Below are 55,337 nucleotides of genomic sequence, written 5' to 3' on the forward strand. Positions count from 1 at the left end.
CCCCCGGGGGGCGCCCCCCCCCCCCGGCCGGGGCCCTGCTCACCGGCGGGGCCCTGGCCGCCGGAGGAGCCCTGGCCGGCGGAGGAGCCCTGGCCGGCGCGGCAACCATCGCCGCGACCCGTAGCGGCAGCGGGCAACCACGGGCGGCTGCCGACACCACGCCGGTGGCGAGCGTGGGCGGCCTGGTCGAGCCGTTTCACGGCGCCCGGCAGGCCGGGATCGTCACCGAACCGCAGGCGCACGCGGCATTCGTCTCCTTGACCCTGCGGGCCGGCACCGACCGGGCCGCGCTGGGTCGGATGCTTCGGCTGCTCACCGACGACGCGGTCCGGCTCACCCAGGGCCAACCCGCGCTGGCCGACACCGAGGCCGAACTCGGGCTGCTGCCGGCACGGCTGACCGTGACCCTCGGCTTCGGCCCCGGCCTGTACCGGGCCGCCGGTGTCGACGATCGCCGGCCGGCCTCGGTCGCCGACCTGCCCTCGTTCCGCGTCGACCGCCTCCAGCCGGCCTGGTCCGGCGGTGACCTGCTGGTGCAGATCTGCGCGGACGACGCGGTCACCGTCGCCCACGCCCAACGAGTTCTGCTCAAGGACAGCCGGCCCTTCGCCACCGTCCGGTGGGTCCAGCGGGGCTTCCGGCGCAGCCCCGGCGTCGAGCCGGGCGGTCACACGCAACGCAACCTGTTCGGCCAGCTCGACGGCACCGCCAACCCCCGGCCCGGCCCCCCGTTGGACACCGCCCTCTGGGTGCCGGACGGCCCGGCGTGGCTTCGCGACAGCACCACAGTGGTGGTGCGGCGCATCAGCATGAACATGGAGACGTGGGACCTGCTCGGCCGCGCCGATCGCGAACTTGCCATCGGGCGGCGACTCGACACCGGCGCCCCGCTCACCGGCACCGCCGAACACGACGAGCCCGACTTCGCCGCCACCGGCCCCGACGGGCTCACCGTCATCCCCGACTTTTCCCACCTCACCCGGGCCCGGGTCACCGACGACCGGCTGAGGATCCTGCGCCGGCCCTACAACTACGACGGTGTACCGACAGCCGAGGGCCACGCCGACAGCGGGTTGATCTTCACCTCGTATCAGGCCGACATCGCCCGGCAGTACCTGCCCATCCAACGCCGGCTGGCCGAGCGGGACCTGCTCAACGAATGGACCACGCCGATCGGGTCCGCGGTCTTCGCCATCCCACCCGGATGTCCACCGGATGGCTGGATCGGCCAGCAGGTGCTCGGATGAACCGGAGTCTCCTCATGCCCGTACCGCCGCCTCGCCGCACCGCCGTCCGGCTCGGCGCGGCGGTGCTCGCCGTCGTCGTGGCGCTGCTCATCCCGGCCGCCCCAGCCTGGGCGCACAACTCGCTCAAGTCGTCGACGCCGGCTCGGGACGCGACCCTACCGAGCGCACCGACCGAGGTCGCCCTCGAGTTCATGCAACGGCTCGACCCCACGTTCACGACCATCGTGCTCACCGACGCCGCCAGACGGAAGCTCGCCACCGGCGAGCCGGTGGTCGCCGGGGCGAAGAGCACGGTCCAGGTGACCGACACACTGCCCAACGGCAGGTACACGGTCGCCTACCGGGTCGTCTCCGCCGACGGGCACCCGGTCCAGGGGTCGTACCCGTTCACGGTGGCCGACCCCGCGTCCAGCGCCGCGCCGGTTGCCGACGCCCGTACCACGACGGCCGCCCCGACGGCCGCCGGGCCGGCGGCCAGCCCGTCCGCCGCCGCCACCGCAGCGGAGACCGGCGGCGGCCCGGGTGCCGGCGTACTCGTCGCGGGTGCCGCGCTGGCCGTTCTCGTCGTGGTGGCGGCCGGGCTGCGGTGGCGGCGGGCCCCCGCGATCGCTCGCACCGACGGCGATCCGCGCCGCGCCGACGAGCCCGACGAACACTGACCTCGGGGACTCGACCCTCCACATTGTCGGGAACCGGCGGCGCCGGTGACCCGACTACCACAGAGGGCCGACGCGACACACCACCGGGCGACCAGACCAGTACGGGAAGGGCCTTCGGGTGCTTCCCGACTCTTCCGATCGGATCACCATGTCTCTTACCGAGTTGTCCGGCACGGCGACGCCAGAGCCGTCCACACCCGAGAAAATCGCCCGGCCGCCCCGGCGCGCCTCACCGTTCGGCGCGCTGCTGCTGCGGCTGCACTTCTACGCCGGCATCCTCGTCGCCCCGTTCCTGGTGACAGCCGCCCTGACCGGGCTGGCCTTCACCATCACCCCGCAGCTCGACCAGATCCTCTACGGCGACCAGTTGACAGTCGCCCAGGCGGGTGACCGCCCCGTGTCCCTGGCCGAGCAGGTCGGGGCCGCCCGCAACGCGCACCCCGAGGGCAGCATCACCGCCGTGCAGCCCGGCGACGGCGACCAGACCACCCGGGTGACGTTCTCCCTGCCGGAACTCGGCGAGAACCAGCACACCGTCTACGTCAATCCGTACACCGCCGAGTCGCAGGGGCAGCTCACCACCTGGTTCGGCTCCACGCCCGCCACCACCTGGCTCGACGACCTGCACCGCCACCTGCACCTCGGCACGGTCGGCGAGCACTACTCCGAACTGGCCGCGAGTTGGCTGTGGGTGATGGCGCTCGGTGGGGTCATCCTCTGGTGGCGTCGACGCGGGGCCGCCCGAGCCACCGCCCGCCACCTGCTCGTGCCGGACCTGTCCGCCGGCACGGGTGTGCGTCGCACCCGGGGATGGCACGCCACCACCGGCATCTGGCTCACCGTCGGCCTGCTCTTCCTCTCCGCGACCGGGCTGACCTGGTCCCGCTACGCCGGGGCGAACTTCAGCGCCGGCCTCGACGCGCTCAACGCCCGCACCCCGGAGATCTCCACCAGCCTCCTCGCCGATCCCGTCGCCCCCGACGAGACCGGCGGCGGCCACCACGGAGCCTCCGGGGCGGGCGGGGTGGTCGAGTCGGCGGCCTTCGACCGGGTGGTGACGGCCGCCCGTGGGGCCGGCCTCGCCGGCCCCGTCGAGATCGCCCCGGCGGCCGAGCCGGGCTCGGCCTGGACCGTCACCCAGGTCGACAACACCTGGCCAGTCGCGAAGGACCGGGTCGCCGTCGACCCCGCCGGGGGTACGATCACCGCCCGCAGCGACTTCGCCGACTGGCCGCTGCTGGCCCAACTCAGCGGCCTCGGCATCCAGGCCCACATGGGGATCCTCTTCGGACTGATCAACCAGATCCTGCTCGCCGCGCTCGCCCTCGGGCTGCTCTGCGTCATCGTCTGGGGCTACCGCATGTGGTGGCAACGCCGACCCACCCGCACCGACCGACGCGCCCTCGCCGGCACCCCACCGGCCCGAGGCGGCGTACGCGGCCTGCCGCTCTGGGCGCTGCTGATCGGTGTCCCGGTGACCGTGGCGATCGGCTGGGCGCTACCCCTGTTCGGGCTCACAGTGCTCGCCTTCCTCGTCATCGACGTCCTCGTGGGGGCGGTGTCCCGACGCCGACGACCCGCCCAGGCGCCCACCTCGCCGGCACCCGTCGGGAGTTGATCAGATCACGACCTGTTTGGTGGTCGGCAACTCGTCGACCATCGACTTCCGCACGTTGATCGTGTCCGCGATGACCTCGTGGGGTGTGTTGGCCATCCACTGCATCACCGAGATGTCCTCGAAGCGGGGATGCCGGAACATCTCCAGGAACACCAACGGCTCGTCACCGGTGTTCTCGATGTAGTGGCCGTACGCGAACGGCACGTAGCCCACGTCGCCGGCCTGGAAGTCGAACGTCCGGGCGGCGGCCTGGGCCGCGAAGACGCCCATCCGACCGGTCCCGGAGATGTAGTACTGCCACTCGTCGGTGGTCGGATGCCAGTGCAACTCGCGCATCCCACCGGGCTCGACCTCGACGAGCGCGGCAGCGGTGGTCACGGACGCGGCGAAGTTTGTCGAGTCGGTGACCCGGACCGTTCCACCTCGGAAACGCTGCGGCGTCTGTGCGGTCATCCGGTGTTTGAAACTGCGCGGGATGTCGCCGGTGGGGCTGACCACCCGGTCCTGTTGCAGGGGCGGTGGGACGTCGCCCTGGAAGATGTACTTCTCCCGCTCGGGCAGGTTCTCCATCTGCTCCATCGTCCAGCCGAAGTTCTTCGCGAGGACGTGCCGAGGTGTGTGGGCGAAGAAGTCGCTGAGCAGGAACGTGTTGTTCTCCGAGAAGGCGCCGTCGTCGAAGACCAGCAGGAACTGGGCGCCGTCGGCGAGCGCCTGGATGTTGTGCGGCACGCCCTGCGGAAAGAACCACAGATCGCCGGCCTTGACGTCCTCGATGAAGTTGCGTCCTTCGTGGTCGACAGCGCTGATCCGGCAACTGCCGCTGAGCATGTACGCCCACTCGGACTGCTGATGCCAGTGGATCTCCCGGTACGCGCCCGGCTCCAGGCCGAACTGGACACCGGCCAACTGGGTGGCGATGGGCAGGTCGCGAGTGGTGACCTCGCGGGTCCAGCCACCCTTCTCCACCCGGGTGTGCGCCTGGGAGAACGAGAACTTGAGGTTGGGCACCAACCGACTGTCGGTAGTGGGCGGCACCAGCAGATCCGGGTTCTGCCGCTCGACCTCGACGTTACGGCCCGCGAAGGGCGGGGCCCCCTGGTCGCCGCGGCGCGGCTCGGGATCGCGGTTCGCCATGATCGCTGTCTCCTTACTCCGGTTGGCCCGGACTGGGCGCGGGCAGGCGTAGCCGCGACGGCAGCCCCAGGAAGGTGCGCACCGCCGGCCAGCCGTACGTCACAGCGATCGCGGCGGGAATCGCTGCCGCGGTCGCCACCAGCACCAGGCGGGTCCACGGCGGAGCGTGTCCACCCGCCCCGGTGCTGGCGAAGAGGACCAGAGCAAGCATGACGACCCGGAGTCGGTACCGGCCGGGAACCTGGGTCGATGGGGTCATACTCTCGATGATCGGGCCCAGCCATCGTCGTCGCATCGCGTGATCGCGCCATTACCGCAGGTCAGATAGGGGACGGCGAGGGCCATCCAGCGCAATCGGGCCGGTTCGTCGATCCGGTCGCCCGCTCCGGACGCCGTGGCTAGGCTCGGTCGCAGGACGGCATGTCGACGCGCCGGGTAACCACCGGGGAGAACGCCATTGTCCGAATCATCCCTCGACGCCGGCACGTTCCCGGCTAACGACCTCACCGACGCCGAGCAACGCCGGCGTGCACTGTTCGCCGCGGCGGACCAACTCCGGCTCGCCGGGCGCGGGACGGAGGCGCTGCGCGTCCTGGCGGCCGAGGTGGCCGGACACCGGCACGACGAACGCCACCGGGCCCAGGTGCTCGGGCACCTGGCACAGATCGCGGCACGGGAGCGGCCGTCGGTGGCCCTCGCTGGCCTGTGGGAGGCGCTCGACCAGGGCCTGGACGACCGGAGCCGGAGCACTCTGCTCGCCGTGGTCGCCGCGGTCGCGGCACGCACCGGCCATCCGGACGCCGATGCCCTGCTCCGCGACGCGGGCACCGCGCACGCCGCAGCGGGTGACCACTCGTCCGCTCGCCACCTCGCACTCGGTCGGGCGGCTCGCTCGCTGTCGCACGGCGATCTCCCGGGTGCCGACGCCGTGCTGGCGGCCCTGGACCCGGGCGCCTGGGTGGCACGACCCGACGCCCCGGCCATCCGGGCCGAACGGGTCCTGGTGCACCTCGGCCTGGGCCGGTACCAGGACGCGCGGAGCGCGACGGCGTCGGACGAGACGACGTCGCCCGGCGCCCCGGTGAGCGGCAGACTGGCCGCCCTGGACTGCCTACGGATGGTCGCGGTGGGAGAGTTGCCCGAAGCGGGCGCGCTGGCTGTCACGGCGCTCGGGTCGGGCTCGACGGACCTCAGCCCGGAGGTGCGTGCGCTGCTGATCGCGGTGATCGCCGAGGTTGGCTACCGCCGCGGCGAACACGACGCCGCCCGCGCCGTCCTGCGCGCGTGCCTTCGGGAGAGACGATGGCCCGACAGTACGACGTGGACGCCGGCGTTCTGTGTCGCAGTCCGCGACCCCGCCCTCAGCGAGCCGGCGCGCCTGCTCGACAGAGCGGTCTCCGACCTGCACCGGTCGGTTCGGTCGCTGTTGCCCGTGCCGCACTTCGGCCCTCGACTGGTACGCGCGGCGATGGCCGTTGGCGACACCCAGGCGGCCCGCCGGGTCACCGAACTGGTCGAGCTGGTGGCCACCCGCACCCCGGTCCCGCTGTGGCACGCGCTGGCCGCGCAGACCAGGGGTCTGCTCGATCGCGACGCGGACGCGCTGCGGTCGGCGGTCGACGGGCTGCGGACGACCGCCGCCCGGCCGGCGCTGGCCGACGCGTTGCTCGACCTCGCGAACAGCCCTCGACTGTGCCCGACCGAGGCGTGGGACGCCGCGCACGAGGCGGCTGCCCTCTACGCCCGGATCGGCGCGCCGGGCGACCAGGCGACAGCCGACCGGCGCTGTGTCGAACTCGCCGCCACCCCACGGCACCGGCCGTCGACCGACGAGCCGCCGCGGACCGGGATCGGCGCGCTCACCCCGGCCGAGGAACGGGTGGCCGAGGTGCTGGCGGCCGGCGCCACGAAGAAGGAGGCGGCCGGAACCCTCTTCGTCTCCTTCCACACCGTGGACACGCAGCTCCGCTCCATCTATCACAAGCTTGGCATCCACAACCGGATGCAGTTGGTGCGCGCCTGGGACCGGTACAAGGCGAGAATCGGCTGATGACCAACCCGACCGACCTGACCCCGCTCGCCGAGGGCGTGGAGTGCGAGTTCATGTACGCCTACGAGTCGCGGGCACCCGAGCCGGCGTACACCGATCTGGGGGTCGTGACCACGCGCATCGGCGGCGGCGTCGCCCTCGCCATGCGCAACGACCCCTCCGGTGGGTACTGGAGCAAGGCCCTCGGCTTCGGCGTCACCGAGCCGTTCACCGTGCAGATCCTGGATCGTGTCCTCGACTTCTACCGGGAGCACGGTGTCGACCAGGCGGTCCTCCAGCTCGTCCCGGCGGTCCTGCCCAACGGCTTCGACGAGGTCGCCGCCGCCCGCGGCCTTGAGCCGGGAAGCACCTGGGTCAAGCTCGCCGCCCGACCTGGTGATGTCGCCGAGGCGCGGACCCGCCTGCGGGTCGGCCCGGTGTCGACGGGCGACGCGCGACGCTGGGCCGACGTGCTGCTCGCCGGCTTCGGCATGCCGGCCGGTGGGCTCACCGACATGCTGGCCGCGACGGTGGGCGAGCCGGCCTGGAGGCCGCACGCCGCGTGGGACGACGGCGCGATCGTGGCGGGCGGCAACCTGTTCCTGCACGGCGAGTCCGCCTCGCTCAACGCGGCCGCGACGGCACCCGGGCACCGCGGCCTCGGTGCGCAGTCGGCGCTGATCGCCGCCCGCGCCCGAGCCGCGGCGGAGGCCGGGTGCCGGTGGCTGTTCGCCGAGACCGGGAAACCCGCGCCCGGTACGCGGAACCCGTCGCTGGACAATCTGCGCCGCGCCGGTCTGGTGCCGCGCTACGAGCGCCGCAACTGGGTCTGGCGGTCAGCTCCCTGACCTCCCCGTCACTTCTCGCTGTCGAGCAGGTCCATCATCGGCGCCGCGTACCGCTGGCCGGAGGCGGCGCCGGCCGGCACGGCACGCTCGATCTCGTCCAGTGCCTCCCGGTCCAACACCAGGTCGGCCGCGGCCAGCGACTCGGTCAGCCGGTCTCGCCGCCGCGCGCCGACCAGCGGCACGATCTGCTCGCCCTGCGCCGCCACCCAGGCGATCGCCACCTGGCTCGTTGTCGCTCCCAGCCGCTGCGCGACCCGGCCCAGCGCGTCCACGAGGCGCAGGTTCGCGGTCAGGTGCTCGCCCTGGAAACGCGGGCTGTTCGCCCGGAAGTCCGTGCCGGTCAGCGCGCGGTCCGCCGACCAGTGCCCGCTCAGCAGACCTCGGGACAGCACCCCGTAGGCGGTCAGGCCGATGCCCAACTCGCGCAACACCGGCAGGATCGCGGCCTCGGGGCCACGGGACAGCAGCGAGTACTCGATCTGGAGGTCACTGATCGGCGCGACGGCCGCCGCCCGGCGGATGGTGTCCGCGCCCACCTCGGAGAGCCCGATGTGCCGGATGTAGCCAGCCTGCTGCATCTCCAGCAGCGCGCCCACGGTCTCCTCGACCGGCACCTGCGGGTTCAGCCGGGAGGGCCGGTAGATGTCGATGTGGTCGGTGCCCAACCGGCGCAGCGAGTACGCCAACCGGTCCTTCACCGCCGCCGCCGACACGTCGTACGGTGCTGCCTGGAACCCGCCCTCGGGTGTCCGGCGGGCGCCGAACTTGACGCTGAGCACGACCTCGTCCCGGTGGCGCTCGCGCAGCACCCGACCGATCAGCATCTCGTTGTGGCCCGAGCCGTAGAAGTCCCCGGTGTCGACCAGGTTCACGCCGGCGTCGATGGCCGCGTGCAGGGTCGCCACGCTCTCCGCCTCGTCGGATGGTCCGTACAGGTCCGACATGCCCATCGCGCCCAGCCCGATGATCGACACCTCTGGTCCGGTGGCGCCCAGCCGTCGCCGTGGTAGAGCCGTCATGGTCCTCGTCTCCTTCGGTCGGCGTCGCGGCGCGTCCCGGGGTCGGGCACCGCTGTGTACGCTGTGTCCATATAACCATCATGTAGACATGCTGTCCATATAACCGGGAGGACCCGTGGCCCAGCTCACGCCGGACGCCCACACCCCACCGCGCCGTGGTCGTGGCCGTCGCCCCGCCGATCAGGTACGCGCGGAGATCCTCACGGCGGCCGGCGCCCTCCTGCTGGCCGAGGGCATGGCCGGCTTCACCATCGAGAAGGTCGCGGCCCAGGCGGGGGCCAGCCGGATGACGATCTACAAGTGGTGGCCGTCCAGGGGGGCGCTCGCCCTGGACGGCTACTTCACCGTCGTCGCGCCCACGTTGGCCTTCCCCGACACCGCGGACATCGTCGCCGACCTGACCAACCAGCTCGTCGCCTTCGTCCACCTCGTCCGGGACACCTCCGCCGGGCGGGTCATCAGCCAACTCATCGGCCAGGCGCAGACCGACCCGGAACTGGCCGCCGCCTACCGGGAGCGCTACTCCGGCCCCCGCCGCGCGCTGGCGGTGGAAACCCTCACCAGAGCCATGACTCGTGGGCAGCTACGCGCCGACGTCGACCCGGAATCCGTCGTCGACCAACTCTGGGGCGCCTGCTACCACCGGCTCCTGGTCCCCGACCTGCCGCTGACCGAGGACTTCGCCCGTACCCTGGTCGACAACCTCGTGCGCGGGCTGCGCTGACGGGCTCCTCGGTCGCCGGGCGATGCGAATGTCAGGCCGCGTGCTCACTCGGGCGGCGTGGCCCCCGACTGCTCGCTCACCAGGTATGCCGCGTACCAGTCGGGCCAGTTGTCGTCTCGCTCGCCCGTGCGCTTCTCGTGCTCAGCCCTCGGTGTCGTGAGCGGTCGTGGGGAGGCTCGCCACGCCCCGGCCCAGCGCGTCCCTGAAGTCCCGGTACCGGTCGGGACCGAGCGTGTCGGCGAGTTGCTGCTCGATCAGGCCCACGATGCCGTCGGTGAGTTCCATGAACCGCAGGCCCTTCTCCGTCGGCACGATCAGCTTCGCCCGGCGGTCGGCGGGGTCGGGCGTACGCCGGACGTAGGCCAGCCGCTCCAGCTCGTCGAGGATCGCGCCCATCGTCTGCTTGTTGCGCCCAGCCAGCCGGGCCAGCTCGCCGGGGCGGGTGCCCTCGGCGTCCAGGTACGCGAGCACCGCGCCGTGGCGGGGCCGGACGTCGTCGAACCCGTGCTCCGCCGAGCGCCGGAAGATCTCCCGCTGCACGCGTGCGGAGAGCTGCACGGCCAGGATGCCGAGGTCCGGGTCCTGCTCCTTGAGTGTGCTGCGCTTCATAAAATGGTCCAATCATTGGACGGTACAAGTTTTGGACTATATCGTCGCTGGCGGCGACCGGTGGCCCGACCACGGTTCCGCCCGACCGAGAGGACGACCATGACCATTCTGATTACCGGGGCAAACGGCACCGTGTCGAGGGAGGTTCTGCGCGAACTCGCCGGCAACCAGCCGGTACGCGCCCTCGTCCGAGACCTGTCGCGCGCTCCCAAACTCGACGGGGTCGACCACGTCGTCGGCGACCTGGACCGTCCCCGCACGCTGACCCCGGCGTTCGAGGGCGTCACCACGCTGTGGCTGCTGATGCCGATGGGTCCGCAGGCGCCGAGCCAGAGCATGAACGCGGTGTGGGCGGCCCGGCAGGCCGGCGTGCGGCACATCGTCCGGCTCTCCGCGATCGGCGCCGCGCACGACGCGCCCACCCGCAACGGTCGACTGCACGCGCTCTCCGACGCGGAGTTGCAGCAGTCGGGCATCCCCTGGACGATCCTGCGCCCGAGTTTCTTCATGCAGAACGTGCTCTTTTCCAAGGCCGGAGAGCACCTCTACGGGCTCTTCGGCGACGCGCGGGTCGGGATGATCGACGCCCGGGACATCGCCGCCGCGGGGGCGGCGATCCTCGCCGCGCCGCAGCGGCACGAGGGCATGATCTACACGCCGACCGGGCCGGAGAGCAGCACGCTGAACCAGGCCGCCGAGGACATCGCTCGTACGCTCGGACAGCCGGTCACGTACGTACCGCAGAGCCCGGAACAGACCCGCGACGGCCTGCTCCAGGCGGGTCTCGACCAGTGGTCGGCCGAGGTTCTCGCCGAGTACCGGGTTGCCTACGGTTCCGGGTGGGGCGACTTCACAAACGACCACGTCGCCCGGATCGTCGGTCGGCAGCCGCGGACCTTCGCCGAGTTCGTCCACGACCACCGCGAGCACTTCGCCAACGCCTGACCGGGTAGCGGCTAGTGGTCGTAGGCGATCAAGGAGGCGCTGGGCGATGGTGGGGCCGACCGTGTGATGTGCTCGTGAGCGGTATACCTCAGAGGTATGAATATGACTCTGAGGTATACCGCTCACTACCGCATCCGCCCCCCACGGAGGTAACCGACGGTCACCGCCGGCCGCTGGCCCCAGCCCGAGCCCGAGCCAGAGTGAGGACTTACTCGTCTAGACCTCGGGGTGACCGAAGAGTCCCGGCAGTCCCCCGCTGTGCAGGAAGACGACCCTGTCGCCGTGCGGGAAGCTGCCGCCCAGCAGCCCCGCCATCGCCCGGCCGGTGTACGTCGGGTCCAGGAAGACGCCCTCCTCGCGCGCGGTCGTCTCCAGCGCTGCCCGAGCGCCGTCAGTCAGGGTGCGGTACCCGGCGCCCACCTGGGAGCCGTCGATCCGCAGCGCGTCCGGCTCGACCTCACCGTCGAGCAAGCCGGCGACTGTCGCCCGAGGGTCCGGCAGGGCACCGACATCCACGCCGATCACCCGTTCGGCGCCCAGCTCCCGCACGAGCCCGGCCATCGTGCCGCCGGAGCCGAGGGCCACCACGACGTCGGTCCCTTCGATGTCCGGCACCTGGGCCCGCAACTCCCGGCCGCAGTTCACATAACCCTGAACCGACACGGGCGAGGTGCCGCCGAACGGGATCACCCACGCCGACCGCATCTCCGCCTCGGCCGCCGCCACCTCGGCGAGCGGGCGGTCCCCGCCCCAGATGACCTCCGCACCGGCAAGCCCGTCGAGGAGCAGGTTGCCCCGCCGCTTCTCCGGGGGCGGGCCGGCGAGCACCAGCACGCACGCGAGACCGAGCCGCGCGGCGGCGGCAGCGGTCAGCCGCGCGTGGTTGCTCTGCGGCGCACCGGAGGTGATCACCGTGGTGGCGCCGGCAGCGATCGCCTGGGCGCAGGTGTACTCCAGCTTGCGGATCTTGTTGCCACCGCCGCCGAGGCCGCCGAGGTCGTCGCGCTTGAACCACAGCTCGGCCAGCCCCAGCCGGGCGGCGAGTCGGGGCGCGGCCTCCAACGGTGTCGGCCACGTGCCGAGGGGAACGGGAGTGATCACCCGTGCAGCTAATCACCCCGCCGCCCTGGATGCAGCTCCCGCCGCGCTGGCGGTCACCCGCGCGCGGGTACTGCTCGCCATGCACCGACCCGACGATGCGGCCGAGGTGCTCCGTCAGGCCCACGAGCGGCCCCGCGCTTCTGCCGAGCTGTCCGCCAGTCTGAGCCGAGGCCGGTGAGGCGTTTCCGGCGAGCCCACTGGTACGCGTCGCGACCGGACGGCTGCTCGTCGATCAGTACCGGTTCGAGGAGGTGATCGCCCACCTCGACACGGCGCATGACGAGGAGCTGCCGGCCCTGCCTCTGCGGCGCCGAGCGGCGGGTCGCCACCGGAGCGAACGCCGGCGACATCCTCCCGCCGAGGTCCTACTGCTTGCGGCCCACCCCGCCGAAGGCGTCGACGTCCGCGGGGGTGTCGACCGCGTCGTCGGGTCGCCACCGTGGGCACGGCACGACGCCGGGCTCCACCAACTCCAAGCCGTCGAAGAAACCGGCGATCTCGTCGGGCGAGCGAAGCGTGTACGGGGAGGCCCCGGTGTCGTTGTAATCGTCCTGCGCCTGCTGTATCTCGGCGCTGATCAGGCTCGTGCCGTCGTTGAGTGAGAGGTAGCTGCCGCTGGGCAGTGCCGCCAGCAACTGCCGCGCGATCGACCGCGCCGTCTCGAAGTCGGGCACGTGACCCAGCACGCCGCTGAGGATGAGGCCGACCGGCTGCTGGAAGTCGAGCGTCTTGCCGGCTTCGGCGATGATCGCGGCCGGATCGTGCAGGTCACCGTCGATGTAGGCGGTCCGACCCTCGGCGGTGCCGACCAGCAGCGCACGCGCGTGGACCAGCACCAGCGGGTCACTGTCGACGTAGACGATCCGCGCGTCCGGCGCGATCCGCTGCGCCACCTCGTGGGTGTTGTTGGCGGTCGGCAGCCCCGTGCCGACGTCGAGGAACTGGCGGACACCCGCGTCGGCGGCGAGGAACCTGATCGAGCGGACCAGGAACTGCCGGGACGCCCGGGCGACGTCGACCACACCGGGGAAGACCTGCCGGTACTGGTCGCCGGCTTCGCGGTCGACCGCGAAGTTGTCCTTGCCACCGAGCCAGTAGTTCCAGATTCGCGCCGAGTGCGGCACCGACGTGTCGATCTTCTGCTGCACCTCGACCTCGCCAGCCTCGGGCCGGTCGGTTGCCTGCGAATCCATTGTCACGACGATCCTCTCATCTCGACCGCGTACGCGACTCCCCCGCGGGGGCAACCCGCGCTGTCGATGAGGTCGCCCGTGACCGTGCCACGGTATAGAAGGCACAGTGTTCCCGCCACCCCTGCTCGTTCGGCCGCGGGTTGACTGGTTCCAGCATGCTGGGATCCAGAAGCCCCCGTCCCGAGCCGCGAGGATGAGCCATGCGAAAGCCGGTCATGAGTGCTGCGGTCCTCTTCGGACTGGGCGTCGGTGCGACCATCGGGTCGTCTCTCGGTCCGAGCGCTCTGTGGTCCGGAGTCGCGGTCGCCGCGCTCGGGGTCGGGCCGCCGCCCAGCAGGAGGCGGAGACGATCTTGAGTCGGGCCCGCGACCAGGCCGCCGGGATCACCGGCACCATGCGGGATGGCGAATCCGGGCCGTCCACCTGAGATCCTCCCGCAAGGAGGCGCCCTCCCCGATCGGCGGGACTCGCCCGCGCCGGGGTAGCGCACGGATCGCCGGACCTCGTCGGCGGCAGCGGAACGCTGGCAGGCCGTACGGTGGGGTGATGGTCCAGCGTGACGGGGGGAGGCCGGCGATGCGGTACCACCTGCTCGGGCCGGTCGAGGTGTGGTCTCCCGCGGGGGAACGGCTGGCCCTCGGCACGCCGATGCAGGTGCGTCTGTTGGCCGTCCTGCTGTCGCAGCCGGGCAGCGCGTGGTCCATCGACCAACTCGTCGACGAGCTGTGGCAGGGCCGCCCACCGAAGACGGCAGCCGGCAACGTGAAGACCTACGTCTGGGCGTTGCGCCGAGCGCTGCGGTCTCCGGGCGTGCCCGACCCCACCATCCTCGCGGGGGCCACCGGCTATCGACTCGTCCTCGATGGGCAGACGTTGGACAGCGTCACCTTCGACGACCTGGCCCAGCGCGGGTATCAGGCGTTGCGGCAGGAGCTTTGGTCGGATGCCCTGCGGGCGTTCGAGGCGGCGCTGGCGCTGTGGCGGGGCGAGCCGTTCGCGGGCCTCCCCGGCGCGGGGGTGTTGCTCTCCGTCCGGGCTCGGCTCCAGGAGCAGCGGTCGAGTCTGCTGGAGGAGGTCGCGGACCTTCATCTACGCGCCGGCCGGCACAACGAGCTGATCGACCCGCTCCGGACGCAGATCGACGGGGATCCGCTGCGCGAGCGCCCCTGGGGGCAGCTCATGGTGGCCCTGGCCCGGGCCGGACGGCGGGCGGACGCGCTGGCGACGTACCGGCAGTTACGCCACGTCCTGTCCGAGGAGGTGGGCGTCGAGCCCGGCGCCGACCTGCAACGGCTGCACACCAGCATCCTGCGGGCCGACCGGGAGGTGTCGACATTCGGGGCGCGGCCGCCGCAGCGACCCACGCCACGGATCGTTCCCCGACAGTTGCCGGCCCCGCCGGCGTTGTTCACCGGCCGGACCCGCGAGCTGGCCCGGCTCACGACGCTGCTGCTCGACGACACCGAATCGGCCGGCACCGTCGTCGTCACCGGCACCGGCGGCGTCGGAAAGACGTGGCTGGCGTTGCGCTGGGCACACGACAGCCTGCACCACTATCCGGACGGGCAACTCCACGTCGACCTGGGTGGTTTTGGCACAGCGACACAGGAGGCCGCGCCGTCCGCCGTCGTCGTACGCTCGCTGCTGCCCGCCCTGGGCGTCAAGCCCCTGGAAGTACCCGCCGAGCCGGCGGCCCAGTTCGCCCTGTACCGGAGTCTGACCGCGGACCGACGGCTACTCGTGCTGCTCGACAACGCGCGCGACGCCGAACAGGTGCGACCGCTGCTTCCCGGTTCCAGCCGATGTGGCGTGATCGTGACGAGCCGACACACGCTGCCCGGCCTGGTCGCCGCCGAAGGCGCTCACACCGTCGCACTGGACCTGCCCAGCACCGCCGAAGCACGCCAGTTGCTCGTCCGTCGACTTGGTGCACGGCGGGCCGCCACCCAACCGGCCGCGGTGGACGAGCTGATCAGCCGTACCGCGCGGTTGCCCCTCGCGTTGTCCATCGTGGCCGCGCGAGCCGCCGCCCGACCCACGTTCCCGCTCCAGGCCATCGCCGACGATCTGGCCGTGAGCAGGGGCGGGCTCGCCGCCCTGGCCACCGACGACGCCGCCACCGACCTCCGTACGGTGCTCTCCTGGTCGTACCGTCTACTCAGCCCGGACGCGGCCCGGCTGTTCCGGCAGATCAGCCTGCACCCCACTGCGGACCTCAGCGCGGTGGCGGCGGCCAGCCTCGCCGGGGCACCCCCGCACCTGATCCGGCCGGCGCTCGACGAGTTGACCCGGGCGAACCTGCTGGCGGAACACTCCCCCAACCGCTTCCGCTGTCACGATCTGCTCCGGGCCTACGGGGAGGAGCTGACGGAGGCACACGACTCCGCGGCCGACCGTAGCGGGGCGCGCAAGCGCGTGTTCGACCACTACCTGCGGGCCGCACTCGCCGCAGCGAGGCTGGTCGACGCCGGCCACCAGCCGATCGATCCGTTGCCCCTGCCCGCCGACGGGTCAGCACCGGCGTTCGCCGATCACCGGTCCGCACTGGCCTGGTTCACCATCGAACAGGGGGCGCTGCTGGCCGCCGTCGACGACGCGGCCGCCCACCGCTTCGACGCGCACGCCGGGCAGCTCGCCCAGGCGCTCACCCCCCTGCTCGGCCGGTTGTCGCGGTGGCACGACCTGCGCGCCGTACAGGCCGTCGCCGTCGCGGTCGGGCGACGGCGCGGCGAGCCGCGGGCCGAGGCGTCGGCACACCGGGACCTCGCGGTGGCAAGCCTCCACCTTCGCCGGTACGACGCGGCCCGCCGTCACCTGCGCAGCGCGATGGCACGGTACGACCGGATCGGTGACCGGCCGGGGCAGGCGAGCACCCACCTGCATCTTGCCTGGGTGTACGACACCGAGGGCAACCCGCGGGCAGCGCTGCCACACGCCGAGAAGGCGCTGGCGTTGTCCAGCGGCAGCGACGACCGACGCGGCGCGGCCGCCGCGCTGAACGCGATCGGGTGGGGCCACGCCCGGCTGGACGAGCACGCCCGCGCCATCGCCTACTGTGAGCAGGCGCTGGCTCTCCATGAGGAGGTCGAGGACCGGGTAGGTTCGGCCCACACCTGGGACAGTCTCGGCTTCGCCTATCAGGGTCTCGGGGTGCACCAGACGGCGGCGGCCTGCTACCGACGCGCTCTCGCACTGTATTCCGGCGCTCAGGACCAGTGCGGACGGGCGGAGACACTTGTCCGGCTCGGCGACACCCATCGGGCGGTGGGCGACCACGACACGTCGACGGATCTGTGGCGACAGGCGTTGGAGATCTTTGACCGGGTCGGTCATCCGCAGGCCGGGGAGTTGTCCGAGCGGTTGGCGACCTCGCGCTGAGCCTCCCCCACGGACCGGCATGGATCCGGCGTGGACCGGGCGTCGGCAGGCTGGGCGAATGCTGACCATGAAGAGAACCACCTTCTGGCGTCGCAGCGGGGTCGACCGCCGGCGCCCACCGCTTGTCCGTCGCCTTCCGGCCGTCGTCGCGGTCCTCGTCGCCCTGTCGCTCAACGCCCCACCGGCGTTCGCGGGCCCCACGCCGGCGTCCTCCGGTGGCACCGGGCCGCGCACCGGTTCGGTCGCCGGGAGCAGCACCGGCGGGTGGAACGGCCACATCGACTGGCGGGCGTGCCCGGAACGGCCCGACGATCCGGGTACGCGTTGCGGCACCCTGCGCCTGCCTGTCGACTGGGCCCGACCGGAAGGGGAGACCTTCGAGCTGGCCCTGGCCCGGCGCACCGCCACCGACCCGGCCGCCCGCATCGGTGTCCTGGTCTTCAACCCCGGCGGTCCCGGCCTGTCCGGGGTGGACGTGGCGCTGACGGCCGACACCCAGCTCGGGCCGGACGTGCTGCGCCGCTTCGACATCGTCGGCTTCGACCCCCGGGGCACGGTCCGTAGCGCGCCGGTGCGCTGCTCATCGGCGTTGCTGGCCCGGCACCCCTCCCTGACGCCCGCCAACGCGACGGAGTTCGAGCGACTCCGCACCTACAACCGCCAGTTACGCGACGACTGCCGGGCGCAGAGTGGCCCACTGTTCGACCACCTCGACAGTGTGAGCGTCGCGCGTGACACGGACGCCATCCGGGCGGCACTCGGTGAGCGGCAGCTCAGCTTCTACCAGTGGTCCTACGGCACCCTGATCGGGCAGGCCTACGCCGAACTGTTTCCCGACCGCGTCCGCGCACTCGCCATGGACAGCGTGATGGACCACAGCCAGGGGATCAGGGAGTACGTCCGCAGCGGGGCGGCCAGTAACGAGGCCCTGTTCCACGAGTTCGTCACCTGGTGCGAGCGGACCTCCAGCTGCGCACTGCACGGACGCGACGTGCCAGCGCTGTACGACCGACTGATGCGCCGTGCCGACGCCGGCACGCTCGTCGACGCGGGCACCGGCGCCACGCTCACCTGGTTCGAGTTTGGGTTCGCGACATTCGTCAACTTCTTCGACGCGACCTGGGCCGACCTCGCGAACCTGCTTCTCGCGTTGGAGCGGGGCGAGGCGCCTGATCCCCCGCTCGCGTCCCCGATGGTCCCGGTCGACAGCGACGAGGGCCTGACCGAGTACGCCCTACCCGCGTTCTGCCAGGACTGGTCGCTGCCGGTCGACGGGTTCGCCGAGTGGAACCGGTACCTCGACCTGTCCCGCGCCGCGGCACCGCACCTGCGGGCCTCCCCGCTGGTCGTCCGCTTCACCGCGATCTGCCTGGGCTGGACGGCGAACAACCCGCAACATCGGCTGCGGGTGCGGACGAGCACCCCGCTGCTGGTGCTCAACGGTCGCTACGACCCGGCCACCCCGTACGACGGGGCGCAGCGGGTGGTGGGCCAACTCGACGCGCGTGGCCGCCTGCTCACCTACGAGGGGTCGGGCCACGCCAGCTACCCCCGCACCGAGTGCACCCGGAGCCGCGTCGAGCGGTACCTGATCAGCAAGGAGATTCCGCTGGCTGGTGCGAGCTGCCCGGCCGCCCCGGCCTGACGCATCGGTGCCGTCCGGGCGAGTGTCGACAACAGCCTGACACCCGGGTCGGCGCCGAGGCTGGGCGACGGCCCCTTCCCGGTCACTGGGTCAGTTCAGATCGAACTGGCCACCCTTAGCTCCGGCGATGAAGCCGAGCCATCCGGCCCGATTGAACAGCAGCACCGGGCCGCCTCGGTCCTTGCTGTCGCGCAGCGCGACAGCGGACGGGCCGGTGCCCAGGGGGGCGACCTCGACGCAGTTGGAGGTCTGGCTGCGTGTGCTGGTACGCCACGGGGCGTCCGCCAACGAGCGGACGGAGGCGGACGGTGTGTTGCGCATGTTGTTCATGGTTTTGCTCCTGGTGTGAACCGATCCGATGGGACGAGTGGTGTCGCACGTCCCGACGGATGGGCCCCCGTGGATCACCGTTCCGTCAGCCGCCCCGAATCCCGACGGCGTTGGGTCGGCGCCGTTGCCGGCCCGAACGCCACTGTGGATGGGGGCACCGCCTCGGTCAGCCGTCCCGTCGACTCGATCAGCCAGGAGAGGGTTTCCGAGGCAGTTAGTGCCGCCGTGCATAGCCACTCGAACACCACTTTATAGCTATTTAGCGTGATTACCTCGGTCGACATGACGTCGGTGAACCCCCCTTCGATGGCCAATGTCTCCGGATCGAGCGGATCGGCGAACCGGTAGACGGAGAACGCGGTCGGCGGAAGGTACCAATTACCGACCGGGGTGTCCCGCAGCAGCACGTGCAGCGTCACGTTGGGCAGCAGAGCCAGTTCGCAGAGTTGGACCAGCTGCTCGTGCAGCACCTCGGGTGGTCCGGCCCGGTTACCGAGGGCCGCCTCCTCCAGGACCGCTGTGTAGCGCGGCGCGTGCGGCTCCCGGGTCAGCAGCAACTGGCGGGCCATCCGTGCCTGCACCTCGGTGTCGGGCTCGTCGCCGGGCTCCGGTTCACCGGCGCCCGCGCCCACCTCGCGGGCCGAGACGATCCGGACCTTCGCGTACCCGGGGGTCTGCAACAGGCCCGGCACCAACACCGGGTTGTACTCGGAGATCTCCGCGCAGCCCGCCTCTAGCTCGGCCCAGCTACGCTGCTGCTGCGTCATCACCGGGAAGTTCTTCAACCAGCCCCGCATGTCGCCGGCCTCGCCAGCGATCCCGAGCAACTCCGCGTGCAGTGCCTCGTCGGCCCCGTAGAGGGCCAGCAGAACGCCGACGTCCTGCGGGTCCGGTCGGCTGCGGCCGTTCTCCAGGCGGGACAGTTTGGACGCGGACGCCCAACCGATCCTCTCGATGACCTGGTCGCCGGTGAGGCCCGCAGCCTCGCGCAGGCGGCGCAGTTCTAGGCCCAACCGTCGGCGACGCATGATCGGGCTGGGTGCGGCAGGAGGCACAGTGTCCTCTTTCCCGTCGACCGCCGCAGACGCGACGGTAACTGTATGAAATTCGCCCCCCACGGCCAGTATGGACGGCGCGACCGGCGTCGGAGGTTCCGGCGGGGGCGTGTCTTACAAAATCGGACCACGGGAACGCCGGATGACGACGGACCTGCGGTCGCAGCCCCGTCGACCACGCCCACCCGGGCACGCCATCCCCGCCGGAGGGACCCATGCGCACCGTCCTGCGCCGACCCGACTTCCGCCTGCTCTTCGGCGGCCTGCTGGCCAGCATGACCGCCGAGTCGATCCTGCTGCTCGCGCTCGCCATCTGGGTCAAGGATCTGACCGGCTCCAACGGGCTCGCCGGCGGCACCATCTTCGCCGTCGTCGCCCCGATGACGCTGGCACCCGTGATCGGCTGGTTCGTCGACCGCTACCCACGCCGGCCGTTCTTCGTCGCCGCCAACGTGGTCACCGCGGCACTGCTCACCCCACTGTTCACCGTCGCGGACGCTGGTGACGTCTGGGTCGTCTACCTGGTGGCGGCCCTGTACGGGCTGTCGTCCATCACGCTCGGCGCGGCGCTCAGCGGGCTCATCCGGGAGTTGGTGCCGGTCGAGCTGCTGGCGGAGGCGAACGGCGTGCTGCAGACCGTACGTCAGGGGATGCGGCTGATCGGTCCGCTGGCCGGCGCGGCGCTCTACGCGGCGCTCGGCGGGTGGGCGCTGGCCGGGATCGGCATGGTCGGATTTCTGACCGCGGCGGTGGTGGTGACCGCGTTACCCACCCCGCAACAGGCGCCCTCGACCACGCGACTGCGCTGGCCGGCCGAGTTGGGCGCCGGTCTGCGGCACCTGGCCGGCGAACCGGCCCTGCGTCGGGCCCTGCTCGGCTACGGGCTCGGGTCGCTGGTGATGGGCTTCAGCGAGTCGCTGATCTTCGCCTACGTCGACCAGGGGCTGAACCGCGACGCCGCGTTCGTGGGTGTGCTGGTCACCGTGCAGGGCGTCGGCGGGCTGCTCGGCGGGCTCTGCTCACCGGCGCTGGTCCGCCGGCTCGGAGAGGTCGGCACACTGGCCGCCGGGGTCGCCTTCTTCTCCCCAGCCGCGCTCGTGCTCGCGTACCCCGATCTTCGGCTCGCCTTCGCGGCCGTGCTGCTGGCCGGCGTCTCCCTCCCCCTGACGATGGTGGGGCTGCACACGCTGATCCAGCGCCGGACCCCGCCGATGCTGGTCGGCCGGGTCGCCGCGGCCACCCAGGCGGTGGTCAGCGGGCCGCAGGCGCTCTCCATCGGGGCCGGCGCGCTGCTTGTCGGTTTCCTGGACTACCGGATGCTGTTCGCGCTGGTCGGGATGGCCACCCTGGCGGCCGGCAGTTACCTCTGGCGGGGCCGGCACCTGAGCGCCCCACCCGGCACCAACCCGCCCACACCGCCGACCACACCGCCCGGCACCAGCCCGCCCACGCCGCCGACCCGGCCGACCGACCCGAGGGTCCCGGCGCCTCGGCGACCGGTCGAGGACGCCGAGGGACCGGTGTCGACAGGCACCCACCGGCGACCGCCCGGGTGACGGATACCTGACACGACGAGCGGTCGCCCCGACGGGGCGACCGCTCGTCGTAGAGTGACCGGCCGGTCAGGCGTCGAGGGTCTCCAGGTGCTGCTTGACCTGGATGATCGAGGGGTTCGTCAGGGCGCTGCCGTCGGCGAAGCGCAGCGTCGGCACCGTCTGGTTGCCGCCGTTGACGCTCATCACGAACTCCGCGGCCTTCGGGTCCTGCTCGATGTCGACCACCTCGTACCCGATGCCCTCCCGGTCGAGCTGCGACTTCAGCCGGTGGCAGTAGCCGCACCAGGGGGTGGAATACATCGTCAGCATGGTCGGATCCTCCAACTCCTCCGGCCGCGGCTTGCGGATCAAGCCGAGGCTGTTCGCTGCAACGCTGGGAGGAGCTGAGATGATTCCTGGTTGTGGTGGTTCACTCAGCGTCGGAACAGGTGCTCGCCGGGCTGGACCCGGAGCAACGCTCCGCGGTGACCGCACCCGCCGGCCCGGTCTGCATCCTGGCCGGCGCCGGCACCGGCAAGACCCGGGCGATCACCTCCCGGATCGCCCACCGGGTGCTTTCCGGCGAGATCTCGCCCCGGCACGTGCTCGCTGTCACCTTCACGGCCCGGGCCGCCGCCGAGATGCGACACCGTCTTGCTCTGATCGGGGCGTCAGGTGTGCAGGCACGGACTTTTCACTCCGCCGCTCTGCGCCAGGTGCGGTACTTCGCGCCCCGGCTGCTGGCCGGCCGCGCCATGCCCGAGCTGCTGGACAGCAAGGTACGGCTGGTCACCCTCGCCGCCGCCCGGGTCGGCCTACGCACCGACCGGGCCGCCGCCCGGGACCTGGCCGGCGAGATCGAGTGGGCCAAGTCGTCGCTTGTCGAGCCGACGGACTACGTGGTGGCGGCGGCGCGGGCGCTGCGCGACACCCCGCACGAGCCGGCGAAGGTCGCCGACGTGTTCATCGCGTACGAGCAGCTCAAGCGCTCGAACGGGGTGATCGACTTCGAGGACATGCTGCGAGCCGCGGTGTGGGGCATCGAGGAGCACCGGGACGTCGGCGAGCAGGTCCGCAGCCAGTACCGACACTTCGTGGTCGACGAGTACCAGGACGTCAACCCCCTCCAGCAGCGGCTGCTGGACGCCTGGCTGGGTGGCCGCGACGACCTCACAGTGGTCGGCGACGCCAGCCAGACGATCTACTCGTTCACCGGGGCGACCTCGGCGTACCTTGTCGACTTCCCCCGCCGGCACCGGGGCGCCACAGTGGTCCGGCTGGTCCGCGACTACCGCTCCACCCCGCAGGTGGTCGGGCTGGCCAACGCGGTGATCGCCCAGGCCCGGGGCACCGAGGCGCGGCTGCGGCTGGAGTTGAGTGGGCAACGCCCACCCGGCCCCGAACCGGACCTGCGGATCTTCACCGACGAACCGGCCGAGGCGAACGCGGTGGCCGCGCGCTGCCGGTCACTTGTCGACACGGGTACGCCGGCGAAGGAGATCGCCGTGCTGTTCCGGGTCAACGCGCAGTCCGAGGCGTACGAGAAGGCGCTCACCGAGGTCGGCGTGCCGTACGTCGTGCAGGGCGCGGAACGGTTCTTCGAGCGGACCGAGGTGCGCCAGGCGATGGTCGCGCTGCGCGCCGCCACCCGCTCGATCCCCGGGGAGACGCCGCTGCCGGCCGCCGTCGTCGAGGCGCTCACCGCGGTCGGCTGGGCCCCGGACGCGCCCCCGGCCGGTGGCGCCGCCCGCGAGCGGTGGGAGGCGCTGTCCGCGCTGGTCCAGCTCTCCGAGGAGTACGCGGCCACCCCCGAGGTGGTGCCGATCGGCGAGGCCGCGTCGGTGGAACGCCCCGTCACCCTCTCCGACTTCACCGAGGAGCTGGCCCGCCGCGCCGCCCAGCAGCACGTACCGACGGTGGACGGGGTGACCCTCGCCTCGCTGCACTCGGCCAAGGGGTTGGAGTGGGACGCGGTCTTCCTGGTCGGTCTCGCCGAGGGCACCCTGCCGACCACGTACGCCAAGACCGTCGAGCAGGTCGAGGAGGAACGCCGGCTGCTCTACGTCGGCATCACCCGCGCGCGGCAGTGGCTCTGGCTGTCGTACGCCGCCGCGCGCTCGCCGGGCGGACGAGCCCGGCGGCCCTCGCGGTTCCTGCCCCAACTGGACCGCTCCGGCGGCGCCGAACGGGCGACCGGCACCGGTCCGGCCCGCCGCCCCGAGCGACGGCGCACCCAGATCGTCTCCTGCCGGATCTGCGGCGCCACCCTGCTCGCCGGCCCGGACCGCAAGCTCGGCCGCTGCCCCACCTGCCCGTCCGACATCGACGATGAGCTGCACGAACGGCTGCGCGAGTGGCGGCAGCGGGTGGCCGGGGCGCAGAAGGTACCGGCGTACGTGGTCTTCACCGACGCGACGCTTGTCGCGTTGGCCGAGCGGCGGCCCGGCCGGCCCGAGGAGTTGATCGCCATCGCCGGTATCGGCCCCCGCAAGCTGGGCCTCTATGGGGAGGCGGTGCTGGCCCTCGTGGATGGCGCGGGGGTGGACGACGTCTGCCCTGAGAAAACTTTCGAAATCCAGTCGTAAATTCGTTTGCCCTCGCCCCGGCGCGAGGAATAGCCTCAGGACACACCACGCGAGCGGCGCCATTCCGGCTGCTCACGGGGGTTGGTTCAGTCGATTCGAGGAACGTGAGGGAGGTGGCACCCATGAAGATCTTCACCTATGAGCGTCCGATGGCGATGCCGTCTGTCCACGCTCCGCTGTCGGCTGTCCGGGTGGCCCTCGCGGCTGCACGACCGTCGGTTCCGCAGGTGCACCAGGTTCAGGCCGAGCTGACCCTGACCGTCGCGCCAGTCGGAGTCGAGGGAACCAGTGGCTCAACGGGCAATGGCATCCAGGTCGCCAAGAAGCGCACGGATGTCCGCGGTGTTCCACCTCGAGGTAAACCGGTCTGACCATCAGACACCGGCTCACCTCGAGGCCGCGGAACCCGTTACCGGGATCCGCGGCCTCAGTTTTTTGCCCGCCGTAAGTACGTCGGAATGCGATCCACGAGATCGAAGTGAGAGAGAGGTGACCGGGAGATGAGTCTGGCGTTGGCCCCAATCGACGTGAGCGTCGAGATGGAGGCGAACCTGCCCTGCCGGAAGTTCGACCCCGACCTGTGGTTCTCCGACTCACCCACCAAGCTCGAGCTGGCCAAGTCGCTCTGCGGGGACTGCCCGCTGCGCGTCGAGTGCCTGGCCGGGGCGGTGGAGCGGGTGGAGCCGTGGGGCGTCTGGGGTGGCGAGATCTTCGAGCGTGGCGCGGTTGTTCCGCGTAAGCGGCCCCGTGGCCGTCCACGCAAGGAGGACGTCGCCCGTGACGCCGAGCTTCGGGTCGAGGCCGAGGCGCGCCTGGCGGCCAGTGGGCTGTCCGAGGTGCGTGGCGCGGTCCGGCTGGCAGCCTGACATGTTCCCGACCCGTACCAACTACGCCGGTGGCACACCGGCAGTGAGCGAGAAGACGATGTTCAACCTTCCGAGTGGAGCTTTCGAGATGCAACTACTCCACGAAGCGTTGTCCCGGGCTCGAATGCGTCGGCCTCAGGCCGGTCGTACCACCACGAGCACTGAGGCAACCCGATCCGCCCGTACCGTCGCTATGAACAGCCGCAACCAGACGGCTCGCGACCTGGGCGTTCTCTAGTACCACCCCACGCGGACGGGCGGGTGCCGACCGGCACCCGCCCTTCGTGACGTGGTCAGGCGACCGGGGCGAAACCGGGCAGCCAGCGTTCCAGGATGCTGCGGTACGGGGCCTTCGCCTCCAGCTGGCAGAGCACCCCGATCGACCCGAGCGTCACCCGGTGGATCAGCAGGTACGACGGCGGCAGGTTGAGCTGCCTGCTCAGCTGGTACGTGGGGGAGCGGGGGCTGGCAAGTCGGCCCGCCTCGCCCCGCAGCCAGGCCCGGGTGAACCGGAACCCGTCTGCCGCGATGGGCTCCAGCATCGGACGGATGAAGTCGAGCACCCCCTCGGCGTCGATCTCCTCGGTGGAGCCGATGAAGCCCTCGGACCGCAGCCCGGCCACCACCTCGTCGGCGTCGCCGCGCAGGGCCAGCGCGGCGATGCGACCGATCGGCTCCGGTGTGCCCTCCGGCATCCGGGCCACCGCACCGAAGTCGATCACCCCGAGCCGGCCGTCGGGTAGCAGCCGGAAGTTTCCCGGGTGCGGGTCGGCGTGCAGCAGCCCGGCCCGCTGCGGCGCGGAGAGGTGCAGGGTGGCCATCAACCGGCCCGCCTCGTCCCGCTCCTCCTCGGTGCCCTCCCGGATGATGTCGGCCAGCGGAGTGCCCGTCACCCACTCGGTGACAAGCACCCGGGGCGCCGCGTTGATCACCTTCGGGATGTAGATCTCCGGGTCGTCGGCGTACGCCTCCGCGAAGGCGCGCTGCGACTCGGCCTCCAACTCGTAGTCCAGTTCCTCGGTGATCCGCTCCCGCAACTCGACAAGGAGTGGCTTGACGTCCAGGCCGGGCTGGATGGCCCGGAACATCCCGCCCAGGCGGGAGAGCTGCTTCAGGTCGGCGAGCAGCGCCTCTCCGGCGCCCGGATACTGGATCTTGACAGCCACGTCGCGGCTGTTCGGCGAGCCCGACTCGTCGAACCCCGGCTCACGCCACCGGGCCCGGTGCACCTGGCCGATGCTGGCCGCGGCCGCCGGGACGTCGTTGAACTCGACGAACCGGTCCCGCCAGTCCGGGCCGAGCTGCTCGGCCAGCACCTTGTGCACACTTGCCACCGGCAGCGGGGGCGCCGCCTCCTGGAGCTTGGTGAGCGCCTGGCGGTAGGGCGCGGCGATCTCCTCCGGCAACGCGGCCTCGAAGACCGACAGCGCCTGGCCGAACTTCATCGCCCCGCCCTTGAGCTGGCCCAACACGCTGAACAGTTGCTCAGCGGTGCGCTGCTGGATCTCTGCGGAGATCACGTCGGAGGCGATCCCGGTGACGCGCTTTCCCATGCCGAGAACGGTCCGACCGGCGAAGCCGAGCGGCAGGGCGGCGAGCTTGGCGGTGCGGGACACGGCGCGGCGCGGGATGTCGGTCACTCGGTCATTGTTACCGACCGGAGGGCCCCGCTGCTGCTCTGCGGCCGGGCTGGTGCGGACACTCGCCCTCGCGAGCACTCACACGCCGGGTGTGGCGGCCAGCCCCGACGACGGAAACGGCCGGCATCAGTAATCTCCATGGCCGCGCCCAGCGTCTCTGGGTGCCCGCCGTCAAGCTGTGTCAGCGCCTCGGCCAACGCGTACCCGATGGCCGCGAGCAGCGTCCCGGTCGCGCCGGCGGCCACCGGGTCGGCGGCGGCGAGTTGGGCGGCGAGCCGCGGCCAGTCCGGGTCGCGGTCGGCCCGGTGCAGTTCGACGCAGTGCAGGCAGGGTCCGGCGGGCGGGCAGACCAGCGGCCCGATGACCGGTACGCCCTCGCGCAGGGTGACCAGCAGGTGTGGCTGCCGGCGCTGAGCGAGACCGGCGGCGAGCAGCGCGGGAGGCCGGTCCGTGCCGAGTTGGATCACCAGGTCCACCCGACCGCCCCGGACCGGCTGGGTGCCGGTACCCGGCGCGGCGCGGTCGACAGCGGCCCGCACCGCCGGTGCCAGCGGATGGCCCAGCTCGGCGGCGGAAATGCCGGTGCCGATGAGGTCGACGGGGCGCACCGGGCCGGTGAGAAGGGGGACCACCTGCCCGACACCAGCCTGCGCCAACGCCACCGTCAGCGGGCCGCCAAGCGCCCCGGGACCGCTGAGCACGACTCGGGCGACCCGTCGTCGACGCAGGACCTGGGCGGGGGTGCCGGGCAGCCGAGCGGCGGCCAGGGCCAGCGCGCCGGCCTCCGCGGTGAGCCGGGCGCGGACCGGGCCGGCCAGGTCACGGGGGAGCAGGCTGTGCGCCGGCACCAGCAGGCCGGCCGCCCGCAGGGCGTCGAGCAGGGTGCGCGCGTCGTCGCTGGTGACCTGGGTGGCGGTCGCCCGAGCCAGCACAGCACGCTCGCTGTGGGTGCCGTCGAGCAGGTCGAGCAGGTGGGCAGCGCGCGGGTTGGCCAGCTCCAGCAGCACCGCCGGCCCTGGACCGACGCCGAGCTGAAGGGTGTGCCGGTCTCGCCAGAGCCGGTTGAGGCCGGGCAGCAGCGTGGGGCGGGGCAGAACGGTGCGGCTCATGGTCACCAATCGTGACCGTTTCTTCGCGTTCAGTCGATCGTTGTCCACAGGCGCGCGGGCCGCTGTCCAGCGTTGTCCACAGGGTTTGCCGGGTTATCCACAGCCTGCCGATGAGGCTGTCGGTCACCCGACAGACCGTCGACGACCCGCCGACCGTCGAGGCGGCAACGGAGCGGGGCGGCCACCGGCCACCCCGCCCCCGCCACTCGTACAGGTCAGACCTTGGCCTTGCCCAGGATGCGGTTCACTGTTGTTCCGCATACCGGACACTTGCCCTTGGCCATGTTCATCCCGGTCTTCGAGACCTCGACATGCCCCTCGAAGTCCCGCTTCTCCTTGCACTTCACGCAGTAACCGTTGTAGGTCGTCTGGGCCTGGTCGGCCACGGTGCCCTCCTCGTCTCGTCCGCCGGTCGATGCCGTCCCGGCGGGGTGCCCGGCGGCGGGCCACACGGGGCGCCGGCGCTGGGTCTCACTCCACGGCCACCTTCGTGACCGCTGGTCCGCGGACCCTACCCAGGTCTGGGCGGTTCCATGTCAGCTGTGCATCGACACTGTGAGCTAGTCGACGTCGAGAGTGTGCATGGCGAAATAGGTCGGATAAGTCAGTTTGGCGGGGACACGCCGACCAAACCCCCACAGACACCCGTGCGAGTGCCCTCGCGGCGGCATTCGGAGCCGTGATCACCTACGGTGGGGAGGTGTCGCGTACCGGCGCCATCCGTGTTCACGAAGGGTGACGAGATGGCGCGGTGGCGTTGCTGTCAAGAAATTTTCGGGACGCCAGGCGACCAATCACCACTTTCCGGGCGCGTGTCGTGTGGTTGACTCTTGCGGAGCCCTGGTCAGTACGCATTAGCTTTCCTTCGTGACACGTAGCCGAGGCTGCGCGGGCCAGTGATGGCTGGGACGCGCAAGCCGGTCGTCGAGGTGCGGCGCAGCCAGCGCCGACGACGCACGGTGTCTGCGTACCGTGACGGTGAGCGAGTCGTCGTCCTCATCCCGGACCAGTTCTCCCGGGCCGAGGAGAGCGAGTGGGTCGACCGGATGCTCGCCCGGCTCGCCGCCCGGGAGGGGCGCCTGGCCCGCTCCGACGCCGAGCTGCTGGCCCGCGCCACCCGGCTCATCGACCTCTACCTCGTCGCGTACGCCACGAAGGCGGTGCCGGTCAGCGTCCGATGGGTCACGAACCAGAACGGCCGATGGGGCTCGTGCACACCTGCCGACCGCAGCATCCGGATCTCGCACCGCGTTCAGGAAATGCCCGACTGGGTGATCGACTACGTGCTGCTGCACGAGTTGGCGCACCTGATCGTGGCCAGCCACAACCCCCGGTTCTGGGCGTTGGTCGGCCGCTACCCCAAAGCCGAACGCGCCCGCGGCTACCTCGAAGGTGTTGCCGCCGCCTCCGGCGCCCCGGTCCCGACCTGATCCAGGCCCCCCGAGCCCTGGCACGCCGAGCGCCGCCCACCAGCCGAGGCTACGACCCCTGACGCTGGCCCACCAAGTGATGTGCTGCTGAGCGGTATACCTCAGAGGTATGAATATGACTCAGAGGTATACCGCTCACTACCGCATCCGCCCCCATGGAGGTGACCAACAGCCACCGCCCGCCGCCGGCTGCGTCCACAGCCCGAGCCAGGCCCAGGTGTCCCTGGGCAGCACAGTTAGGACTTACTCGTCTAGGGTCGGGGGATGGCACGACGGGTGGTGGTGGCGTTGCTCGGGCCGGTGCAGTGGTCGCCGCCCGGCGTCGACCGGGCAGATTGGCGAGCGGCTCTCGCGGAAGATGTCATCGACCTGCTCGCCACGCTCAGCGAGGTGGAGATCGCGGTCGCGGTGACACCGGCCGATCGGGCTCTGGCGGACGCGCTGGTGTGGCCCGGCATGGCCGTGTACGAGGTGCCCGAGCCGACGCCGAACGCCGTGTTCGCCGCGTTGGAGGGCTACGACCAGGCAGCCGTGCTCGTCGGCGACGTGCCCGACCTGCCCGCACTGACCGTCGGCAAGCTGCTACGCCCACTCACCACCCGACCGGTCGCGGTGGCCCCGGTCGAGGGCGGCGGCCCGGGTCTGCTCGGGGTGGCGGTGCGATTGCCCGTGCCGGACTGGCTACCGACGCTCGATGTGGACACGGCGACACCGGCGGAGGCGCGCTCCGGCGCTCCGCGACCAGGCGACGTGGCGGTCACTGCCGGCTGGCGTCGACTGCGCGGCCCGGCTGACCTGGCCACCCTGGACCCGGCCTTCGAAGGCTGGGAAGCGACCCGCGCCCTTCTCTCGGGCTCGGGGCGCCCCGTCTGACCAGCCGGACCTGCCGGCCAGCAGGCCCAGTCCGCCCGCCGACCGTCCGCCCGCCCCAGCCAGCCCGGCTGACCTGCCAGATTCGGCGAGCACAAACCACGGGTGCTCGCCGTCGATCAGGCGGGCACCCATGGCTCAAGCCGTCGATGTGCGGACGTCAGGACTTGGCGCCGCCCTCGCCGCCACTTTCGTCGGTCTCGTCGGGCTGGCCCGGGGCCTTCTCCTCGGCCCCACCAGGAGCGGTGAAGTCGAAGGTGTCCAGCTCGCTCAGGTCCATGTCGTTCATCGCGAAGGCGACCGGGTCGGCGAAGTCATCATCCGAGGGGAGCAGGTCCGGGTGGCCCCAGACGGCGTCGCGGCCTTCGATGCCGCGGTGCTCGGTGAGCGCGGCCCAGAGTGCCGCGGCCTCGCGAAGCCGGCGCGGGCGCAGTTCCAGGCCGACGAGTGCGGCGAAGGTCTGCTCGGCGGGGCCGCCAGCGGCCCGGCGGCGGCGGAACGCCTCACCCAGCCGGACGACGTTGGGCAGCCGGTCGCTGGCGGCACTGTCCACGACGTGGCAGACCCAGCCCTCGACCAGGGCGAGTGCGGTCTCCAGTCGTGCCAGGGAGGCCTTCTGCGCCGGGGTGTCCTCCGGGGTGAAGATGCCCTCCAGGGCGATCGCCTGCATCGACTCCGGGTCGGTCGGGTCGACCCGGCCCATCGCCTCCTCGATCGCCTCCCGGTTGACCCGGATGCCCGAGGCGTACATCTCGACCGCGCTGAGCACATGCCCGCGCAGCCACGGGACGTGCTGGAACAGCCGCTGGTGGGCGGCCTCGCGCAGCGCCACGTAGAGGCGAACCTCATCCTCGGGAAGTTCCAGGCCCTCGCCGTACGCCCGGATGTTGGCCGGGATCAGCGCGGCCGTGCCGGCCGGGCCGAGCGGCAGCCCGATGTCGCCGGCGGAGAGCACCTCCGCGGCGAGCGAGCCGAGCGCCTGGCCGAGTTGGCCGCCGAAGAGCGCGCCACCGAGGGTGGCGACCATCGACTGCATCGGCCCGAGTTGGTCGCGCGCCTCCGGCGGCACCAGGTCGCCCATCGCGCCGACCATCCGGCTGGCGACCGGGTCGCAGAGCTTGCGCCACACGTCCAGCGTCTTGAAGATCCACTCATTGCGGTTCCAGGCAACCGGTGACTGGATGCCCGACGGCCACGCCGAGGCCGGCTCCAACCACAGGTCGGCCAGGCGCAGCGCCTCCTCGACGGCGTTGCGCTCATACGGTGACACCGCCGGGTCGCCGGCGGCCGCGAGTTGGCTGGCCGCTACCTGCCGGGCCAGGTCCCAGTTGACCGGCCCGCTGCCCGGCGCGGAGAGCAGGTGCTGCAACTGCGACATGAACTGCTGCATCTGCGCGGGATCGTTGGGGTCTGGTGGCTGCCCACCCGGGAGCGCGAAACCGAACGGAATATCAGGCACGACGTCTACGGTACGCGGACCGCGCCCCAGGTCGCCGCCGCTGGCGTTGCGCTGAGGGCGAAGTCGCGTGGCGCATCCGGCCGGAGGCGTCCGGCCGGTCGGTACGCTCTGCGGCATGAGACGTCGTGGCCTGACGGTCCTGCTCGGTGCCCTGTTCACCGCCCTGCTGAGCATCGGGGTGCTGCGGGTGCCGATCCCGTACGTGGTGCTCGGACCGGGCCCGACGGTCAACACCCTCGGCACGGCCGACGGCAAGGAGGTCATCCAGGTCTCCGGGCGGGAGACCTCGACCTCCGCCGGCCAGCTGCGGCTGACCACGGTGGGGGTGCAGCCGACGGTGCGGTTGCGGGGGGCGATCGCGGGCTGGTTCTCCGACGACGAGGCGGTGGTGCCGCGTGAGCTGGTCTACCCGCCGGGGGAGTCGACCGAGCAGGTCGAGCAGCGCAACGCGGAGGACTTCAAGGCGTCGCAGACCAGCGCGGAGACCGCCGCGCTGCGGGAGTTGGGCTTTCCGGTGCAGGTGGTGATCAAGACGGTGGCCGGGGACGGCCCGGCGGCCGGGGCGCTGAAGGCCGGCGACGTGATCACCTCCGTCGACGGTCAGCCGGTGCCGGTGGCCGCGAAGGTCACCGAACTGGTCCGGGCCAAGCCGGCGGGTACGGCGTTGACCATTGCCTACACCCGCGACGGCGCGCCGGCCACGGCGACGGTGACCAGTCGTGAGCAGGATGGCCGACCACGGATCGGTGTCGAGATCGATCAGCAGCAGCCGCACCCGTTCACACTCGGCATCGACCTGGGGGACATCGGCGGGCCGAGCGCCGGTCTGATGTTCGCCCTGGGGATCGTCGACAAGCTGACCCCGGCCGATCTCACCGGCGGCCAGATCATCGCCGGCACCGGCACCATCGACGACGAGGGCACCGTCGGCCCGATCGGCGGGATCGCCCAGAAGCTGGTCGGCGCGAAGCACGCCGGCGCCAAGGTCTTCCTGGTGCCGGCGGACAACTGCGCCGAGGCCGTCGGCAATCCGCAGCCCGGTCTGCCGCTGTTGCGGGTGGGTTCGTTGGACGAGGCGATGACCGCCCTGGAGACGTTGCGCGCAGGGGGTCAGCCGACCCGTTGCTGACCGATGTGACCGTGCCCCGACACGCTCAGGAACACCCCGTACTCTGGGTGCCTGGTCGGAGCCGATCACATCGAGCGTGCGGAGCCAACAGTGGTCATGCGTAGCAGCAGCCCCCTGCCGAGGATGAGCCGGCGCGGGCGCGTCACCATCGCTGTCCTGGTCGGGGTGTTCGTGCTCTTCACCCTGCTCGGCTGGGGTGTCCAGGCGTGGACGGACTGGCTCTGGTTCGACGAGGTCCGTTACACCGAGGTCTTCACCGGCGTGCTGGTGACCCGACTGTTGCTCTTCCTCGCCGTCGGTCTCGGCATGGCGGTGGTCGTCGGTGGCAACCTGTGGCTGGCCCATCGGTTGCGTCCGCGACTGCGTCCGCACTCGGTGGAGCAGGCGACGCTGGAGCGTTACCGGATGGTGCTCAGCCCGCGACTCGGCACCTGGATCGCGCTGACCGCAGCGGTGGTCGGGCTCTTCGCCGGCCTCTCCGCGCAGAACCGGTGGAGCCAGTGGCTGCTCTTCCGCAACGGCGGTGACTTCGGGGTCAAGGACCCGGAGTTCGGGGTGGACATCGGCTTCTACGTCTTCCAGCTGCCGTTCTGGCGTTACCTGCTCGGGGTCGCCTTCACCGCGGTGGTGCTGGCCGTGATCGGCGCGCTGGCGGTGCACTACCTCTTCGGCGGGGTCCGCCTGCAGGGCGTCGGGGACCGGATGAGCAACGCGGCCCGCGCGCACCTGAGCAGCCTGATCGCGGTCTTCGTGCTGTTGAAGGCCGTCGCCTACGTGCTGGACCGGCGGGCGATGTTGCTGGAGTACAACGAGGGCGCCAAGTTGTACGGCGCCGGCTACGCCGACGTCAACGCGCTGCTGCCGGCGAAGGAGATCCTGGCCTACATCTCGATCGTGGTGGCGATCGCGATCGTCGTGTTCTCCAACGCCTGGATGCGGAACCTGGTCTGGCCGGGGATCTCGCTGGCGCTGCTCGGTGTGTCAGCGGTGGCCATCGGCGGCATCTACCCCTGGGCGGTGCAGACCTTCGAGGTCAAGCCGAGCGCCAAGGACAAGGAAGCGCCGTACATCCAGCGCAGCATCGACGCGACGCGGTCGGCGTTCGGGCTGGGTGCCACCCAGACGACCCCGTACACGGCGAACAACCTCACCCCACCGGCGAACCTGGTCACCGACACCTCGGTGGTGTCGAACGTGCGACTGCTCGACCCGCAGCTGGTCAGCGAGACGTACACCCAGCTCCAGCAGGTGCGTGGCTTCTACGACTTCGGCCCCAAGCTGGACATCGACCGGTACGGGGTGAACGGGAAGGTCTCCGACTACGTGGTCGGCGTCCGGGAGATCAACTACGGCGAGCTGACCGACCAGCAGAACACCTGGATCAACCGGCACACCGTCTACACCCACGGGTACGGGCTGGTCGCCGCCCCGGCCAACCAGGTGGTCTGCGGCGGGCAGCCGTTCTTCGTGTCCGGCTTCCTCGGCGAGAAGACCCAGGAGGCGTGCTCCTCCCAGACCGAGCAGATCCCGGCCAAGCAGCCGCGCATCTACTACGGCGAGCGGATGGCTGCCGACGACTACGCGATCGTCGGTCAGGCCGACCCGAACAAGAAGGCCGAGTTCGACCGGCCGGTCGGCGAGGGTGGCGGCGAGTCCTACACCTACACCGGCGAGGGCGGCGTCAAGATCGGGTCCTTCACCCGCCGGCTGCTGTACGCCATCAAGGAGCAGGAGTCGAACTTCCTGCTCTCCGAGGCGGTCAACAAGGACTCCAAGCTGCTCTACGTGCGTAACCCGCGGGACCGGGTGGAGAAGGTCGCGCCGTTCCTCACGCTGGACGGCGACCCGTACCCGGCGGTGGTCGACGGTCGGGTGCAGTGGATCGTCGACGGCTACACCACGGCGGCCACCTACCCGTACGCGGAGCGGGTCAACCTGCAGACCGAGACCACCGATGAGTTGACCAACCGGGGCACGTTCCAGCTGGCCCGGGAGAACGTCAACTACATGCGCAACTCGGTGAAGGCCACCGTCGACGCCTACGACGGCACCGTGAAGCTCTACGAGTACGACGACACCGACCCGGTGCTCAAGGCCTGGAACAAGGCGTTCGGCGGTGACCTGGTGCTGCCGAAGGCGGACATCCCGGTCGAGCTGACCGAGCACCTGCGCTACCCGGCGGACATGTTCAAGGTGCAGCGCAACCTGCTCACCAAGTTCCACGTGACCAACCCTGGCGACTTCTACTCCGCACAGGACTTCTGGCAGGTGCCGACCGTGCCGGACGCTCCGGACAGCGGCCAGAAGCAGCCTCCGTACTACCTGTTCACCCAGTTCCCGGGGCAGGAGAGCCCCCGGTTCCAGCTCACCGCCGCGGTCACCCCGAACGGCCGGCAGAACCTGGCCGCGCTGATCTCCGGGTCGTACGTCGACGGGAATCCCCGGCTGGAGGTGCTGGAGTTGCCGGATCAGACCCGGATCTCCGGCCCGGTGCAGGTGCACCAACAGATGACAAACAATGCCAACATCCGTCAGCAGCTCAACCTGCTCTCCAGCAACCAGGCGCAGGTGCAGTACGGCAACCTGCTCTCGTTGCCCTTCGCCGACGGCATGCTCTACGTCGAGCCGGTCTACGTGAAGAGCAACCAGCAGGACGCGTACCCGCTGTTGCAGAAGGTGTTGCTCTCCTACGGTGACGGTGGCTCCTTCGTGGCGCTCGCCGACAACATCAACGACGGCATCAAGCAGCTGGTCGAGCAGGGTAAGAAGGCCGGGCAGGGCACGTCGCCGCCCCCGAACACCGGGGGCAACCCGACGACGCCGACGACGCCGACGCCGAGCGGGACCGCCACACCGCCGCCGACGCCGGGCGCCAGCACCCCGCCGCCGACGGGTGACCTGGCCGTCGCCGCGGACCGGGTGCAGACCGCGATCACGGAGGTCCGCGCCGCGCAGACCTCGGGTGACTTCGAGCGGTACGGTCGTGCGCTCAAGGCGCTGGACGAGGCGCTGACCGCGTTCCAGCAGGCGCAGCAGGCTGCCAACCCGGCCGGAACGCCAAGCGGTAGCGCCCCACCGTCGCCGAGCGGCAGCCCGAGCGCGGGCGGCTGACCGCACTCGCCGGGCGCGACTCTCGGAGCCCTCGTCGTCGGACCATCCCGGTCCTGGCGACGGGGGCTCCGCTGTCGTCCGGCCAGGTGCCCGTCCGTCGCCTCGCGAAAGGTCGGACCGGACCGCAACCGGTGACACCGGCCGGCCGTCCTCAAGTCGACGGGGTGGAACGAGGGGGAACAGTCGTGCGGGACGCGCAAAGCTTCGATGACTTCTACCGCAGCACCGCGCGGCGGATGGCGAGGTACGGCTACGCGGTCGCCGGCGACCACACCGAGGCGCAGGACCTGGTGCAGGAGGCGTACACCCGGGCCTGGCGGCACTGGGGGCGGCTGGCGGTGCATCCTGCGCCGGAGGCGTGGCTGCGGCTGGTGGTGTCCCGGTTGGCGACCGACCGCTGGCGGCGGCTGCGCAGCTGGCGCGAGGCGTTGCGGCTGGCGGGGCCCCCACCGGCGGTCGGACCGCCCACCGAGGACAGTGTGCTGCTGCTTCAGGCTCTGCCATCCGGGCCTGGCTTGACTGATCTGTGCCGGGCCGCGATCCGGCGGATTCGGATGTCGTTTTGCGGGGCACGGGGGTGGTGCGCTACGGTTAGCGAGGCGACGCGGGGTGGAGCAGCTCGGTAGCTCGCTGGGCTCATAACCCAGAGGTCGCAGGTTCAAATCCTGTCCCCGCTACAACTGAAGCACCAGATCACGAGCCCGTCCCCGATCTTCGGGGGCGGGTTCGTGATTTGTGTTGCGGGCGCAGTCCGGCCACCCGACAAACTCACCGGGCGTGGTTCTGGGCGGTGCTGCCAGCCGCCCTGACACCGGGGCAGCCGGTTCCCGCCGGTGGGCGACGGGACCACGCCACGCACGGTGCGGGGCCCCGGTGCGGCCCGTCCGCAACGGTTGGCGACCCCCGGCTGATCATCGCCAGCGGGATGGGTTAGAGTTAACCAGTCGACGCGGGGTGGAGCAGCTCGGTAGCTCGCTGGGCTCATAACCCAGAGGTCGCAGGTTCAAATCCTGTCCCCGCTACAACCGGCAGTGCAACAGGTCCGGCCCCCATCCGTGGGGGCCGGACCTGTTTGTCGCCCCCGACCTGGTGCGGGCCCCCGCATCGCCGAACCCCTGGATGTACGCGCTCACGGCGGTCTCGCCGCAAAACGGATCCCGGTGCTGACGGGGTGCTCCCGAACGGTTTCGGTGCCGTGGTTCGGCGTGGACCGACGTGCCGAGGTTGCGTCCTTCAGCGAGGATGGGCACATGTCTTCATTCGGTAAGTGGTGGGGCCGGCTCAGCGCGGTCCTCGGTGCGGCCGTACTGGCGGTCTTCGTGCCCGTCGCGGCCTGGGCGTCCACGGGCACCGGCGAGGTGGTGGTGGAGGCCGCGCGGCGGCGGCGCGGCGGCGGCGGCTTCGGCGTCCTCAGTCTGCTCTGCTGCCTGGTGGTGGTCGCCGTCATCGTGTTCCTGGTGCTGCGCCTGACGCGCAACCGTCGGAACGGCCCGCCGCGCTGATCCAGCGGCTCGTCCCGATCGGCTGGCCGACGGCGGCGGGCCGTGGGCCAGCCGCCGTCGGGTCACGCCGCCAGTGCGGCGTTGGCCTGGGAGAGGAAACGCGAGGTGGCCGCCCGGGTGCCGGCCCGCTTGACGCGGATGCTCTCCGCGGCGGCGACCAGCAGCGCACGCACCCTGGCGTGCCCCTTCGGCGGTGGTGCCGGCGCCGGCCCGAGCCGGTCGGCGATGGCGGCGCCGAACGCGGCGGCGCGCTGCTCGGCCGGGTCGGTGATGCTGCCTTCGGTGTAGCGGCGGACGGCGAGGCTGGCGTTCAGCCCACGTTCGTGGCCGAGGACGGTGCCGGCCTCGCCGTTCGTCGTCAAGAAGTTGATCACGTCGGTGACGGCGTCCGGGTGGCGAGTGCCCCGGAACGCGGCCCAGGACATCGACGCGCGCGCCCACTGCGCACCGGGCGGCCCCGGAAGGCCGACCACGCCCAACTCGGCCTGGGTGAGCCGCTGCAACTCCGGTAGCTGATGCGACCAGGCGAAGGACGCGGCGGTCAACCCGGTGACCACCGGTTGCCGGGCCAAATCCCTGCCGTCGGCCTGCTCGACCAGGGCGGCGCCCGGGGTGGCCCGCCCGCTGCGCGCCCGCTGCCACAGCTCGAACCACGCGATCAGCTCGTCCGCGCCGAAACCGAGCTGGCTGCCCCGGTAGAACTCGCCACCCTGCGACCGCAGCCACAGCCAGAGCGCCCGGTAGTCGCTGGACGCGTCCATGGTGCCGGCCACCTGACCGTCGCTGGCCTCGGTGACCTGTTCCGCCCAGGAGATGTAGTCGGCCCAGGTCATGCCGCCCCGGGGCTCCGGCACTCGCAGCTCCCGCAGCAGGTCCCGGTTGAAGACCACGGCGGCATGGGTCTGCCCGCCGGCCACCGCCATCGTCCGCCCCTCCACCGTGCCGTAGCGGATCAGGCCCTCCGGCAGGCCCCGCAGATCGAGGCGATGGTCGCTGACCCGGTCGGTGAGGTCGAGAATGATCTGGCGTTGCGCGTACTCGGTCAGCACCGTGTCGTCGATCTGGATCAGGTCCGGTACGTTCCCACCGGCCGCCTGGGTGGCCAGTCGCTCGTAGTAGCCATCGGCGCCCTGCCAGGTGACCCGGAAGGTGACCCGGGGGTTGCGATCCGAGTAGAGCCGCAGCACCTTCTCGGTGAGCTCGGCACGCCTGGTGCCACCCCACCAGAAGACCGACAGCTCGACCGGCCCGTCCTGGGTCGACGTGGCGGCGCCGTCGCTGCATCCGGTCAGCGCACCGGACGCGAGCAGCGGTGCGCCGAGCAGCGCGGTGAGCAGTCGGCGCCGGCCCGGGTCGGCGCCGAGGCGGTCGATCGGCTGTGGAACAACGGGCACGGGGGTCTCCTGGACCTGCGGGGGCGCGGTGGGACCATTCACGCAGGGAGCGCACGAAGGTGTCAACGTCCGTCCGGTCAACCCCCGGCGCGGGTGGTCGAATCGGGCCCTCCGATGTCGCGTGGTGTACTAGGGCGCGTGGAACTTCTGCACTCGGGCAAGGTTCGGGACGTCTACGCCGACGGCGACGACCTGATCCTGGTCGCCTCGGACCGCATCTCGATCTACGACGTGGCGCTGCCGACGCCGATCCCGGACAAGGGTCGCCTGCTCACCGCACTTTCGCTGTGGTGGTTCGAGCAACTCGCCGACCTCGTGCCGAACCACGTCATCTCGGCCACCGACGTGCCCGCCGAGTTCGCCGGGCGGGCGATCCGCTGTCAGCGGCTGGACATGCTCCCGGTCGAGTGCGTCGCCCGCGGCTACCTCACCGGCGGCGGCCTGCGGGAGTACGAGCAGACCGGTGCCGTCTCCGGCGTGTCACTGCCCCGAGGGCTGGGCGAGGCGTCGATCCTGCCCGAGCCGATCTTCACGCCGTCGAGCAAGGCGCCGATGGGTGAACACGACGAACCCATCACGTACGACGACGTGGTGGACAAGGTGGGCCAGGACACCGCGGAGCGACTGCGGCAGATCACCATCGACGTCTACCGGCGCGGCGCGGAGCTGGCCGCCGACCGGGGCATCCTGATCGCCGACACCAAGATCGAGTTGGGCTGGGCGCCGGACGGCACCCTGGTCCTCGCCGACGAGCTGCTCACCTCCGACTCGTCGCGGTTCTGGCCGGCCGAGTCGTACCAGCCGGGCCGCGTGCAGTTCTCCTACGACAAGCAGTACGTGCGGGACTGGGCCACCGGCGGCGGCTGGAACAAGCAGGCCCCGGCCCCGGACGTGCCCGACGAGGTGGTCGAGGCGACCCGCGCCCGCTACGTCGAGGTGTACGAGAAGCTGACCGGCAACCGCTGGGAGTGACAGCCGGCCGGGCGGTCACTCCACCCAGTCGAGGGTGCGCCGCACGGCCTTGCGCCACTGGCCCAGCTCCTTCTCGCGCAGCTCCGGGGTCATCGCCGGCTCCCACTGCGCGTCGGAGCGCCACTGCGCCCGCAGGGTGGCCAGATCCGGCCAGAAGCCGACCGCCAGACCGGCCGCGTACGCGGCGCCCAGGCAGGTGGTCTCGGTGATCCGGGACCGGATCACCGGCACGTCGAGCACGTCCGCGAGGAACTGCATGAGCAGCCCGTTGGCGGTCATTCCGCCGTCCACCCGGAGTCGGCGCAGCGCCACGTCGGAGTCGGCGTCCATCGCGTCGACCACCTCGCGGGTCTGCCACGCCGACGCCTCCAGCGCCGCCCGCGCCAGGTGCCCCTTGGTGATGTAGCCGGTCAGGCCGGCGATGACGCCCCGCGCGTCGCTGCGCCAGTGCGGGGCGAACAGCCCGGAGAACGCCGGCACCACGTAACAGCCCCCGTTGTCGTCCACGGTACGGGCCAACTCCTCCACCTCGGCGGCCGTGGAGATCAGCCCGAGGTTGTCCCGCAGCCACTGCACCAGCGAGCCGGTGACCGCGATCGCGCCCTCCAGGGCGTACGCCGGGGGTTGGTTCTTGATCTGGTAGGCGACAGTGGTGAGCAGGCCGTGCGTCGACGGGACCGGGGTGGCGCCGGTGTTGAGCAGCAGGAAGCTGCCGGTGCCGTAGGTGCACTTCGCCTCGCCCGGCTGGAAGCAGGTCTGCCCGAACAGGGCGGCCTGCTGGTCGCCGAGCGCGCTGGCCACCGGCACCCCGGCGAGCACGCCGGTGGCGGTGCCGTACACCTCGGCGGAGCAGCGGATCTCCGGCAGCATCGCCGCCGGCACGCCCATCGCGTCCAGCAACTCCGGTGCCCAGTCGAGGGTGGTGAGGTCCATCAGCATGGTCCGGCTGGCGTTTGTCACGTCGGTGACGTGCGCGCCGGTCAGCTTCCAGATCAGCCAGCTGTCCATGGTGCCGAAGAGCACCTCGCCGCGCTCCGCGCGCTCGCGCAGGCCGTCGACCTCGTCGAGCAGCCAGCGCAGCTTCGGCCCGGCGAAGTAGGTGGCCAGCGGCAGGCCGGTGCGGGCCTGGAACCGCTCCTCGCCGTACGCCGAGGCCAGCTCGCGCAGCAGCGGCCCGGTCCGGGTGTCCTGCCAGACGATGGCGTTGGCAACCGGGCGGCCGGTGGCCCGGTCCCAGACGACTGTGGTCTCCCGCTGGTTGGTGATGCCGACGGCGGCCAGCCCGGTCGCGTCGGTGCCGGCGGCCCGCAGTGCCTCGGCGACGACCTGCTGGACGTTGTCCCAGATCTCCTCGGCGTCGTGTTCCACCCAGCCGGGTCGGGGGAAGATCTGCCGGTGTTCACGCTGGGCGACGGCGACGATGTCCCCGGCCCGGTCGAAGACGATGCACCGCGAGGAGGTGGTGCCCTGGTCGATGGCGGCGACGTACTGGGGGGTCACCGCAGCACCGTACCCAAAGCGGCAGCGTGGTGCGACCGGCGTCACGCCCGGTTACGGCCCACCGCCGTCCACCGGCTGCCGCGTCGCCTACGATGTGCGAACGTGCGCGACATCGCCGTTTTCAGTGGAACCGCCCATCCCGACCTGGCTGCCGAGATCTGTGCCCACCTCGGGGTGCCGCTGCATCCGGTGCGGGTGTCCCGATTCGCGAACGACTGTCTGGAAGTGCAGTTGCAGGCCAACTGCCGGGAGCGGGACGTCTTCCTGATCCAGCCGCTGGTGCCGCCCGTGCAGGAGCACCTGGTCGAGCTGCTGTTGATGATCGACGCCGCCCGGGGCGCGTCGGCCGGCCGGATCACCGTGGTGCTGCCGCACTACGCGTACGCCCGTTCCGACAAGAAGGACGCGCCACGGATCTCGATCGGCGCCCGGCTCGTCGCCGATCTGCTCACGTCGGCCGGGGCGGACCGGGTGCTCGCGATGACGCTGCACTCGCCGCAGGTGCACGGCTTCTTCAGCGTTCCCGTGGATCACCTGCACGCGCTGCGTGAGCTGGCCACCCACTTCCGGCGCTACGACCTGAGTGACACCGTGGTGGTCTCACCCGACCTGGGTAACGCCAAGGAGGCGGCGGCCTTCGCCCGGCTGCTCGGCACGCCGGTCGCGGCCGGGGCGAAGCAGCGGTTCAGCGACGACCTGGTCAAGATCAGCGCGGTGATCGGCGAGGTGTCCGACCGGGACGTCATCGTGCTGGACGACGAGATCGCCAAGGGCAGCACGGTGATCGAGTTGATGGAGCACCTACGCGGCCTGAAGGTCCGCTCGATCCGGCTCGCCTGCACGCACGGGCTCTTCTCCGGTGACGCGTTGCAGCGGCTCAGCGACCAGGACGGCGTCCTGGAGATCGTCTGCACGAACACGGTGCCCATCCCGGCCGCGAAGCGGGTGCCCGCGCTACAGGTCCTGTCGGTGGCCCCGGCCCTGGCCGAAGCCATGCGCCGGATCCACAACGGGGAATCCGTCTCCGCGCTGTTCGCCTGAGCCGGCCGGCGCGGACGCGGGGATCAGCGCGGGGTGTGGTCGTGCTGGGCGAGGCTGGTGGTGACGCGGACGGTGGTGCCGGCGGTGCTGGTGACGACCTCCATGGCGTCGGTCAGCTCGCGGGCCAGCCAGAGGCCCCAGCCGCCGGCGGTGTCCGCCGTTGGTCGACTGCGGTCGCCCAGCCGCTGCGGACTGATCCCGTGCCCGTGGTCGGCGACCTCGCAGACCAGCAGGTCCGACTCGTGCCAGAGCCGCAGCCACCCGCGTCCGCCGCCGTGCCGCACCGCGTTGGTGATCAACTCGTTGATCGCGAGCACGAAATCGCCAAGCCGTTGGCCGGTGAGCCCGATGGCGTGCGCGCAGGAGGTGACCGAGTGTCGAATCTCGGTCACCCGGGCCTGGTCGAAGGCGTCGGCGATCAGGAGGGCAGGTTCGATGGGCACAACCGTACGCGGTGCGTGCGGATCTGCGTTCGTCATGGGCCCGTCCCGGCGGCGGATCTCGGAGTATTTCGCGGCTTTTCCACCGTACGTCAGGGTTCTCCGAACCGCACTCGCTGCTCGCCGCGCTACCGGCCGCATGTGGCATCGTACGGCCATGCCGTCGCCGCCAGGTGGGTTCGAGGTGCCGCTGTGGCGTGCGCTCGCGGTGTTCAGGCTGGCGTCCCTGGCGTACGTCTGCGTGCTCGCGGTGCGCGACGCCGACCGGTACGCCCACCCGTACGCCGTCGGCGCCCTGGTCCTGGTCATGATGACCTGGACCGGCGCGACCGCGATCGGGTACGCCCGACCGGCCTGGCGGCGCTGGCCGCTGCTGCTGGCCGATCTCGGGGTGGTGGTGGCCGTCGTGCTCGCCACCCCGTGGGTGGTCGGTCGGGCGGCGCTCGCCACCGGCGTACCCACCATGGGGGTCGCCTGGATGGCCGGCCCGGTGCTGGCCTGGGCCGTCTCCGGCGGCCGACGGCGGGGCACGATCGCCGCGCTGCTGGTTGCCGGCGCGGACCTGGCCACCCGGGAACGGATCGGCCAGTCCTCGTTCACCGGGGTGATCCTCATGCTGCTCGCCGGGGTGGTGGTCGGGCACGTGGCCCGTCTCGCGGCGGGCGCCGAGGAACGACTGCAACGTGCTGTGGAGTTGGAGGCCGCCACCCGGGAGCGGGAACGGCTGGCCCGGGGTATCCACGACTCGGTGCTCCAGGTGCTGGCGCTGGTGCAGCGGCGGGGCGCTGACCTGCCCGGCGAAGCCGGCGAGCTGGCCCGGCTGGCCGGCGAGCAGGAAGCCGCGTTGCGGGCGCTGATCGCCGGCGCCGGTCCGGCCGCTGCCGTGACCCTGGACGGACCCGACGCCGCCGCGGTGGACCTGCGGACCCTCCTCGGCCGGTACGCCTCACCGGCGGTGGCGCTCTCCGCCCCGGCCACCCCGGTGCCGCTGCCGCGCCGGGTGGCCGGAGAGTTGGCCGCCGCGACCGGCGCGGCCCTGGACAACGTGGGGCGGCACGCCGGCGGACGCGCCTGGGTGCTGATCGAGGACGAGGGGGAGACGGTGACTGTGTCGATCCGCGACGAAGGGCCGGGCATTCCGGACGGCCGGCTGGCCGAGGCCGCCGCTCAGGGCCGGCTCGGCGTGACCCAGTCGATCCGGGGTCGGGTGGTCGAGCTGGGCGGGACCGTGCGGATCGCGTCCGCCCCCGACGCTGGCACCGAGATCGAGCTGACCGTGCCCAGGGCGCAGCGGTGAACCCGACCCGGGTCATGGTGGTCGACGACCATCCGATGTGGCGGGAGGGAGTGGCCCGCGACCTGACCGAAGCCGGATTCCTGGTGGTCGCGACCAGCGGCGAGGGGCGACAGGCCATCCGGGTGGCCGCCGCCGCCCGGCCCGACGTCGTCGTTCTCGACCTGCAACTGCCGGACATCTCCGGTGTCGAGGTGATCCTGGGGCTGCGCGCGGCACTGCCCGAGGTGCGGGTGCTGATGCTCAGCGCCAGTGGCGAACAGCAGAGCGTGCTCGACGCGGTCAAGGCGGGGGCCACCGGTTACCTGGTGAAGTCGACAGCGCCCGCGGAGTTCCTCGACGCGGTCCGCCGGACCGCGGCCGGCAACGCGGTCTTCACCCCCGGCCTCGCCGGGCTCGTCCTCGGCGAGTACCGCCGGCTGGCCGCCGGGCCGGGGCAGGGCCCCGACCCGACCGGCAGCGCGGAACCGGCAACGCCCCGGCTCACCGACCGGGAGACCGAGGTGCTGCGGCTGGTGGCGAAGGGGATGTCGTACAAGCAGATCGCGCAGCGACTCGGGCTGTCGCACCGCACTGTGCAGAACCACGTGCAGAACACACTGGGCAAGCTGCAACTGCACAACCGGGTCGAGCTGACCCGGTACGCCATCGAGCGCGGCCTGGACGACTGACCCGGGTCAGACCGAGCGCGGCGGCTCCGTCTCGTGGATGGCCAACTCCTCGGCGGTCGCCCCGCCGCCAGCGGAACCGGCGTCGTACGCCACCGAGTCGGTCTCCTGGTCGGTGTGCGACCCCTCGTCCGGCTCGACCAGCCGACCCACAGTGGCGTCGGCCACCGTGCCGAGCTGACCGTGGTCGTAGAGGGAGACCGGCGAGTTCGGATCCGAGGTGGGCCCCGGGTCCATCACGTCGGCGTCCAGCTGGGCCTCCGCCGCGGCTTCCAGATTGTCCGCCTCGAAGGCGATCTTCGGGTCGATCGTTCCGGCCAGCGGGTCGTCCGCCGGGCGCTCGTAGACCTCGCGGCCGAGCTTGTAGTCCAACGACTCACCGTCGAGCTGCTCCTGGGCGGTCGTCCCGAACCGGTCCACCGCCACCGGCGTACGGTCGCCGGGGAGTTGGGCCGGGTCCGGGCCGTCCGCCTCGCGCCCGGTGAGCACGTCGTCGTTGGCGGTCGAGTCGTCATCGGCGGTGTCGGGCAGACCTTGCGCCTCGGTGTCGGACACGGGGGTCGGGTACTCGTTGTCGCGCATGTCTGATCACTACCCGCTGCCCTCCCGCCATAACCGGAGCACCGCAGGCTGTGCGTGGCGGAAACCGACACCGGTGGCGAAATACCGCATCAGCTGAGGTGCGCGGCCTCGTCCTCCGGGTGCAGCACGCACCACACGACCTTGCCGTCCGGTAGGGCGCTGCTGCCCCAGCGACGTGCCACCGTGTCGATCAGCAGCAGGCCCCGGCCGCCGACCCGGTTCGGCGGGGACAGCCCGGCGAACGTCGGCCGACGCGCGGAGTAGTCGCGCACCGCCAGGTGCAGGGTGCCGTCCCGGGGAGCCAGCCGTACCGTCATCGGGGTCCGCGCGTGCGCCACCACGTTGTTCACCATTTCGGTGATCGCGATGTTGGCCGGGTCGATCAGCATCGACATGCCCCAGCGTTGGCAGCCGGTGGTGACCAGATCACGGGCCTGCCGGGCGGCTCCCACCGCCGGGGCCAGGTCGACGGTGAGCACCGCCGCCAGCGGCGCCACCGCGGCCAACGCGTCGTCCACCGTCGGCCAGGCCGGCACACCGGCCACCATGATCGGCTCAGTCGGTGCCCCGGCGTCCACCTGCTCGGGCCGGTCGACCGCCGGGTCACACAGCAGCAGATCCACTGCGGGCCAGTCGGCGACCTCGCGGCGGACCTCGGCGAACACGGCCCGCCCAGCCGGGTCCACGACCCGCAGCCCGGTCACGTCGGCCACCACCGGGCCCGATCGGTCCCAGAGACAGGCCAGTAACGCGACGCGTACCGCCTCGGCGGAGGCGGCGTCGAGCGTACCGGTCAGCCGGACCACCGCCGACGAATCGTCGATCTCCAAAAGACAGCTCGACATGATCGCCCCATTGTGCGCGCCGGTGACGGTTCGCGCATTCGGGCGCTCGGTACCGGTCATCAAGGCGCCAACCGGGATCGGCGGTTGATCGCCGCCAGGGTGCCCACCGCGGTGCCGGCGGCGGCGAGACCGAACGCGGCGGTCATCCGCACCAACTGACGCCGTCGGCCATGCCAGCCGCCGTCCCGGTGGGCCTGCCCGTCGGCGTCAAAGACGTTGCCGCTGCTGTCCACGCGCGCGCCCGGACCGAACTGTGTGCGGTGGGCGTACCAGCCGAGGGTGCGCTCCACCAGCGCGGGCGCCAGCCGCCACTGCAGACCGAGCAGGCGGGCAGCCCCGCCGGCGTACGCCTCGCGGCGGGGCCGGCGCAGCAACCGGACGATGGTCTCGGCGACCACCTCCGGCGGGTATATCGGGGGCGGTGGCATCAGCTCCCGCCCGCTGTGGTTGGCCGTGTGCCGGAAGAACGGGGTGTCGATGGTGGCCGGCAGCACTGTGCAGACGGAGATCTGGCCGCGACCGGTGACCCGCAGCTCCTGTCGGACCGTGTCGGCCAGCCCGCGGATGCCGTGCTTGGTGGCGTTGTACGCCGACTGGTACGGCATTGCCACCTCGGCCAGCACCGAGGCGTTGTTGACAAGCACACCGCCACCGGCCGCGCCGAGGTACGGAAGAGCGGCCTTGATGCCGTGCACCGCGCCGAGCAGGTTGACCTCCAGCACCCGGCGGAACTCGGCGACCGGAATCTCGTCGAACAGACCCACAGCGCTCACTGCGGCGTTGTTCACCCAGGCGTCGATCCGGCCGAACTCGGCCGCCGCCCGATCGGCCAGCCGTTGCACCGACTCCAGATCGGTCACGTCGGTCGGCACGACAAGCGCTCGGCCGCCCAACTCCAGGCAGCGCAGCGCGACCTGGCGGAGGGCCGCCTCGCTGCGGGCGGCCAGCACGACGGCCGCACCCCGGCGGGCCAACGCGTACGCGGTCGCCGTGCCGATCCCGCTGGACGCACCAGTGATCACCACGGTCGAATCGTCGAGGCTGCGGGTCAGCGGCATTCCTGAGCGGTACCCCCGCCCAGGCCTGGTCATGCCACGTACCACTCGTCGATCTGCGTGGGAACGGCGTGCGGCGTGGAGTCAAGGTGATTGCCGTGGCGCAAGCATCGGTGGCACTCGCGGTCACTTTCCCGATCTGCCATGTTTCGACTCCCACTCCCGAGGTTAATGGGACGCTCTGAACGGGAGGACCACTGCCGAGTAAAGATCGCAGGGAGGTGACCCATGCGCGTCGGCCTCGTCTGCGCGCACGCCAGCTCATTCCGCCACGCCGAGGGCCCGCCGGTCGGCACTCGGCTGCACATCGCACGGGTCGCCGCCGAGTTGGCGGAGCGAGGTCACGACGTACGGCTGTACGAGCGCCGGGACGACCCCGGCCTGCCGGCGACGGTCGACGTCGACGGCTACCAGGTGCTCCAGGTGCCGGCCGGCCCGCCCACCCCACTACCCACCGCCAAGCTCATCCCGTACGTGACGGAGTTCGGCCGCTGGTTGGCCGACTCATGGTCCGGCGCCTGGCGGCCCGAGGTGGTGCACGGGCACTACTGGGTCGGTGGCCTGGCCGCCGCACACGCCGTTCGGGAGACCGACATCCCGGTGGTGCAGACATTCCACTCGCTCGGCGTCGAGCAGGCACGCCACCTGGGCGGCCACTACGACGGGCCGGGGGAGCGGATCACGCTGGAACGCGCGCTGACCCGGGCGGTCGACATCGCCGTCGCCCAGTCGAACGACGAGGTCGACGAGCTGACCCGGATGGGTCTGCAACGCAGCTCGGTCGCGTTGGTGCCGGCCGGGGTGGACATCAAGCAGTTCCAGCCCGACGGCGAGGCGGCACCGCGCGAACAGCGGGCCCGCATCCTCTCGGTCGGCTCACTGTCCGCCGGGCACGGCCAGGAGGACCTGATCCGGGCGATGCGACTTGTCGGTGACGCCGAGTTGGTGATCGCCGGTGGGCCGCCGGCCGACCAACTTGTCAACCATGCCGAGGCGCGGCGGCTGCGCGAGCTGGCCGAGCAGGTCGGCGTCGCCGACCAGGTACGGCTCGTCGGAGCGGTGCCGCACGACCAGATGGCCACCTGGTACCGCTCGGCGGACGTGGTCGCCTGCACGCCGCACTACTCCTCCGCCGGGCGGGTCTCACTGGAAGCGATGGCCTGCGGGGTGCCGGTGATCGGCTACGCGATGGGCGGCCTGGCCGACGCCGTCGTCGACGAGGTCACCGGCCGCCTGGTGCCCCCCGGCGACGTGCGGGCGCTCGGAGTCTCGCTGCGCCGGCTGCTCGCCGACAACGCCGGCCGATTCGCCTACGGGCACGCCGCGGTGGACCGGGTGCGCAGCAGCTACACCTGGGAGCGCACCGCCGGCGCGCTGGAGCGCCTCTACGAGCGGGTGGTGAGCCGCCGCAAGCCCGTCGAGGCCTGAGCGGCAGGTCGGGCGGTCCGGTCAGCCGGGCCGCCCGACGACGACCATGGCCCGATCGCGTCGGCGCGCCACCGATCGCTGCTGCTGCGGCTCGGCGTACCGGGTCAGCCCGATCACCGCGGCCAGGGTGACCAGGAAACCGGCAGCGGCCAGCCACTCCCGGCCCGGCCAGATCTTGTCGTTGAGCAGCAGCAGGCCGACGATCGCGGCCGGCACCGCACCGGCGGCGTCCATCGCGGCGACCGCGGCGGTCGTCGAACCGCGCTGCATGGCCAGCCCCAGCAGCAGCTGACCGACGATCGAGTGGGCGATCAGCAGATAGAACAGCGGGTGGGAGAAGAACGCCTCGGCGGACGGCGCGGACGCCAGGGGCCGGGCGGCGACCGCGGCCGAGCTGAACGCCAACCCGGCCAGCGAGCCGAGGGCCACCGAGCCGGGTGCCCCGCACAGCCGCACGGCGAAGACACCGAGCACCGCGATCACGCCGAGCGCCACCAGCAGGGCGATCGAGCCGGCGGTGCCGAGCTGCTTCGACGGGGCCGGCCGGGCGGACAGCACCAGCGCGGTGATCCCGGCGAAGAGCAGGGCCAGCAGCACCACCTCCGCCATCGGCAGCCGCCACTTCAGCACCAGCACGCCGAGGATGGCGGTCACCCCGAGCCCGGCCGCGACGCTCGCCTGCACCAGGAACAGCGGCAGGTCCCGGCGGGCCAGGAAGGCGAGCACGAATCCGCCGATCTGGCAGCCCAGGCCGATCAGGTACGTCCGGTGCCCGGCGAGACGCAGCAGCAGCCCCGGATCGAAGGTGTGGTGCACAGTGGTGCGGGCCGCGGCCACCGACTGGAGGAGGTTGGCGAAGCCGTACGCGACGATCATCGCCGCGAGAAAACACCAACCGGAGGAGACCACCTGGCGAGGATAGAGGTTGGCGGGGGTCAGCGCTCGGCTGGTCGATCGAGCCGGCTGAGGATGTCGGCGTGCAGCACACCGTTGGTGGCCACCACGCTGCTGTCGGTGCCCGGCGCGCCGGCCGGAGCCGGTCGACCCCGTAGATCCGTGACCGTGCCACCCGCCTCGGTGACGATCGGCACCAGCGCCGCCACGTCCCACAGTGACAACTCCGGTTCGACCATCACCTCCAGTGCGCCCTCGGCCAGCAGCATGTAGCCGTAGAAGTCGCCGTACGCCCGACTGCGCCACGTGGCCCGCATCAGGTCCAGCATCGCGTCGAGCCGCCCGGCGCGCTCCCACCCGTCGAGCGACGAGTAGCAGAAGCTGGCATCCGCGATCTCGTGCACGGCGGACACCCCGATCCGCTCGCCGGCGGCGGGGCCCGGACCGGCGTACGCGCCCGCGCCCGCGCTCGCCCACCAGCGCCGGCCCAGCGCCGGTGCGGACACCACGCCGACCGCCGGCCGGTCACCGTCGTAGAGCGCGATCAGGGTGGCCCAGACCGGCACGCCCCGGACGAAGTTCTTGGTGCCGTCGATCGGGTCGATGATCCACCGACGGCCGTGCGGGGCGCTGGCCGGCTGCGCGCCGTACTCCTCGCCGAGCAGCCCGTCGGTCGGCCGCTCGGCGGTCAGCAGGGCGCGGATCTCCCGCTCCACGGCGGTGTCCGCGTCCGAGACCGGGGTCAGGTCGGGCTTCGCCTCCACCCGCAGGTCGAGCGCGCGGAACCGGGCCGTGGCGATGGCGTCGGCCCGGTCGGCGAGCAGGTGGGCGAGGGCGAGGTCGTCGGCGTACCCGGTCATGCCGGCAACCTAGCCGACGCCCGTGGGCTCACTCGTCGGGGCCGCGCCGGTCACCCTCGCCGGGCCCGCGCTGGTCGCTCTCGCCGCGCGCGTCACCGTCGCCGGAGCGGGAGGCGAGCAACCGGCGGTACGAGGCCAGCCGGCGCGGGTCGGCCTTGCCGGCGGCCACCCAGGCGTCCAACCCGCAGGCGGCCTCGTCGGCGGTGTGCTGGCAGTTGGGCGGGCAGTCGACGGTGCCCTCGACCAGGTCCGGGAAGCCGTGCAACAGGCTGTCGGCCGAGACGTGCGCCAGCCCGAAACTGCGGATCCCGGGAGTGTCGATGATCCAGCCGGGATCGGTGTCGACGCCCGGCACCGGTGGCAACCGCAGCGCCACCGCGCTGGTGGAGGTGTGCCGGCCACGGCCGATCGCGCTGACCACGCCGACCGCGCGCAGAGCGTCCGGGACGAGGCGGTTGACAAGTGTCGACTTGCCCACCCCGGAGTGCCCGACCAGCACCGACACCCGGCCGCTCAGCAGCGCGCGGAGCGCGCCCAGGTCGGAGTCGGGACGGTTGAGCACGTACGGCAGCTCCAACTCGGTGTAGTAACCGAGCACCTCCTCCGGCCCGGCCAGGTCGGCCTTGGTGAGGCAGAGCAGCGGCTCGACGTCCGCGTCGTACGCGGCCACCAGGCAGCGATCGATGAACCCGGTGCGCGGCGGCGGGTCGGCCAGCGCGCTGACGATCACCAGCTGGTCGGCGTTTGCCACCACCACCCGTTCCAGCCGGCCCTCGGCGGTGGTCTCGTCGTCGTCAGCGGTGCGGCGCAGCACCGAGCGGCGCTCGGCGATCCGGACGATCCGGGCGAGAGCGCCCTCCGCCCCGGACGTGTCCCCGACCAGGCTGACCCGGTCGCCCACCACCACCGACTTGCGGCCCAGCTCGCGAGCCCGCATCGCGGTCACCGTGGGCAGCTCGGCCCCCACCACGCCGCGCTCGGCCCCGGCCAGCACGCACTGGTAGCGCCCCCGGTCGACGGCGATGACGAAGCCGTCCACCGCGTCACTGTGCTGGGGTCGGGTGCGCGTACGCGGGCGCGACGACTTCCCGGGTCGGACCCGTACGTCGTCCTCGTCGTACTCCCGCCGCTTGGTCGCCAGGACCTGTCCTCTTCTCGCGTCAGCTCTTGCCGGTCACCATCGCTGACCATAGTGCCGGGAACTCGGGCATGGTCTTCGAGGTGCACCCCACGTCGTCCAGCTCGATGCCGGGAACGGCGAGCCCGGCCACCGCGGCGGCGTGCGCCATGCGGTGGTCGTGGTAGGTGCGGAAGACCCCGCCGCGCAGTGGGCGGGGCCGGATCTCCAGCCCGTCCGGTGCCTCGGTGAGGTCCGCACCGAGCGCTGTGAACTCGCGCGCGAGCGCGGTCAGCCGGTCGGTCTCGTGGCCCCGGATGTGCCCGACGCCGGTGAACACCGACGGCGAGTCGGCCAGCATGGCCAGCGCGGTCAGCGCCGGGGTCAGCTCGCTGACGTCGGAGAGGTCGGCGGTCAGGCCGTGCACCACGCCGGTGCCCCGCACCGTCAGCCCGTTGGTGGAGAGGGTGACCTCGCCGCCCATCCGCTGTAGCAGCGAGCGGAGCTGCTCGACCGGCTGGGCGCTGCTGTGCGGCCAGCCCTGCAGGGTCACCTCACCGCCGGTGACCAGGGCGGCGGCGAAGAACGGCACAGCGCCGGAGAGGTCTGGCTCGATCTCCCAGCCGCGCCCGGTGAGCGGGCCGGGCTCGACGGTCCACACGTCGGAGGTGCTGTCGTCGACGGCCGCGCCGGCGGCCCGCAGCATCCGCACCGTCATCCGGAGGTGCGGCGCGGAGGGCACCGGAGGGCCGACGTGCCGCACCACGACGCCCCGGTCGAAGCGTGCGGCGGCCAACAGCAGGCCGGAGACGAGCTGGCTGGAGGCGGAGGCGTCGATCACCACCTCGCCCCCGGTGATCCGGCCGGAGCCGAACACGGTCAGCGGCAGGCTGCCCGTGCCGGTGACGTCGATCCGGACGCCCAGCGAGCGCAGTGCGCCGACCAGCGGGCCGAGCGGCCGGGTGCGAACGTACGGGTCGCCGTCGAAGGTGACCGGCCCGTCGGTCAGCCCGGCCACCGGCGGCACGAACCGCATCACGGTGCCGGCCAGGCCCACGTCGACGTGGGCCGGGCCGACAAGCGGGTGCGGCCGGACCAGCCAGCGCTCGTCGTCGCTTATCGAGACGTGCGCGCCCATCGCCCGCAGGCCGGCGGCCATCAACTCGGTGTCGCGGGCCCGCAGCGGCTCGGCCAGGGTCGACGGCCCGGCGGCCAGCGCGCTGAGCACCAGGGCACGCGCGGTCATCGATTTGGACCCGGGCAGGCGCAGCGTCGCCGCCACCGGGTTGGACGCGGTCGGTGCGCTCCACGGCTGTGGCGGCCGGGTCGCGGTCAGATTCCCCACGGTTACATTCTGCCGTGTTGGCCGGCCGGCGGCGGGAAGCGGTGGTCGTACTCCCGGTTGGCGGGACAGCCGGCGGGGCCGGGACGCGTTAGCGTGTGGTCCATGTGCGGCAGGTACGCGACGACCCGGAGTTCCGGTGAGCTGAGCGCGCTGTTCGAGTCGTCCGACGACACCGACGGCCTGCTCCGACCGGATCACAACGTCGCGCCGACCGACCCGGTGCCGCTGGTCCGGGTCAGCCCCGAGGGGCACCGCAGTCTCGGTGTCGGTCGCTGGGGTCTGCTGCCGCACTGGTCCCGGTCTCCCGCCGGGGCGGCCCGCATGATCAACGCGCGGTCGGAGACGGTGGCCACCAGCCGGGCGTACGCCGGGTCGTTCTCCCGTCGCCGCTGCCTGGTCCCGGCGGACGGCTGGTACGAGTGGATCCGTCGGCCTGACGGTGGGCGACAGGCGTACTACCTGACGCCCCGCGACGGCTCGGTGCTCGCCCTGGCTGGCATCTGGTCGGTCTGGCAGTCCGAGGCCGACACCCGGCTCACCTTCAGCGTGCTGACCACCGCGGCGCTCGGCGATCTGGCCGAGGTGCACGACCGGATGCCGGTGCTGCTGTCGCCCGAGCGCTGGTCGTCGTGGCTGGCGCCGACCGACGAGCCGGAGCGGCTGCTCGTCCCGACGTCGGCGGAGCGGCTCGCCGGGTTGGAAATCCGGCCGGTCGGGGCGGCGGTGGGTGACGTCCGCAATGACGGACCGCGATTGACCGCCCGGGTGTCGGTGGAGCCAGCGGTGACGCCGCAGGAGTTGACCCTGTTCTGAGACCGACCGATGCACATCGTCAGGCGCCGATTTGCCAGGATTGCGCGCGATTCGTCTCCTGGCCGTTCAGTCATGTTCCCGGCAGACCCTTGTCTCGGTGTTGTGAAGTGCGATAGAACACAGCGCCGGTAGTGGCTGTCGATTCGCACGGGGCGGACGACGTCCACCGATCTTGCCGGTCCCACGGGGGAGGTGGGTGGATGACACGGGCGCGTATGCCTCGCCCGCACGAGGTGGCTGCGGCGCGGCGAGATCCGCGACTGCTGCGGGCCGTGCGGGAACGGCAACAGGACGACGCGTGGCGCACCAGAGGCACCTGTCAGAGCGTCGATCCGGAGACATTCTTTCCGGCACCGAACGAACCGGCGGACGCCGCCGTCGCGCTGTGCCGCAGTTGCGACGTACAGGGGTCCTGCCTGGCCTGGGCCCTCGACGTCGGTGACTGCCACGGCGTCTGGGGTGGCACCACACCCCGCGAGCGGCGGGCGATGCTTGTCGCCTGGCGGGGCGAGGTCGATCCGGACCCGGGCGCCGTCGACGACGCCGGCCCGCCGGTGCGGGACCGGTTGCTCACCCTGGTCCCGTTGAGCTGATCAGCCACCCGGCCCGCACCCGTCGCCGGCCAGGCGGCGCAGAATGGGTCGGTGCTGCCCAGCGACGAGATCGACACACCGCGTGGTCCGGCGCGGATCGACACCGACCTGCCGCCCGGTCCGGCCACCGCCCTGTTCGTGCTCGGGCACGGCGCGGGCGGCAGCGTCGACGCCCCTGACCTGCTCGCGGTCCGGGACGCGGCGGTCGCGGCCGGCCTGGTGGTGGTCCGGGTGACCCAGCCCTACCGGGTTGCCGGTCGACGCGCGCCGGCACCGGCAGGTCAGCTCGACGAGGCCTGGACGGCGGTGCTCGCCGTGCTGCGTGACCGGCACGCGGACGTGCCGACGGTGCTGGTCGGTGGCCGTTCCAGTGGCGCTCGGGTGGCCTGCCGCACGGCCGGTGCGGTGGGTGCGGCCGGTGTGGTCGCGTTGGCCTTTCCGCTGCACCCACCCGGGCGGCCGGAGCGCTCGCGGGCCGCTGAACTGGACACCGGCCTGCCGACGCTTGTCGTCAACGGCGACCGGGACCCGTTCGGGACACCGGAGCCGGGGCCGACCGTGCAGGTGGTGACCCGTCCCGGGGAGACGCACGACCTGCGGCGGGATCCGGCCGGCACCGCCGCCCTCGTCCGCGACTGGCTGCGCGCCCAGGGCTGGGCGCCCGACTGATCCGGTCGACCCCCGGCTCGCCCGGGCGACCGTTTCCGGTGCCGGGCGCGGGTCGTTGCATCCGATGGTGCCGCCGGCCCGATCCGGACCGGCGACACCAGTCCTCCCAGGCCCTTCCTGGTCCCAGCGCCGGCCGCCGTCGGGGCCGGGACCAGGAATGGGGAGGCCAGCCGGAATGCCCCAGTGGTCATCTCGCGTTACTAACCCCGGACGACTTTTCTGCGAGGGGGGTGACCGGTGCCGACCGAGACACGAAGCCTGGAACGGGACGAGCGGGACGCCCGGCAGCTGAAGCGGCTGCTGGATGCTCCGGAGTGGCCCGCGACGGTGGGACCGGGCGGGGCGGGTGCGGTGAGCACTGGCACACCGGCCGGAAGTGAATCTGCGGGCAGGTCCGTGCGCGTATCCTCGGCGGGAAAGCATCCGACGCGAGGGGATGTGCGGTTGACCACCGAGAAGACGGACGAGCGCAGGGCCCGATTCGAGCGGGACGCGATGCCATTCGTCGATCAGCTCTACGCTGCTGGGCTGCGGATGACACGCAACCCGGCGGATGCCGAGGACCTGGTCCAGGAGACGTACCTGAAGGCGTACGCGGCCTTCCACCAGTTTGAGCAGGGCACGAACCTGAAAGCCTGGCTCTACCGGATCCTGACCAACACCTACATCAACTCCTACCGCAAGCGGCAGCGCCAGCCGATCCAGGCGCCCACCGAGGAGATCACCGACTGGCAGCTTGCCGAGGCCGAGTCGCACACCTCCAGTGGGTTGCGCTCCGCCGAGACGGAGGCACTGGACCGGCTGCCGGACAGCGACGTCAAGGAGGCCCTCCAGCAGTTGCCGGAGGAGTTCCGCCTCGCCGTCTACCTCACCGATGTCGAGGGCTTCTCCTACAAGGAGGTCGCGGACATCATGGGCACGCCGATCGGCACTGTGATGTCGCGTCTGCACCGGGGCCGTCGTAATCTGCGCAAGTTGCTTGAGCGCTACGCCGGGGAGCGGGGCTTCAGTGCGGCCCGCTCGTCCAAGGGCTCGACCGCTGCCGCCGGCCGGGAGG

At 71.8% G+C, this 55,337-nt stretch carries 50 protein-coding genes, 2 tRNA genes and 1 pseudogene (1 of these 53 running past the window's edge); 30 read left to right on the forward strand and 23 right to left on the reverse strand.

The window, feature by feature from the left end; all coding sequences use genetic code 11:
- Window positions 1-35 precede the first annotated feature (35 nt).
- From ABZU25_RS21855 to ABZU25_RS21865, 3 genes are all read left to right on the forward strand, one after another.
- Window positions 36-1,247, forward strand: coding sequence for a Dyp-type peroxidase (locus tag ABZU25_RS21855; protein ID WP_355031285.1), 1,212 nt, complete (start codon window positions 36-38; stop codon window positions 1,245-1,247).
- Window positions 1,244-1,906, forward strand: coding sequence for a copper resistance CopC family protein (locus ABZU25_RS21860; RefSeq protein ID WP_355031204.1), 663 nt, complete (start codon window positions 1,244-1,246; stop codon window positions 1,904-1,906). Before ABZU25_RS21855 ends, ABZU25_RS21860 begins: the two co-directional genes overlap by 4 nt.
- 148 nt (window positions 1,907-2,054) lie before the next feature.
- Window positions 2,055-3,524 carry a PepSY domain-containing protein gene (locus ABZU25_RS21865; RefSeq protein ID WP_355031205.1) on the forward strand — a complete coding sequence of 490 codons (1,470 nt, stop codon included), beginning with the start codon at window positions 2,055-2,057 and terminating at the stop codon, window positions 3,522-3,524.
- Here ABZU25_RS21865 and ABZU25_RS21870 read toward each other — a convergent pair whose 3' ends face one another.
- Together ABZU25_RS21870 and ABZU25_RS21875 are read right to left on the reverse strand one after the other, a co-directional pair.
- Window positions 3,525-4,658 (reverse strand): cupin domain-containing protein, encoded by a 1,134-nt coding sequence (locus ABZU25_RS21870; protein ID WP_355031206.1) that lies wholly within the window; start codon window positions 4,656-4,658, stop codon window positions 3,525-3,527.
- A gap of 13 nt (window positions 4,659-4,671) precedes the next feature.
- Entirely contained in the window at window positions 4,672-4,917 is a 246-nt protein-coding gene (locus ABZU25_RS21875) for a hypothetical protein (protein ID WP_355031207.1), read from the reverse strand.
- A 198-nt stretch (window positions 4,918-5,115) separates the two neighbouring features.
- Here ABZU25_RS21875 and ABZU25_RS21880 point away from each other — a divergent pair, with 198 nt between their 5' ends.
- Window positions 5,116-6,708: a helix-turn-helix transcriptional regulator gene (locus tag ABZU25_RS21880; protein WP_355031208.1), complete on the forward strand. Its 1,593-nt coding sequence runs from the start codon at window positions 5,116-5,118 to the stop codon at window positions 6,706-6,708.
- Window positions 6,708-7,535 carry a GNAT family N-acetyltransferase gene (locus ABZU25_RS21885; RefSeq protein WP_355031209.1) on the forward strand — a complete coding sequence of 276 codons (828 nt, stop codon included), beginning with the start codon at window positions 6,708-6,710 and terminating at the stop codon, window positions 7,533-7,535. Before ABZU25_RS21880 ends, ABZU25_RS21885 begins: the two co-directional genes overlap by 1 nt.
- An 8-nt stretch (window positions 7,536-7,543) precedes the next feature.
- On the opposite strand, the gene ABZU25_RS21890 is transcribed toward ABZU25_RS21885, so the two are convergent.
- Window positions 7,544-8,554, reverse strand: a complete 1,011-nt coding sequence (locus ABZU25_RS21890; protein WP_355031210.1) for an aldo/keto reductase — start codon at window positions 8,552-8,554, stop codon at window positions 7,544-7,546.
- 115 nt (window positions 8,555-8,669) lie between these two features.
- Between ABZU25_RS21890 and ABZU25_RS21895 the strand changes: the two genes are divergently transcribed.
- Window positions 8,670-9,278: a TetR-like C-terminal domain-containing protein gene (locus ABZU25_RS21895; RefSeq protein ID WP_355031211.1), complete on the forward strand. Its 609-nt coding sequence runs from the start codon at window positions 8,670-8,672 to the stop codon at window positions 9,276-9,278.
- Window positions 9,279-9,419: 141 nt separating this feature from the next.
- Here the strand turns inward: ABZU25_RS21895 and ABZU25_RS21900 are convergent, their stop codons facing one another.
- The gene (locus tag ABZU25_RS21900) at window positions 9,420-9,887 is read right to left on the reverse strand and encodes a MarR family transcriptional regulator (RefSeq protein ID WP_355031212.1); all 468 of its coding nucleotides are present in this window, start codon (window positions 9,885-9,887) and stop codon (window positions 9,420-9,422) included.
- A gap of 99 nt (window positions 9,888-9,986) precedes the next feature.
- On the opposite strand from ABZU25_RS21900, the gene ABZU25_RS21905 reads away from it, so the two are divergent.
- A complete protein-coding gene (locus ABZU25_RS21905; protein ID WP_355031213.1) occupies window positions 9,987-10,832 on the forward strand; it encodes an NAD(P)H-binding protein in 846 nt (281 codons plus the stop codon).
- Window positions 10,833-11,048: 216 nt separating this feature from the next.
- On the opposite strand, the gene ABZU25_RS21910 is transcribed toward ABZU25_RS21905, so the two are convergent.
- Together ABZU25_RS21910 and ABZU25_RS21915 are read right to left on the reverse strand one after the other, a co-directional pair.
- On the reverse strand, window positions 11,049-11,933 hold the full coding sequence (locus ABZU25_RS21910; protein WP_355031214.1) for a pyridoxal-phosphate dependent enzyme: 885 nt from the start codon (window positions 11,931-11,933) through the stop codon (window positions 11,049-11,051).
- Window positions 11,934-12,298: 365 nt separating this feature from the next.
- Window positions 12,299-13,126: an SAM-dependent methyltransferase gene (locus ABZU25_RS21915; RefSeq protein WP_355031215.1), complete on the reverse strand. Its 828-nt coding sequence runs from the start codon at window positions 13,124-13,126 to the stop codon at window positions 12,299-12,301.
- Window positions 13,127-13,702: 576 nt separating this feature from the next.
- Between ABZU25_RS21915 and ABZU25_RS21920 the strand changes: the two genes are divergently transcribed.
- Together ABZU25_RS21920 and ABZU25_RS21925 are read left to right on the forward strand one after the other, a co-directional pair.
- A complete protein-coding gene (locus tag ABZU25_RS21920; RefSeq protein WP_355031216.1) occupies window positions 13,703-16,504 on the forward strand; it encodes a BTAD domain-containing putative transcriptional regulator in 2,802 nt (933 codons plus the stop codon).
- A 67-nt stretch (window positions 16,505-16,571) separates the two neighbouring features.
- On the forward strand, window positions 16,572-18,149 hold the full coding sequence (locus ABZU25_RS21925; RefSeq protein WP_355031217.1) for an alpha/beta fold hydrolase: 1,578 nt from the start codon (window positions 16,572-16,574) through the stop codon (window positions 18,147-18,149).
- Window positions 18,150-18,239: 90 nt separating this feature from the next.
- Here ABZU25_RS21925 and ABZU25_RS21930 read toward each other — a convergent pair whose 3' ends face one another.
- Both ABZU25_RS21930 and ABZU25_RS21935 read right to left on the reverse strand, forming a co-directional pair.
- Complete coding sequence (locus ABZU25_RS21930; RefSeq protein WP_355031218.1) at window positions 18,240-18,479, reverse strand: DUF397 domain-containing protein; 240 nt, start codon at window positions 18,477-18,479, stop codon at window positions 18,240-18,242.
- 74 nt (window positions 18,480-18,553) lie between these two features.
- Complete coding sequence (locus ABZU25_RS21935; protein WP_355031219.1) at window positions 18,554-19,534, reverse strand: helix-turn-helix transcriptional regulator; 981 nt, start codon at window positions 19,532-19,534, stop codon at window positions 18,554-18,556.
- A 215-nt stretch (window positions 19,535-19,749) separates the two neighbouring features.
- On the opposite strand from ABZU25_RS21935, the gene ABZU25_RS21940 reads away from it, so the two are divergent.
- On the forward strand, window positions 19,750-21,090 hold the full coding sequence (locus ABZU25_RS21940) for an MFS transporter (protein ID WP_355031220.1): 1,341 nt from the start codon (window positions 19,750-19,752) through the stop codon (window positions 21,088-21,090).
- A gap of 66 nt (window positions 21,091-21,156) precedes the next feature.
- Here ABZU25_RS21940 and ABZU25_RS21945 read toward each other — a convergent pair whose 3' ends face one another.
- The gene (locus ABZU25_RS21945) at window positions 21,157-21,399 is read right to left on the reverse strand and encodes a mycoredoxin (RefSeq protein WP_355031221.1); all 243 of its coding nucleotides are present in this window, start codon (window positions 21,397-21,399) and stop codon (window positions 21,157-21,159) included.
- 92 nt (window positions 21,400-21,491) lie between these two features.
- Here ABZU25_RS21945 and ABZU25_RS21950 point away from each other — a divergent pair, with 92 nt between their 5' ends.
- From ABZU25_RS21950 to ABZU25_RS21960, 3 genes are all read left to right on the forward strand, one after another.
- Complete coding sequence (locus ABZU25_RS21950; protein WP_355031222.1) at window positions 21,492-23,654, forward strand: ATP-dependent DNA helicase UvrD2; 2,163 nt, start codon at window positions 21,492-21,494, stop codon at window positions 23,652-23,654.
- Window positions 23,655-23,776: 122 nt separating this feature from the next.
- The gene (locus ABZU25_RS21955) at window positions 23,777-24,025 is read left to right on the forward strand and encodes a hypothetical protein (protein ID WP_355031223.1); all 249 of its coding nucleotides are present in this window, start codon (window positions 23,777-23,779) and stop codon (window positions 24,023-24,025) included.
- Window positions 24,026-24,154: 129 nt separating this feature from the next.
- A complete protein-coding gene (locus ABZU25_RS21960; protein ID WP_355031224.1) occupies window positions 24,155-24,520 on the forward strand; it encodes a WhiB family transcriptional regulator in 366 nt (121 codons plus the stop codon).
- Between the two features lie 293 nt (window positions 24,521-24,813).
- On the opposite strand, the gene ABZU25_RS21965 is transcribed toward ABZU25_RS21960, so the two are convergent.
- The 3 genes from ABZU25_RS21965 to ABZU25_RS21975 all read right to left on the reverse strand — a co-directional run bounded on the left by ABZU25_RS21965 (window position 24,814) and on the right by ABZU25_RS21975 (window position 27,655).
- Entirely contained in the window at window positions 24,814-26,160 is a 1,347-nt protein-coding gene (locus ABZU25_RS21965) for an AarF/ABC1/UbiB kinase family protein (protein WP_355031225.1), read from the reverse strand.
- A complete protein-coding gene (locus ABZU25_RS21970; protein ID WP_355031226.1) occupies window positions 26,157-27,269 on the reverse strand; it encodes a TOMM precursor leader peptide-binding protein in 1,113 nt (370 codons plus the stop codon). Before ABZU25_RS21970 ends, ABZU25_RS21965 begins: the two co-directional genes overlap by 4 nt.
- Before the next feature lie 215 nt (window positions 27,270-27,484).
- Window positions 27,485-27,655: a DUF5679 domain-containing protein gene (locus ABZU25_RS21975; RefSeq protein WP_167457767.1), complete on the reverse strand. Its 171-nt coding sequence runs from the start codon at window positions 27,653-27,655 to the stop codon at window positions 27,485-27,487.
- Between the two features lie 513 nt (window positions 27,656-28,168).
- Here ABZU25_RS21975 and ABZU25_RS21980 point away from each other — a divergent pair.
- Window positions 28,169-28,699 (forward strand): M48 family metallopeptidase, encoded by a 531-nt coding sequence (locus tag ABZU25_RS21980; RefSeq protein ID WP_355031227.1) that lies wholly within the window; start codon window positions 28,169-28,171, stop codon window positions 28,697-28,699.
- Between the two features lie 264 nt (window positions 28,700-28,963).
- The gene (locus ABZU25_RS21985; RefSeq protein ID WP_355031228.1) at window positions 28,964-29,572 is read left to right on the forward strand and encodes a hypothetical protein; all 609 of its coding nucleotides are present in this window, start codon (window positions 28,964-28,966) and stop codon (window positions 29,570-29,572) included.
- Window positions 29,573-29,729: 157 nt separating this feature from the next.
- On the opposite strand, the gene ABZU25_RS21990 is transcribed toward ABZU25_RS21985, so the two are convergent.
- Complete coding sequence (locus ABZU25_RS21990) at window positions 29,730-30,959, reverse strand: zinc-dependent metalloprotease (RefSeq protein WP_355031286.1); 1,230 nt, start codon at window positions 30,957-30,959, stop codon at window positions 29,730-29,732.
- 184 nt (window positions 30,960-31,143) lie between these two features.
- On the opposite strand from ABZU25_RS21990, the gene ABZU25_RS21995 reads away from it, so the two are divergent.
- The 6 genes from ABZU25_RS21995 (at window position 31,144) to ABZU25_RS22020 (ending at window position 36,770) form a co-directional block, all read left to right on the forward strand.
- Window positions 31,144-32,157 carry a PDZ domain-containing protein gene (locus tag ABZU25_RS21995; RefSeq protein WP_355031229.1) on the forward strand — a complete coding sequence of 338 codons (1,014 nt, stop codon included), beginning with the start codon at window positions 31,144-31,146 and terminating at the stop codon, window positions 32,155-32,157.
- A 96-nt stretch (window positions 32,158-32,253) separates the two neighbouring features.
- Window positions 32,254-35,268 (forward strand): UPF0182 family protein, encoded by a 3,015-nt coding sequence (locus tag ABZU25_RS22000; protein WP_355031230.1) that lies wholly within the window; start codon window positions 32,254-32,256, stop codon window positions 35,266-35,268.
- A gap of 185 nt (window positions 35,269-35,453) precedes the next feature.
- Entirely contained in the window at window positions 35,454-35,894 is a 441-nt protein-coding gene (locus ABZU25_RS22005; protein ID WP_355031231.1) for a sigma factor, read from the forward strand.
- Window positions 35,872-35,945: transfer RNA gene (locus ABZU25_RS22010), tRNA-Met, on the forward strand. Before ABZU25_RS22005 ends, ABZU25_RS22010 begins: the two co-directional genes overlap by 23 nt.
- Window positions 35,946-36,216: 271 nt before the next feature.
- Window positions 36,217-36,290: transfer RNA gene (locus ABZU25_RS22015), tRNA-Met, on the forward strand.
- Window positions 36,291-36,518: 228 nt separating this feature from the next.
- Entirely contained in the window at window positions 36,519-36,770 is a 252-nt protein-coding gene (locus tag ABZU25_RS22020) for a hypothetical protein (RefSeq protein ID WP_355031232.1), read from the forward strand.
- A 62-nt stretch (window positions 36,771-36,832) separates the two neighbouring features.
- Here the strand turns inward: ABZU25_RS22020 and ABZU25_RS22025 are convergent, their stop codons facing one another.
- Window positions 36,833-38,164 (reverse strand): extracellular solute-binding protein, encoded by a 1,332-nt coding sequence (locus tag ABZU25_RS22025; RefSeq protein ID WP_355031233.1) that lies wholly within the window; start codon window positions 38,162-38,164, stop codon window positions 36,833-36,835.
- A 138-nt stretch (window positions 38,165-38,302) separates the two neighbouring features.
- Here ABZU25_RS22025 and ABZU25_RS22030 point away from each other — a divergent pair, with 138 nt between their 5' ends.
- Window positions 38,303-39,136, forward strand: a complete 834-nt coding sequence (locus ABZU25_RS22030; protein ID WP_355031234.1) for a phosphoribosylaminoimidazolesuccinocarboxamide synthase — start codon at window positions 38,303-38,305, stop codon at window positions 39,134-39,136.
- 15 nt (window positions 39,137-39,151) lie between these two features.
- On the opposite strand, the gene glpK is transcribed toward ABZU25_RS22030, so the two are convergent.
- Entirely contained in the window at window positions 39,152-40,636 is a 1,485-nt protein-coding gene (glpK, locus tag ABZU25_RS22035; protein ID WP_355031235.1) for a glycerol kinase GlpK, read from the reverse strand.
- Between the two features lie 102 nt (window positions 40,637-40,738).
- Between glpK and ABZU25_RS22040 the strand changes: the two genes are divergently transcribed.
- Window positions 40,739-41,677 carry a ribose-phosphate pyrophosphokinase gene (locus ABZU25_RS22040; protein ID WP_355031236.1) on the forward strand — a complete coding sequence of 313 codons (939 nt, stop codon included), beginning with the start codon at window positions 40,739-40,741 and terminating at the stop codon, window positions 41,675-41,677.
- Window positions 41,678-41,700: 23 nt separating this feature from the next.
- Here ABZU25_RS22040 and ABZU25_RS22045 read toward each other — a convergent pair whose 3' ends face one another.
- A complete protein-coding gene (locus ABZU25_RS22045) occupies window positions 41,701-42,156 on the reverse strand; it encodes an ATP-binding protein (protein ID WP_355031237.1) in 456 nt (151 codons plus the stop codon).
- A gap of 118 nt (window positions 42,157-42,274) precedes the next feature.
- Between ABZU25_RS22045 and ABZU25_RS22050 the strand changes: the two genes are divergently transcribed.
- Both ABZU25_RS22050 and ABZU25_RS22055 read left to right on the forward strand, forming a co-directional pair.
- Entirely contained in the window at window positions 42,275-43,414 is a 1,140-nt protein-coding gene (locus tag ABZU25_RS22050) for a DUF5931 domain-containing protein (protein WP_355031238.1), read from the forward strand.
- Between the two features lie 14 nt (window positions 43,415-43,428).
- On the forward strand, window positions 43,429-44,082 hold the full coding sequence (locus ABZU25_RS22055) for a response regulator transcription factor (protein WP_355031287.1): 654 nt from the start codon (window positions 43,429-43,431) through the stop codon (window positions 44,080-44,082).
- A gap of 6 nt (window positions 44,083-44,088) precedes the next feature.
- Here ABZU25_RS22055 and ABZU25_RS22060 read toward each other — a convergent pair whose 3' ends face one another.
- The 3 genes from ABZU25_RS22060 to ABZU25_RS22070 form a co-directional block, all read right to left on the reverse strand.
- On the reverse strand, window positions 44,089-44,661 hold the full coding sequence (locus ABZU25_RS22060) for a DUF5709 domain-containing protein (RefSeq protein ID WP_355031239.1): 573 nt from the start codon (window positions 44,659-44,661) through the stop codon (window positions 44,089-44,091).
- An 89-nt stretch (window positions 44,662-44,750) separates the two neighbouring features.
- Window positions 44,751-45,506 carry an ATP-binding protein gene (locus tag ABZU25_RS22065; protein WP_355031240.1) on the reverse strand — a complete coding sequence of 252 codons (756 nt, stop codon included), beginning with the start codon at window positions 45,504-45,506 and terminating at the stop codon, window positions 44,751-44,753.
- Window positions 45,507-45,565: 59 nt separating this feature from the next.
- On the reverse strand, window positions 45,566-46,564 hold the full coding sequence (locus ABZU25_RS22070; RefSeq protein ID WP_355031241.1) for an SDR family oxidoreductase: 999 nt from the start codon (window positions 46,562-46,564) through the stop codon (window positions 45,566-45,568).
- 225 nt (window positions 46,565-46,789) lie between these two features.
- On the opposite strand from ABZU25_RS22070, the gene ABZU25_RS22075 reads away from it, so the two are divergent.
- Complete coding sequence (locus ABZU25_RS22075; RefSeq protein ID WP_355031242.1) at window positions 46,790-47,989, forward strand: glycosyltransferase; 1,200 nt, start codon at window positions 46,790-46,792, stop codon at window positions 47,987-47,989.
- On the opposite strand, the pseudogene ABZU25_RS22080 reads toward ABZU25_RS22075, so the two are convergent.
- The 4 genes and pseudogenes from ABZU25_RS22080 to aroA form a co-directional block, all read right to left on the reverse strand.
- Window positions 47,947-48,865, reverse strand: a pseudogene (locus tag ABZU25_RS22080) (hypothetical protein). The gene ABZU25_RS22075 and the pseudogene ABZU25_RS22080 overlap by 43 nt on opposite strands.
- Before the next feature lie 59 nt (window positions 48,866-48,924).
- On the reverse strand, window positions 48,925-49,743 hold the full coding sequence (hisN, locus tag ABZU25_RS22085; protein ID WP_355031243.1) for a histidinol-phosphatase: 819 nt from the start codon (window positions 49,741-49,743) through the stop codon (window positions 48,925-48,927).
- 28 nt (window positions 49,744-49,771) lie between these two features.
- Complete coding sequence (gene rsgA, locus ABZU25_RS22090; RefSeq protein ID WP_355031244.1) at window positions 49,772-50,782, reverse strand: ribosome small subunit-dependent GTPase A; 1,011 nt, start codon at window positions 50,780-50,782, stop codon at window positions 49,772-49,774.
- 121 nt (window positions 50,783-50,903) lie between these two features.
- Window positions 50,904-52,205 carry a 3-phosphoshikimate 1-carboxyvinyltransferase gene (aroA, locus tag ABZU25_RS22095; RefSeq protein WP_355031245.1) on the reverse strand — a complete coding sequence of 434 codons (1,302 nt, stop codon included), beginning with the start codon at window positions 52,203-52,205 and terminating at the stop codon, window positions 50,904-50,906.
- Window positions 52,206-52,307: 102 nt separating this feature from the next.
- On the opposite strand from aroA, the gene ABZU25_RS22100 reads away from it, so the two are divergent.
- The 4 genes from ABZU25_RS22100 to ABZU25_RS22115 all read left to right on the forward strand — a co-directional run.
- The gene (locus ABZU25_RS22100) at window positions 52,308-53,018 is read left to right on the forward strand and encodes an SOS response-associated peptidase (RefSeq protein ID WP_355031246.1); all 711 of its coding nucleotides are present in this window, start codon (window positions 52,308-52,310) and stop codon (window positions 53,016-53,018) included.
- 200 nt (window positions 53,019-53,218) lie between these two features.
- Window positions 53,219-53,611 carry a WhiB family transcriptional regulator gene (locus ABZU25_RS22105; protein ID WP_355031247.1) on the forward strand — a complete coding sequence of 131 codons (393 nt, stop codon included), beginning with the start codon at window positions 53,219-53,221 and terminating at the stop codon, window positions 53,609-53,611.
- Window positions 53,612-53,662: 51 nt separating this feature from the next.
- Window positions 53,663-54,280 carry an alpha/beta family hydrolase gene (locus tag ABZU25_RS22110; protein ID WP_355031248.1) on the forward strand — a complete coding sequence of 206 codons (618 nt, stop codon included), beginning with the start codon at window positions 53,663-53,665 and terminating at the stop codon, window positions 54,278-54,280.
- A 237-nt stretch (window positions 54,281-54,517) separates the two neighbouring features.
- Window positions 54,518-55,337: the 5' portion of a sigma-70 family RNA polymerase sigma factor gene (locus ABZU25_RS22115; RefSeq protein ID WP_355031249.1), read on the forward strand. It continues 5 nt past the right edge of the window; 820 of the gene's 825 nt are visible here — the first part of the coding sequence; it begins with the start codon at window positions 54,518-54,520; its stop codon lies beyond the right edge, outside the window.

It is taken from the genome of Micromonospora sp. NPDC005215 (assembly GCF_040607915.1).
GTDB lineage: Bacteria > Actinomycetota > Actinomycetes > Mycobacteriales > Micromonosporaceae > Micromonospora.

Bases quoted from the DNA above. Each gene is read 5' to 3' on its own strand.
- ABZU25_RS21860 (WP_355031204.1), top strand. From the start codon at position 1,244: ATGAACCGGAGTCTCCTCATGCCCGTACCGCCGCCTCGCCGCACCGCC.
- ABZU25_RS21865 (WP_355031205.1), top strand. From the start codon at position 2,055: ATGTCTCTTACCGAGTTGTCCGGCACGGCGACGCCAGAGCCGTCCACA.
- ABZU25_RS21870 (WP_355031206.1), bottom strand. From the start codon at position 4,658: ATGGCGAACCGCGATCCCGAGCCGCGCCGCGGCGACCAGGGGGCCCCG.
- ABZU25_RS21875 (WP_355031207.1), bottom strand. From the start codon at position 4,917: ATGACCCCATCGACCCAGGTTCCCGGCCGGTACCGACTCCGGGTCGTC.
- ABZU25_RS21885 (WP_355031209.1), top strand. From the start codon at position 6,708: ATGACCAACCCGACCGACCTGACCCCGCTCGCCGAGGGCGTGGAGTGC.
- ABZU25_RS21890 (WP_355031210.1), bottom strand. From the start codon at position 8,554: ATGACGGCTCTACCACGGCGACGGCTGGGCGCCACCGGACCAGAGGTG.
- ABZU25_RS21900 (WP_355031212.1), bottom strand. From the start codon at position 9,887: ATGAAGCGCAGCACACTCAAGGAGCAGGACCCGGACCTCGGCATCCTG.
- ABZU25_RS21905 (WP_355031213.1), top strand. From the start codon at position 9,987: ATGACCATTCTGATTACCGGGGCAAACGGCACCGTGTCGAGGGAGGTT.
- ABZU25_RS21915 (WP_355031215.1), bottom strand. From the start codon at position 13,126: ATGGATTCGCAGGCAACCGACCGGCCCGAGGCTGGCGAGGTCGAGGTG.
- ABZU25_RS21920 (WP_355031216.1), top strand. From the start codon at position 13,703: ATGCGGTACCACCTGCTCGGGCCGGTCGAGGTGTGGTCTCCCGCGGGG.
- ABZU25_RS21925 (WP_355031217.1), top strand. From the start codon at position 16,572: ATGAAGAGAACCACCTTCTGGCGTCGCAGCGGGGTCGACCGCCGGCGC.
- ABZU25_RS21930 (WP_355031218.1), bottom strand. From the start codon at position 18,479: ATGAACAACATGCGCAACACACCGTCCGCCTCCGTCCGCTCGTTGGCG.
- ABZU25_RS21940 (WP_355031220.1), top strand. From the start codon at position 19,750: ATGCGCACCGTCCTGCGCCGACCCGACTTCCGCCTGCTCTTCGGCGGC.
- ABZU25_RS21945 (WP_355031221.1), bottom strand. From the start codon at position 21,399: ATGCTGACGATGTATTCCACCCCCTGGTGCGGCTACTGCCACCGGCTG.
- ABZU25_RS21955 (WP_355031223.1), top strand. From the start codon at position 23,777: ATGAAGATCTTCACCTATGAGCGTCCGATGGCGATGCCGTCTGTCCAC.
- ABZU25_RS21960 (WP_355031224.1), top strand. From the start codon at position 24,155: ATGAGTCTGGCGTTGGCCCCAATCGACGTGAGCGTCGAGATGGAGGCG.
- ABZU25_RS21970 (WP_355031226.1), bottom strand. From the start codon at position 27,269: ATGAGCCGCACCGTTCTGCCCCGCCCCACGCTGCTGCCCGGCCTCAAC.
- ABZU25_RS21980 (WP_355031227.1), top strand. From the start codon at position 28,169: ATGGCTGGGACGCGCAAGCCGGTCGTCGAGGTGCGGCGCAGCCAGCGC.
- ABZU25_RS21985 (WP_355031228.1), top strand. From the start codon at position 28,964: ATGGCACGACGGGTGGTGGTGGCGTTGCTCGGGCCGGTGCAGTGGTCG.
- ABZU25_RS21990 (WP_355031286.1), bottom strand. From the start codon at position 30,959: ATGCAGCAGTTCATGTCGCAGTTGCAGCACCTGCTCTCCGCGCCGGGC.
- ABZU25_RS21995 (WP_355031229.1), top strand. From the start codon at position 31,144: ATGAGACGTCGTGGCCTGACGGTCCTGCTCGGTGCCCTGTTCACCGCC.
- ABZU25_RS22000 (WP_355031230.1), top strand. From the start codon at position 32,254: ATGCGTAGCAGCAGCCCCCTGCCGAGGATGAGCCGGCGCGGGCGCGTC.
- ABZU25_RS22020 (WP_355031232.1), top strand. From the start codon at position 36,519: ATGTCTTCATTCGGTAAGTGGTGGGGCCGGCTCAGCGCGGTCCTCGGT.
- ABZU25_RS22045 (WP_355031237.1), bottom strand. From the start codon at position 42,156: ATGACGAACGCAGATCCGCACGCACCGCGTACGGTTGTGCCCATCGAA.
- ABZU25_RS22050 (WP_355031238.1), top strand. From the start codon at position 42,275: ATGCCGTCGCCGCCAGGTGGGTTCGAGGTGCCGCTGTGGCGTGCGCTC.
- ABZU25_RS22055 (WP_355031287.1), top strand. From the start codon at position 43,429: ATGGTGGTCGACGACCATCCGATGTGGCGGGAGGGAGTGGCCCGCGAC.
- ABZU25_RS22060 (WP_355031239.1), bottom strand. From the start codon at position 44,661: ATGCGCGACAACGAGTACCCGACCCCCGTGTCCGACACCGAGGCGCAA.
- ABZU25_RS22065 (WP_355031240.1), bottom strand. From the start codon at position 45,506: ATGTCGAGCTGTCTTTTGGAGATCGACGATTCGTCGGCGGTGGTCCGG.
- ABZU25_RS22070 (WP_355031241.1), bottom strand. From the start codon at position 46,564: ATGCCGCTGACCCGCAGCCTCGACGATTCGACCGTGGTGATCACTGGT.
- ABZU25_RS22075 (WP_355031242.1), top strand. From the start codon at position 46,790: ATGCGCGTCGGCCTCGTCTGCGCGCACGCCAGCTCATTCCGCCACGCC.
- hisN (WP_355031243.1), bottom strand. From the start codon at position 49,743: ATGACCGGGTACGCCGACGACCTCGCCCTCGCCCACCTGCTCGCCGAC.
- ABZU25_RS22100 (WP_355031246.1), top strand. From the start codon at position 52,308: ATGTGCGGCAGGTACGCGACGACCCGGAGTTCCGGTGAGCTGAGCGCG.
- ABZU25_RS22105 (WP_355031247.1), top strand. From the start codon at position 53,219: ATGACACGGGCGCGTATGCCTCGCCCGCACGAGGTGGCTGCGGCGCGG.